Origin of the sequence: Ruegeria sp. HKCCSA071 (assembly GCF_017872555.1) — a bacterium.
Lineage (GTDB): Bacteria > Pseudomonadota > Alphaproteobacteria > Rhodobacterales > Rhodobacteraceae > Ruegeria.
The window spans coordinates 1,473,557-1,528,411 of sequence record NZ_JAEDOX010000001.1 but is presented as its reverse complement, the minus strand read 5'-3'; the positions used below and the strand labels follow the sequence as shown (position 1 = coordinate 1,528,411).

61 protein-coding genes (2 of these 61 only partly in view) are annotated in these 54,855 nt (G+C 58.9%); 32 read left to right on the top strand and 29 right to left on the bottom strand.

The genetic code is table 11. The annotated features are described in order from the left end of the window. The 4 genes from I9188_RS07565 to I9188_RS07550 all read right to left on the bottom strand — a co-directional run. A protein-coding gene (locus I9188_RS07565; protein WP_209504781.1) for a 5-(carboxyamino)imidazole ribonucleotide synthase crosses the window boundary here: on the bottom strand, window positions 1–210 show its 5' end (the start). 858 nt of this gene lie to the left of the window's left edge; only the first 210 of its 1,068 coding nucleotides appear in the window; its start codon is at window positions 208–210; its stop codon lies off the left edge, out of view. Between the two features lie 2 nt (window positions 211–212). Next, window positions 213–968, bottom strand: coding sequence for an NAD(P)-binding domain-containing protein (locus I9188_RS07560; RefSeq protein ID WP_209504780.1), 756 nt, complete (start codon window positions 966–968; stop codon window positions 213–215). Further along, window positions 965–1,450, bottom strand: coding sequence for a 5-(carboxyamino)imidazole ribonucleotide mutase (gene purE, locus I9188_RS07555; protein WP_209504779.1), 486 nt, complete (start codon window positions 1,448–1,450; stop codon window positions 965–967). The genes I9188_RS07560 and purE overlap by 4 nt, the downstream gene beginning before the upstream one ends. 76 nt (window positions 1,451–1,526) lie before the next feature. Next, on the bottom strand, window positions 1,527–1,751 hold the full coding sequence (locus I9188_RS07550; protein ID WP_209504778.1) for a DUF465 domain-containing protein: 225 nt from the start codon (window positions 1,749–1,751) through the stop codon (window positions 1,527–1,529). Window positions 1,752–1,914: 163 nt separating this feature from the next. Here I9188_RS07550 and I9188_RS07545 point away from each other — a divergent pair, with 163 nt between their 5' ends. The 3 genes from I9188_RS07545 to I9188_RS07535 all read left to right on the top strand — a co-directional run bounded on the left by I9188_RS07545 (window position 1,915) and on the right by I9188_RS07535 (window position 3,538). Then, the gene (locus I9188_RS07545) at window positions 1,915–2,328 is read left to right on the top strand and encodes an Hsp20 family protein (protein ID WP_209504777.1); all 414 of its coding nucleotides are present in this window, start codon (window positions 1,915–1,917) and stop codon (window positions 2,326–2,328) included. Window positions 2,329–2,333: 5 nt separating this feature from the next. Then, the gene (locus tag I9188_RS07540; protein ID WP_209504776.1) at window positions 2,334–2,558 is read left to right on the top strand and encodes a DUF1150 family protein; all 225 of its coding nucleotides are present in this window, start codon (window positions 2,334–2,336) and stop codon (window positions 2,556–2,558) included. Between the two features lie 92 nt (window positions 2,559–2,650). Then, window positions 2,651–3,538, top strand: a complete 888-nt coding sequence (locus I9188_RS07535) for a PhzF family phenazine biosynthesis protein (RefSeq protein WP_209599581.1) — start codon at window positions 2,651–2,653, stop codon at window positions 3,536–3,538. A gap of 99 nt (window positions 3,539–3,637) precedes the next feature. Here the strand turns inward: I9188_RS07535 and I9188_RS07530 are convergent, their stop codons facing one another. The 4 genes from I9188_RS07530 to trxB all read right to left on the bottom strand — a co-directional run bounded on the left by I9188_RS07530 (window position 3,638) and on the right by trxB (window position 8,719). Continuing rightward, on the bottom strand, window positions 3,638–5,356 hold the full coding sequence (locus tag I9188_RS07530) for a bifunctional sulfate adenylyltransferase/adenylylsulfate kinase (RefSeq protein WP_209504774.1): 1,719 nt from the start codon (window positions 5,354–5,356) through the stop codon (window positions 3,638–3,640). 196 nt (window positions 5,357–5,552) lie between these two features. Further along, the gene (locus tag I9188_RS07525; RefSeq protein WP_209504773.1) at window positions 5,553–7,244 is read right to left on the bottom strand and encodes an adenylate/guanylate cyclase domain-containing protein; all 1,692 of its coding nucleotides are present in this window, start codon (window positions 7,242–7,244) and stop codon (window positions 5,553–5,555) included. Window positions 7,245–7,324: 80 nt separating this feature from the next. Beyond that, window positions 7,325–7,774 (bottom strand): RES family NAD+ phosphorylase, encoded by a 450-nt coding sequence (locus I9188_RS07520; RefSeq protein WP_209504772.1) that lies wholly within the window; start codon window positions 7,772–7,774, stop codon window positions 7,325–7,327. A 3-nt stretch (window positions 7,775–7,777) separates the two neighbouring features. Then, window positions 7,778–8,719 (bottom strand): thioredoxin-disulfide reductase, encoded by a 942-nt coding sequence (gene trxB / locus I9188_RS07515; protein ID WP_209504771.1) that lies wholly within the window; start codon window positions 8,717–8,719, stop codon window positions 7,778–7,780. A 226-nt stretch (window positions 8,720–8,945) separates the two neighbouring features. On the opposite strand from trxB, the gene I9188_RS07510 reads away from it, so the two are divergent. Further along, a complete protein-coding gene (locus I9188_RS07510) occupies window positions 8,946–9,446 on the top strand; it encodes an Lrp/AsnC family transcriptional regulator (protein WP_209504770.1) in 501 nt (166 codons plus the stop codon). Window positions 9,447–9,565: 119 nt separating this feature from the next. Here the strand turns inward: I9188_RS07510 and I9188_RS07505 are convergent, their stop codons facing one another. From I9188_RS07505 to lgt, 5 genes are all read right to left on the bottom strand, one after another. Further along, window positions 9,566–10,348 (bottom strand): Hint domain-containing protein, encoded by a 783-nt coding sequence (locus tag I9188_RS07505; protein WP_209504769.1) that lies wholly within the window; start codon window positions 10,346–10,348, stop codon window positions 9,566–9,568. Between the two features lie 328 nt (window positions 10,349–10,676). Then, window positions 10,677–10,805 (bottom strand): hypothetical protein, encoded by a 129-nt coding sequence (locus I9188_RS20370; protein WP_280922374.1) that lies wholly within the window; start codon window positions 10,803–10,805, stop codon window positions 10,677–10,679. 270 nt (window positions 10,806–11,075) lie between these two features. Continuing rightward, complete coding sequence (gene pgeF, locus I9188_RS07500) at window positions 11,076–11,834, bottom strand: peptidoglycan editing factor PgeF (RefSeq protein ID WP_209504768.1); 759 nt, start codon at window positions 11,832–11,834, stop codon at window positions 11,076–11,078. Continuing rightward, on the bottom strand, window positions 11,831–12,898 hold the full coding sequence (locus I9188_RS07495) for an SAM-dependent methyltransferase (RefSeq protein WP_209504767.1): 1,068 nt from the start codon (window positions 12,896–12,898) through the stop codon (window positions 11,831–11,833). Before I9188_RS07495 ends, pgeF begins: the two co-directional genes overlap by 4 nt. Further along, on the bottom strand, window positions 12,895–13,785 hold the full coding sequence (gene lgt / locus I9188_RS07490) for a prolipoprotein diacylglyceryl transferase (protein WP_209504766.1): 891 nt from the start codon (window positions 13,783–13,785) through the stop codon (window positions 12,895–12,897). Before lgt ends, I9188_RS07495 begins: the two co-directional genes overlap by 4 nt. Window positions 13,786–13,882: 97 nt before the next feature. Here lgt and I9188_RS07485 point away from each other — a divergent pair, with 97 nt between their 5' ends. The 5 genes from I9188_RS07485 (at window position 13,883) to I9188_RS07465 (ending at window position 17,089) form a co-directional block, all read left to right on the top strand. Next, window positions 13,883–14,131 carry an accessory factor UbiK family protein gene (locus I9188_RS07485; RefSeq protein WP_050604795.1) on the top strand — a complete coding sequence of 83 codons (249 nt, stop codon included), beginning with the start codon at window positions 13,883–13,885 and terminating at the stop codon, window positions 14,129–14,131. Window positions 14,132–14,452: 321 nt separating this feature from the next. Further along, window positions 14,453–14,953 (top strand): YbjN domain-containing protein, encoded by a 501-nt coding sequence (locus tag I9188_RS07480; protein ID WP_209504765.1) that lies wholly within the window; start codon window positions 14,453–14,455, stop codon window positions 14,951–14,953. A 39-nt stretch (window positions 14,954–14,992) separates the two neighbouring features. Beyond that, window positions 14,993–15,808, top strand: coding sequence for a pyrroline-5-carboxylate reductase (gene proC / locus I9188_RS07475; protein ID WP_209504764.1), 816 nt, complete (start codon window positions 14,993–14,995; stop codon window positions 15,806–15,808). Further along, complete coding sequence (locus I9188_RS07470; protein WP_209504763.1) at window positions 15,801–16,139, top strand: tRNA-binding protein; 339 nt, start codon at window positions 15,801–15,803, stop codon at window positions 16,137–16,139. The genes proC and I9188_RS07470 overlap by 8 nt, the downstream gene beginning before the upstream one ends. Further along, a complete protein-coding gene (locus I9188_RS07465) occupies window positions 16,139–17,089 on the top strand; it encodes a D-glycerate dehydrogenase (RefSeq protein ID WP_209504762.1) in 951 nt (316 codons plus the stop codon). Before I9188_RS07470 ends, I9188_RS07465 begins: the two co-directional genes overlap by 1 nt. On the opposite strand, the gene I9188_RS07460 is transcribed toward I9188_RS07465, so the two are convergent. Continuing rightward, on the bottom strand, window positions 17,086–17,664 hold the full coding sequence (locus tag I9188_RS07460) for a thymidine kinase (RefSeq protein ID WP_209504761.1): 579 nt from the start codon (window positions 17,662–17,664) through the stop codon (window positions 17,086–17,088). The genes I9188_RS07465 and I9188_RS07460 overlap by 4 nt on opposite strands. Before the next feature lie 355 nt (window positions 17,665–18,019). Here I9188_RS07460 and I9188_RS07455 point away from each other — a divergent pair, with 355 nt between their 5' ends. Then, window positions 18,020–18,481: a hypothetical protein gene (locus tag I9188_RS07455; protein WP_209504760.1), complete on the top strand. Its 462-nt coding sequence runs from the start codon at window positions 18,020–18,022 to the stop codon at window positions 18,479–18,481. 159 nt (window positions 18,482–18,640) lie between these two features. Further along, window positions 18,641–20,443, top strand: coding sequence for a hypothetical protein (locus I9188_RS07450; RefSeq protein WP_209504759.1), 1,803 nt, complete (start codon window positions 18,641–18,643; stop codon window positions 20,441–20,443). Window positions 20,444–20,469: 26 nt separating this feature from the next. Here I9188_RS07450 and I9188_RS07445 read toward each other — a convergent pair whose 3' ends face one another. Continuing rightward, window positions 20,470–21,594 (bottom strand): beta-ketoacyl-ACP synthase III, encoded by a 1,125-nt coding sequence (locus I9188_RS07445; RefSeq protein WP_209504758.1) that lies wholly within the window; start codon window positions 21,592–21,594, stop codon window positions 20,470–20,472. A 158-nt stretch (window positions 21,595–21,752) separates the two neighbouring features. On the opposite strand from I9188_RS07445, the gene I9188_RS07440 reads away from it, so the two are divergent. The 3 genes from I9188_RS07440 to I9188_RS07430 are packed head-to-tail and all read left to right on the top strand — an operon-like array spanning window position 21,753 to window position 26,313. Then, a complete protein-coding gene (locus tag I9188_RS07440; protein ID WP_209504757.1) occupies window positions 21,753–22,220 on the top strand; it encodes a MarR family transcriptional regulator in 468 nt (155 codons plus the stop codon). After that, window positions 22,217–23,254, top strand: a complete 1,038-nt coding sequence (locus I9188_RS07435) for an efflux RND transporter periplasmic adaptor subunit (RefSeq protein ID WP_209504756.1) — start codon at window positions 22,217–22,219, stop codon at window positions 23,252–23,254. The genes I9188_RS07440 and I9188_RS07435 overlap by 4 nt, the downstream gene beginning before the upstream one ends. An 11-nt stretch (window positions 23,255–23,265) precedes the next feature. After that, a complete protein-coding gene (locus tag I9188_RS07430; protein WP_209504755.1) occupies window positions 23,266–26,313 on the top strand; it encodes an efflux RND transporter permease subunit in 3,048 nt (1,015 codons plus the stop codon). A gap of 65 nt (window positions 26,314–26,378) precedes the next feature. Here the strand turns inward: I9188_RS07430 and carB are convergent, their stop codons facing one another. Further along, entirely contained in the window at window positions 26,379–29,732 is a 3,354-nt protein-coding gene (carB, locus tag I9188_RS07425; RefSeq protein WP_209504754.1) for a carbamoyl-phosphate synthase large subunit, read from the bottom strand. 178 nt (window positions 29,733–29,910) lie between these two features. On the opposite strand from carB, the gene I9188_RS07420 reads away from it, so the two are divergent. The 4 genes from I9188_RS07420 (at window position 29,911) to aspS (ending at window position 34,163) form a co-directional block, all read left to right on the top strand. Further along, a complete protein-coding gene (locus I9188_RS07420; RefSeq protein ID WP_209504753.1) occupies window positions 29,911–31,038 on the top strand; it encodes an aminodeoxychorismate synthase component I in 1,128 nt (375 codons plus the stop codon). Next, window positions 30,993–31,640: an aminotransferase class IV family protein gene (locus I9188_RS07415; RefSeq protein ID WP_209504752.1), complete on the top strand. Its 648-nt coding sequence runs from the start codon at window positions 30,993–30,995 to the stop codon at window positions 31,638–31,640. Before I9188_RS07420 ends, I9188_RS07415 begins: the two co-directional genes overlap by 46 nt. Next, a complete protein-coding gene (locus I9188_RS07410) occupies window positions 31,637–32,308 on the top strand; it encodes a CPBP family intramembrane glutamic endopeptidase (protein ID WP_348540326.1) in 672 nt (223 codons plus the stop codon). Before I9188_RS07415 ends, I9188_RS07410 begins: the two co-directional genes overlap by 4 nt. Before the next feature lie 79 nt (window positions 32,309–32,387). Beyond that, window positions 32,388–34,163, top strand: a complete 1,776-nt coding sequence (gene aspS / locus I9188_RS07405) for an aspartate--tRNA ligase (RefSeq protein WP_209504751.1) — start codon at window positions 32,388–32,390, stop codon at window positions 34,161–34,163. A 180-nt stretch (window positions 34,164–34,343) separates the two neighbouring features. Here the strand turns inward: aspS and I9188_RS07400 are convergent, their stop codons facing one another. Further along, on the bottom strand, window positions 34,344–35,063 hold the full coding sequence (locus I9188_RS07400; RefSeq protein WP_209504750.1) for a response regulator: 720 nt from the start codon (window positions 35,061–35,063) through the stop codon (window positions 34,344–34,346). Window positions 35,064–35,199: 136 nt separating this feature from the next. Here I9188_RS07400 and mce point away from each other — a divergent pair, with 136 nt between their 5' ends. Further along, window positions 35,200–35,604, top strand: a complete 405-nt coding sequence (mce, locus tag I9188_RS07395; protein WP_170346086.1) for a methylmalonyl-CoA epimerase — start codon at window positions 35,200–35,202, stop codon at window positions 35,602–35,604. A gap of 24 nt (window positions 35,605–35,628) precedes the next feature. Continuing rightward, complete coding sequence (locus I9188_RS07390; protein ID WP_209504749.1) at window positions 35,629–35,901, top strand: DUF1467 family protein; 273 nt, start codon at window positions 35,629–35,631, stop codon at window positions 35,899–35,901. Between the two features lie 6 nt (window positions 35,902–35,907). Here I9188_RS07390 and I9188_RS07385 read toward each other — a convergent pair whose 3' ends face one another. Next, a complete protein-coding gene (locus I9188_RS07385) occupies window positions 35,908–36,606 on the bottom strand; it encodes an EI24 domain-containing protein (protein WP_209504748.1) in 699 nt (232 codons plus the stop codon). Continuing rightward, window positions 36,603–37,181 (bottom strand): nitroreductase family protein, encoded by a 579-nt coding sequence (locus I9188_RS07380; protein ID WP_209504747.1) that lies wholly within the window; start codon window positions 37,179–37,181, stop codon window positions 36,603–36,605. The genes I9188_RS07385 and I9188_RS07380 overlap by 4 nt, the downstream gene beginning before the upstream one ends. Before the next feature lie 134 nt (window positions 37,182–37,315). Between I9188_RS07380 and I9188_RS07375 the strand changes: the two genes are divergently transcribed. After that, entirely contained in the window at window positions 37,316–37,591 is a 276-nt protein-coding gene (locus tag I9188_RS07375) for a DUF167 domain-containing protein (protein WP_209504746.1), read from the top strand. Here I9188_RS07375 and I9188_RS07370 read toward each other — a convergent pair. Beyond that, window positions 37,588–37,827 carry a hypothetical protein gene (locus I9188_RS07370; RefSeq protein WP_209504745.1) on the bottom strand — a complete coding sequence of 80 codons (240 nt, stop codon included), beginning with the start codon at window positions 37,825–37,827 and terminating at the stop codon, window positions 37,588–37,590. The genes I9188_RS07375 and I9188_RS07370 overlap by 4 nt on opposite strands. Before the next feature lie 121 nt (window positions 37,828–37,948). Here I9188_RS07370 and I9188_RS07365 point away from each other — a divergent pair, with 121 nt between their 5' ends. The 5 genes from I9188_RS07365 to I9188_RS07345 all read left to right on the top strand — a co-directional run bounded on the left by I9188_RS07365 (window position 37,949) and on the right by I9188_RS07345 (window position 39,885). Continuing rightward, complete coding sequence (locus tag I9188_RS07365; protein ID WP_209504744.1) at window positions 37,949–38,656, top strand: M48 family metallopeptidase; 708 nt, start codon at window positions 37,949–37,951, stop codon at window positions 38,654–38,656. After that, window positions 38,653–39,021, top strand: a complete 369-nt coding sequence (locus I9188_RS07360; protein ID WP_209504743.1) for a YigZ family protein — start codon at window positions 38,653–38,655, stop codon at window positions 39,019–39,021. The genes I9188_RS07365 and I9188_RS07360 overlap by 4 nt, the downstream gene beginning before the upstream one ends. 68 nt (window positions 39,022–39,089) lie before the next feature. Next, window positions 39,090–39,341 carry a DUF6455 family protein gene (locus I9188_RS07355; protein ID WP_209504742.1) on the top strand — a complete coding sequence of 84 codons (252 nt, stop codon included), beginning with the start codon at window positions 39,090–39,092 and terminating at the stop codon, window positions 39,339–39,341. A gap of 14 nt (window positions 39,342–39,355) precedes the next feature. Next, window positions 39,356–39,625 carry a DUF6455 family protein gene (locus tag I9188_RS07350; protein ID WP_209598012.1) on the top strand — a complete coding sequence of 90 codons (270 nt, stop codon included), beginning with the start codon at window positions 39,356–39,358 and terminating at the stop codon, window positions 39,623–39,625. Continuing rightward, window positions 39,625–39,885, top strand: coding sequence for a DUF6455 family protein (locus tag I9188_RS07345; RefSeq protein WP_209504740.1), 261 nt, complete (start codon window positions 39,625–39,627; stop codon window positions 39,883–39,885). Before I9188_RS07350 ends, I9188_RS07345 begins: the two co-directional genes overlap by 1 nt. On the opposite strand, the gene I9188_RS07340 is transcribed toward I9188_RS07345, so the two are convergent. Continuing rightward, entirely contained in the window at window positions 39,874–40,128 is a 255-nt protein-coding gene (locus I9188_RS07340) for a CDGSH iron-sulfur domain-containing protein (protein WP_209504739.1), read from the bottom strand. The genes I9188_RS07345 and I9188_RS07340 overlap by 12 nt on opposite strands. 227 nt (window positions 40,129–40,355) lie before the next feature. On the opposite strand from I9188_RS07340, the gene I9188_RS07335 reads away from it, so the two are divergent. Next, window positions 40,356–40,544, top strand: a complete 189-nt coding sequence (locus tag I9188_RS07335; RefSeq protein WP_209504738.1) for a hypothetical protein — start codon at window positions 40,356–40,358, stop codon at window positions 40,542–40,544. A 137-nt stretch (window positions 40,545–40,681) separates the two neighbouring features. On the opposite strand, the gene rimO is transcribed toward I9188_RS07335, so the two are convergent. Beyond that, window positions 40,682–42,070, bottom strand: a complete 1,389-nt coding sequence (gene rimO, locus I9188_RS07330; protein ID WP_209504737.1) for a 30S ribosomal protein S12 methylthiotransferase RimO — start codon at window positions 42,068–42,070, stop codon at window positions 40,682–40,684. Between the two features lie 95 nt (window positions 42,071–42,165). Between rimO and I9188_RS07325 the strand changes: the two genes are divergently transcribed. Then, window positions 42,166–44,121 carry an AsmA family protein gene (locus I9188_RS07325; RefSeq protein WP_209504736.1) on the top strand — a complete coding sequence of 652 codons (1,956 nt, stop codon included), beginning with the start codon at window positions 42,166–42,168 and terminating at the stop codon, window positions 44,119–44,121. A 47-nt stretch (window positions 44,122–44,168) separates the two neighbouring features. On the opposite strand, the gene I9188_RS07320 is transcribed toward I9188_RS07325, so the two are convergent. The 4 genes from I9188_RS07320 to I9188_RS07305 are packed head-to-tail and all read right to left on the bottom strand — an operon-like array spanning window position 44,169 to window position 48,740. Further along, window positions 44,169–45,665 (bottom strand): phosphomannomutase/phosphoglucomutase, encoded by a 1,497-nt coding sequence (locus I9188_RS07320; protein WP_209504735.1) that lies wholly within the window; start codon window positions 45,663–45,665, stop codon window positions 44,169–44,171. 15 nt (window positions 45,666–45,680) lie between these two features. After that, a complete protein-coding gene (gene kdsA / locus I9188_RS07315) occupies window positions 45,681–46,514 on the bottom strand; it encodes a 3-deoxy-8-phosphooctulonate synthase (protein WP_209504734.1) in 834 nt (277 codons plus the stop codon). A 5-nt stretch (window positions 46,515–46,519) separates the two neighbouring features. Continuing rightward, window positions 46,520–48,103, bottom strand: coding sequence for a capsule biosynthesis protein (locus tag I9188_RS07310; RefSeq protein ID WP_209504733.1), 1,584 nt, complete (start codon window positions 48,101–48,103; stop codon window positions 46,520–46,522). Further along, window positions 48,081–48,740, bottom strand: coding sequence for an ATP-binding cassette domain-containing protein (locus tag I9188_RS07305; RefSeq protein ID WP_209504732.1), 660 nt, complete (start codon window positions 48,738–48,740; stop codon window positions 48,081–48,083). The genes I9188_RS07310 and I9188_RS07305 overlap by 23 nt, the downstream gene beginning before the upstream one ends. A 248-nt stretch (window positions 48,741–48,988) precedes the next feature. Between I9188_RS07305 and I9188_RS07300 the strand changes: the two genes are divergently transcribed. After that, window positions 48,989–49,576 carry a uracil-DNA glycosylase family protein gene (locus I9188_RS07300; protein ID WP_209504731.1) on the top strand — a complete coding sequence of 196 codons (588 nt, stop codon included), beginning with the start codon at window positions 48,989–48,991 and terminating at the stop codon, window positions 49,574–49,576. Then, entirely contained in the window at window positions 49,569–50,357 is a 789-nt protein-coding gene (locus I9188_RS07295) for an SseB family protein (RefSeq protein ID WP_209504730.1), read from the top strand. The genes I9188_RS07300 and I9188_RS07295 overlap by 8 nt, the downstream gene beginning before the upstream one ends. 59 nt (window positions 50,358–50,416) lie before the next feature. On the opposite strand, the gene yghU is transcribed toward I9188_RS07295, so the two are convergent. Next, window positions 50,417–51,295 carry a glutathione-dependent disulfide-bond oxidoreductase gene (gene yghU, locus I9188_RS07290; protein WP_209504729.1) on the bottom strand — a complete coding sequence of 293 codons (879 nt, stop codon included), beginning with the start codon at window positions 51,293–51,295 and terminating at the stop codon, window positions 50,417–50,419. A gap of 248 nt (window positions 51,296–51,543) precedes the next feature. On the opposite strand from yghU, the gene I9188_RS07285 reads away from it, so the two are divergent. Next, the gene (locus tag I9188_RS07285; RefSeq protein WP_209504728.1) at window positions 51,544–52,062 is read left to right on the top strand and encodes a YHS domain-containing (seleno)protein; all 519 of its coding nucleotides are present in this window, start codon (window positions 51,544–51,546) and stop codon (window positions 52,060–52,062) included. A 49-nt stretch (window positions 52,063–52,111) separates the two neighbouring features. Here the strand turns inward: I9188_RS07285 and I9188_RS07280 are convergent, their stop codons facing one another. Next, window positions 52,112–52,747, bottom strand: coding sequence for a J domain-containing protein (locus tag I9188_RS07280; RefSeq protein ID WP_245223702.1), 636 nt, complete (start codon window positions 52,745–52,747; stop codon window positions 52,112–52,114). A 259-nt stretch (window positions 52,748–53,006) separates the two neighbouring features. Beyond that, entirely contained in the window at window positions 53,007–53,873 is an 867-nt protein-coding gene (gene metF / locus I9188_RS07275; protein WP_209504726.1) for a methylenetetrahydrofolate reductase [NAD(P)H], read from the bottom strand. Window positions 53,874–53,967: 94 nt separating this feature from the next. On the opposite strand from metF, the gene I9188_RS07270 reads away from it, so the two are divergent. Further along, window positions 53,968–54,855 carry the 5' portion of a LysR family transcriptional regulator gene (locus tag I9188_RS07270; protein WP_209504725.1) on the top strand. It continues 18 nt past the right edge of the window, so 888 of the gene's 906 nt are visible here — the first part of the coding sequence; its start codon is at window positions 53,968–53,970; its stop codon lies beyond the right edge, outside the window.

The following is a 54,855-nucleotide window of genomic DNA, read 5'->3' as shown; positions in this document are numbered from 1 at the left end:
CACCGCATCCGCAAAAGCCGTCAGGGCGTCGACATCGTCATAGGCCGCTGTCGTTACCCGATCCGCAACCTGCCCGGCAGGCGGGTTTGCGCCCGGCTCGTAGATGTGGCTGACAAACCCCAGCCGAGAGGCCGCCACCGACAGCATCCGGCCCAGCTGGCCGCCACCCAGAATCCCGATCACCGCACCTTGGGCGAGCATGTCCGCCATCGTCAATTCTCCAAACGTTTTCCAATTGCGCCAAGCGCCGCTCTCAGCGCCTCATGCGCGCCTTGTTCGATCAGGGTGCCCGTCATCTGCAGGCTCAAAGTACCTTCCGTCGCCAAAGCGTCGCGCTCCTGTGCCAACCGCCCGGCTGTGCCTTTCTCCATCGCGGCGAGAAAACCCGCCATCAACTGCGTGGTATAGAACTCGGCCCCGTCCGCATCGCCGGTCACGTCACCCAGCCATTCGGCTCCGGTGGCCATCAGATCCAGAATGCCGGGAACCATGGCGCAAATGGCAAAATGCGCGTTCAGCGCCATCTCATCCGCAACCTTGACCACGGAGTTTTCCGGCTCAAACAGCTCGGCCAGCAAGCGGTCTTTGCCGAACGCCGCCATCGGGCAGCCACCGGACTGCAAGAACCCCAGCGGGATGGTCTGCACGAAATCCGAGGCTGGGGCGCAAAGCTTGGCCAGATCCTCGGCGGAAACGGCCGCCATAACTGACACGACCTGCTGATCGGCGCGAAAGGTCAGGGGGGCCAGAACCTCGGCCGCGATATGCGGGCGCAGACACAGAAACACGATGTCCGAGGCGTCAATCACCGCCTGCGGTGGCGAAACGGCAACGCCCAGTTCGGCCTTCAGGGCGGCCGAGACCTCGGCGTTGCGTTCTGTCACGCTGATCTCATGCCCTTTGACGGCCATCAGCCGCGCAATCGGCGCGGCGATATGCCCGGTACCGATAAACCCGATCCGGCTCATCCCTGCGGTTCCTCGGGGATCGAGGCGGACAAGGCCTCGCGCCAGGCATCCAGCCGCGCGGCCAGGGCCTCATCCTGCAAGGCCAGAATGCCCGCGGCCATCAGGCCCGCATTGGCCCCGCCAGCCGACCCGATTGCCATGGTCGCCACCGGAAAGCCTTTGGGCATCTGCACAATGGAGTACAGCGAATCCACCCCCGACAGGGCCCGCGTCTGCACAGGCACGCCAATCACCGGTACGCGTGTTTTCGAGGCCATCATGCCCGGCAGATGTGCCGCTCCGCCAGCGCCCGCGATGATCACCTGCAACCCGCGTGACACGGCGGTCTTGCCATAGTCCCACAACCGGTCCGGGGTGCGATGGGCCGAAACGATACGCGCCTCATAAGCGATGCCCAGTTCATCCAGAATATCTGCGGCTTCCTTCATCGTGGGCCAGTCCGACTGGCTGCCCATGATGATCCCCACTGTCACATCGCTCATCCGCTTATGTCCCCGCGCTCAGAAAGAGCGCGCACTATAGCCAAATCCGCTTTTGTGGCAATGCGGTACAGGGCGTTCAGGCAATGATATCGGGGGTCAGGCGGTCTTCTATCAGGCGGATGAAGTCTTTCAGGCGCAGTTTTTCCTTTTTCAGGCGCCGAAGGGTCAACTGATCAGCCGTTCCTTTTTCATGCAACGCCTCGATCGCCTCATCAAGGTCGCGGTGCTGGCGGCGGAAAACCTCCAATTCAACCCGCAGAACTTCATCGGTTTTCATCGAAAGGTCGGTGGGCGCGTTCATTGGCGACTCGGGCTTGTTGTGGTGCTTGCCCAACAAGATAGTGTGTCAGACGTTATCGCGCCAGACCTTGTGGACATCCTGGTTTCTTCCCATATTCTATAACAAGCGGTTGCCGGAACGGGACCGCGCACCACGTCGCTTTGACAATAAAGGACGAAAATACGTGTCGAAACTTACTCTTGGCTCATACCCGCATCTTTTGGGGTTCGAGCAGCTGGAACGCCTTCTGGAACGGTCTGCAAAGGCCGGTAATGAAGGATACCCTCCCTATAACATCGAACAGACCTCGGACTTTTCCTACCGCATCACCCTTGCGGTGGCTGGGTTCGCCGAAGAGGATCTGTCGATCATAATCGAGGATCGCCAACTGGTGATCCGGGGCCGTCAGCGCGACGACAGCGAGGGGCGCATCTTCCTGCACCGTGGCATCGCGGCGCGTCAGTTTCAGCGCATGTTCGTGCTGGCCGACGGGGTCGAGGTGGGCGAGGCGATCATGGAAAACGGTCTGCTGCATGTGGATCTGACCCGCGCTATGCCGGAAACCGTGGTTCAGACAATCAACATACGGAAGGGGTAAGAGCAATGAATACACCGATTGAAATCAACACCGAAGGCGATCGTATCGTCTATGTGAAAACAGTCGACGTTGCCGATCTGCCGCGTGATCTGCGCGATCAGGCAGGTGATCTGGATCACCTTTATGCCGTGCACGATTCCGATGGGCAGCAACTGGCACTTGTGGCCGACCGCAAGCTGGCCTTCGTTCTGGCCCGTCAGCACGACCTTTCACCTGTGGCCGTTCACTGAACGGCCCCTTAGCCCGGCTGGGCTGAAACGTTCCCCGCAGCACACGCGCATCGGCGAAACTGCCGCTATTAACCTGTAACGGAGCCGACTGCATGAGCTGGTTTGAATTCGACTGGGTAGACGCCTTCACCAATAGTGCATTTGGCGGCAACGGTTGTGCCGTGGTCCATGGCGGCGCGGGTCTGTCGGCCGAGGTCTGCATGGCCTATGTGCGCGAAACCTCTCTGGTCGAATGCACATTCACCGGCCCGTCCGACGTGGCCGACATCCGCGTCCGTTATTTTCTGGCCAGTCGTGAAATTCCCTTTGCCGGTCATCCGACGATTGCCACCGTAGCGGCGACGCGGTCGCGCGGCATGATCTCCGGTGATAACCTGACGCTGGAAACCGGCGCTGGCATCGTTTCGATCGGTTTGCAGGGCGAACAGATTGAAATGACGCAGGTCGCCCCGCAATTTGGTGCGCATGTGCCAGCCGATCTGGTGGCAAAGGCGATCAGCCTGCCGCAAGAAGCCATCATCTCGCCACCCCGGATGGTTTCAACCGGCTTGCCCTTCTGTATTACCGTTCTGCGCGATCACGACGCTTTGCGCGCGGCCCGCCTGTCCGAGGACGCGCTGCGCAAAGTGGCTGCGACGGCAGGGTATTCCGGCTCGGACATGGCCGAGCCCTTTCTTGTGACGCTCAAAGGGGCCACCGACGCGGGCGATACGTTCTCGCGCTTGCTTATGGCTCCGCCCAGCCCGCCCGAAGATCCGTTTACCGGGTCTGCCACCGGGGCCATGGCGGCTTATCTGTGGAAATATGGGCTGATGACCAAAGACAGTTTCGTTGCGGAACAGGGTCACGATATGGGTCGCCCCGGCCAGGCCGTTGTCACGCGCGTTGGCCCCACCGACGCGATGACGGGAATCAAGGTGGCCGGTCAGGGGCATATCCTGATGCGCGGGCAGGTCGACCTGCCAGAGACCGCGCAATAAACGAACCGGCTCACACCCGGCGACTTCCCCCAACACCTCAGCCCGTCAAAACAAAAACGGCCCCCGTAAACCGGAGGCCGCTGCATTCATTCATCTGGTTCAGCTTGCTGCGATCAGGCCCATGCTTTCCAGCTTCAGCAGCACCTGATGGGCGCAGTTGTCAACCTCGACATTCTCGGTCTCGACACGCAATTCAGGGTTCTGAGGCACGTCATACGGGTCCGAGATGCCGGTGAATTCCTTGATCTTGCCTTCGCGGGCCAGCTTGTACAGACCCTTGCGGTCGCGCCGCTCACACTCTTCGATGGTGGTCGCAACATGCACTTCGCAGAAAGCACCAAACTGCTCGATCTCTTCGCGCACCGCGCGGCGCGTGGTGGCATAGGGTGCGATAGGGGCGCAGATGGCGATGCCACCGTTCTTGGTGATCTCGGATGCGACATAGCCGATCCGGCGGATGTTCAGGTCGCGATGCTCTTTCGAGAAACCCAGTTCGGAGGACAGGTTTTTCCGCACGATATCGCCATCCAGCAACGTGACCGGACGGCCCCCCATCTCCATCAGCTTGACCATAAGCGCGTTGGCGATGGTGGATTTGCCCGAGCCCGAGAAGCCGGTAAAGAACACGGTAAAACCCTGCTGGCTGCGTGGCGGCTTGGTCTTGCGCAACTCTGCCACCACTTCGGGAAAACTGAACCATTCGGGGATTTCCAGACCCTCGGCCAGACGGCGGCGCAGCTCGGTGCCCGAGATGTTCAGGATCGTGACATTGTCCTTATCCAGAATCTCGTCATTCGGCTCGTATTGCGCGCGCTCCTGCACATAGACCATGTGCTTGAAATCGACCATCTCGACGCCGATCTCGTCCTGGAACTGGCGGAACAGGTCCTGCGCGTCATAGGGGCCATAGAAATCTTCCCCGGCCGAGTTCTTGCCCGGACCCGCGTGATCGCGGCCCACGATGAAATGGGTGCAGCCGTGGTTGGCGCGGATCAGCCCGTGCCAGACCGCCTCGCGCGGGCCAGCCATGCGCATCGCCAGATTCAGCAGGCTCATCGAGGTGGTGGACGCGGGATACTTGTCCAGCACCGCCTCATAGCAGCGCACGCGGGTAAAGTGGTCCACGTCGCCCGGCTTGGTCATGCCCACGACGGGATGGATCAGCAGGTTGGCCTGCGCTTCCTTGGCGGCGCGGAAAGTCAGTTCCTGATGCGCACGGTGCAGGGGGTTGCGGGTCTGGAAGGCCACGATCCGGCGCCAGCCCAGCTTGCGGAAATAGGCGCGCAGCTCGTTCGGCGTGTCGCGGCGACCGCGGAAGTCATAGTGAACAGGCTGCTGGATGCCCACGACGGGGCCACCCAGATAGACCTTGCCCGCCACATTGTGCAGATAGTTCACAGCCGGGTGGGCATCGTCATCGGCACCAAAAACCTTCTCGGCCTCGCGCGCCTTGTTCGGGGTCCAGCGGTCGGTCACCGTCATGGTGCCCAGGATCACGCCTTCCTGATCGCGCAGCGCGATATCCTGACCCAGTTCGATCTTGTCCGCAAAGTCTTCGCTGACGTCCAGCGTGATGGGCATCGGCCATAGCGTGCCATCAGCCAGACGCATGTTTTCGACGACATTGTCGTAATCGGTCTCGCTCAGGAAACCTTTGAGCGGGTTGAAACCGCCGTTCATCAGCAGCTCCAGATCGCAGATCTGGCGCGGGCTCAGATCCCAACTGGTCAGGTCGGCGGCTTCGACCTTCAGTTTCTGGGCCGAGTCATACGACACATAAAGTTCGGGAATGGGGGCCAGATTGCTTAACATCGTCATCTGAATACTCTTATCGCAGTGTTGTGTTGCCAGTGATTCAAGGGCGTTTTCGGGGCATTTGCACCGACTGTCGCGCGAAGTCCACTGGCGTCAATGAAACAAAGGACGATATGCGCTGATTTCTCGCGGATTGGAAGGAATTTCCAACTCTGAAATCAAAATGATGATCTGGTTCCCCTGGGCGTAGATAATCCGATCATGCAGGGTATGACTGTTCCTGTTTTTGCGTGTGCGGCGCAAGCCTGGACGCACGGGTGACTGGCAGGGCAGGAATCGGATCGGCAACGCCGCGCAACTGGAACAACCGTATACCCTCCGACGGCAGGTCCATGCCCGCGGCCTTCAACACCTCTTGTGAGACCAGCAGTTCGACCCCCAACGCCTTGGTTTCGCTTTCCAGTCGGCTGGCCACATTGACGGCGTCGCCAATGATCGTTCTCGCGGCATGTCCCTGCGCGCCAATCTCTCCCAGCACCAGATCCCCAAGGTGCAGGCCCATTCCGATGCGAATGCCAGGGCTGCCTTCGGCCTCAAGCTGCTCGTTGAACCGGTCGAGGGCATGGCTGATATCTATCGCAGCCTTCAACCCGGCGCGGGCGGATGCGGCTGCATCGGGTTTTTCGAAAACCGCCAGCAACCCGTCTCCCATGTATTTGTCCACGACACCTCCGTCCTTGGTGATGGCAGGCACGACGGCGTCGAAGAACCGGTTCAGCAGGAACACGATATCATAGGGCAGCTGACCCGTCGTGCGGGCGGTAAATCCGCGCATGTCCAGAAACAGTACGGCCAGTTTTCGTTCCTGCCCCTGACTGGCATGTCCGCGAATGCGCCCGCCATCCGGTTGAAAAACGCGGAAAACGGTGGTCGGTTCTGTCGGGCGGATTTGGCAGGCCAGCCGTGTCTGCGGTGAGGCGCCAACAGCGGCCAGACTGCGGGCCTCGACATCGCCGGGCGGGGGCAGGGCGCTGGAGCCCTCTTCAACGATGACGCGGCAGGTGGTGCAACGGCCCTTCCCGCCGCACAAGGCCGCATGGGGCACACCGTGTGCCTGCGAAATCTCAAGCAGGGTCATGCCCTTTTCGGCATCCACCTCGGGCCCGCTGCTGTAACTCACCCGCACCGCATGCCTGCGCCGCCACAGCTTGCGCCCGATATACACAAGACCCGTGGCCGCCAGGGCAAGCCAGAACGCCAGAAGGGCATTATCCTTGACGGTGAACATGGTCTGAAACGCCTCGGGCGAGGGCCAGTTGTAATGCTCGATATATTGTTCCCGCAAAAACTCATCCGCGAAATCCAACCAGATGCGGCGACCCTCGGTCAGCAGACCGGCCAAAGCGAACATGGGGATGAAGACGGCGACACCGATCAGATAGGGTACGGCGCTGGACCACCATTTTGTCAGCCGTAGCCACATATGCAGTCCGATACAGCCATGCACCCAGACGATCAGCAACAGTGCGCTTTGCATCCAAATCACGGTGCTGGGCCACATCAGGATGATGATGTACCCCATCTCGTCATTGACGTCATAGATCTCGTGCGCGACCCGCGTCTGGATGACATGCGAGATCAGCTGCAATGGTATCAGCAGACCCAGAACCACCTGCAACGCCGTGCTGAACGGCATGCGCAGGGTCCGGCGCTGTGCGATCGAGGCCAGCGCCAGACCGGCATGTGTGAACAGCGCTGCATAAAGCAGCACGCTCAAAAGGATGTGCCGCGTCACCGCTGTTCGACCGTCCTGCATCCCGTGCAGATAATCGGTGTGAAACAGGCCCATCCCGATGTTGATAAAATGGAAGAAAGCGAAAGCAAACAGAACCAACCCGCTGCCGATCCGAAGCCGGGTTGCCCAACCGCCACGCCACAAAGCGCTCTTCAAGAATACCACCTGTATCGCTGTTCGCCGTGGTTGGACTTTGCGAGGACGTTCGCGGTCAGGTCAAGGCTTCGGGTGCAAATCTAGGCCTGCCAGTGGGTGGCGGGGTGTTGGGATTGAATTGATATCTTGTCCGCACAAAACAGCACCAGATGGCTGAGGTCAGGGCGCGAGCGCGAGCTGTAGATCAAGCCGTCCGCCCCCAGTGCCCGCGCTTTATCTGAAAAAGACCATGTCGGGGAAGGGGCCCCCGTCGCGCGAATATCCTGCCAGATCACCGAGGCTGCCGTCTGCCCGCGGTAGTCCGCCAACCGCGTGTTTTCCACCAGAAACCTTTGAACCACCCGGTCGGGATCATCCCTCGAGACGTAGCGACGGATGGCGACCGAAGCGCCTTCGGCGCTGAGCGAGGCATAAAGCCCGAACTGTCCGGAATGGTGAAAGCGCCCCACGGGCGCACGGGCAGGCAGCAATGGGGTCGCTGCCTGCGACGCAAACAGAATTCTCCAGACAGGGCCAGAGAATTCAAGCATGTATCAGTCCTGTTCGGCCAGGAACCGTTCGGCATCCAGTGCTGCCATACAGCCCATTCCGGCGCTTGTTACCGCCTGACGATAGACATGGTCGGTCAGATCGCCTGCTGCGAACACGCCGGGAATCGATGTTTCGGTGCTGCCCGGTTTGGTGACGACATAACCACCCATATGGGTTTCCAGCGTGTCCTTGAGCAACTCGTTCGCAGGGGCGTGGCCGATGGCGACAAAGACGCCCTTGCACGGGATCTCGGTGATCTCGCCGGTTTTGACATGTTTGACCCGAACACCTTCAACGCCCAAAGGCGCATCGGTGCCGATCACTTCTTCCAACTGGTGGAACCACAGCGGTACGATCTTTTCATTCTTCAACAGGCGATCCTGAAGGATTTTTTCCGCCCGCAACTCATCGCGGCGGTGGATCAGGGTCACCTTGCTGGCGAAATTGGTCAGGAACAGGGCCTCTTCCACGGCTGTGTTGCCGCCGCCAATCACCACGATTTCCTGCCCGCGATAGAAGAACCCGTCACAGGTGGCGCAGGCCGAGACGCCAAAGCCCTTGAACTTCTCTTCCGACGGCAGACCCAGCCATTTCGCACGCGCGCCGGTGGCCAGAATGACGGCGTCCGCCGTGTATGTGGTGCCGCTGTCGCCCTTGGCGGTGAAGGGGCGCTTGCTGAGGTCCAGATCGCTGATGATGTCGCCGATCACCTCACATCCCATGGCCTTCGCATGGTCCTGCATCCGCACCATCAGGTCCGGGCCCTGCACCTCGGTGTCGCCGGGCCAGTTTTCGACCTCGGTCGTCGTTGTCAGCTGACCACCGGGTTCGATGCCCTGTACCAGAATGGGTTCCAGCATGGCGCGGCTTGCATATACGCCTGCGGTGTATCCTGCGGGCCCCGACCCGATGATCAGAACCTTGGTGTGTCGTGTGTCGGCCATGGTGCCCCCGCTCGAATTGCCTGAATTGGGCCCGCGGCCCGTCGCCCCGATATAGCGACCGACCGGCCCGGCTTAAAGCCCCTTACTGTTCAGGCCCTCTCGGGCAGGGGCGCCCCGGGTTCACCGGGAGAAGGCGAAAAGGAAACAAAGAAAATTGCGCATCTGCGAAACATTATTGCGCGCGTGTGGGGTGCTGATATAAGAACCGAAAAATCAGGAGCATTTGATGGTCACGACTCGGCTGGATGATATCGATCGCAAGATTCTGGCGGAACTGCAGGCGGACGGTCGTATGACCAATGTCGAGCTGGCAAAACGGGTCGGAATCTCGGCCCCGCCCTGTCTGCGCCGGGTGCGCACACTCGAAGAATCCGGCTTCATCACCGGCTATCACGCCGAGGTCAACTCACGCGAGTTGGGGTTCGAGGTCCAGGTATTTGCCATGGTCGGTCTGGACAGCCAGGCCGAAGTCGAACTGCGCGCATTCGAAGGCCGCTGCCGCGAATGGCCATTGGTCCGCGAATGCCACATGCTGAACGGCGAAGTGGACTTCATCCTGAAATGCGTCGCACCTGACCTGAGCAGCTTTCAGCAGTTTCTGACGGGCGAGTTGCTGACCACGCCAAACGTGGCCAGCGTCAAGACATCGCTCGTTATTCGCGGCGCAAAAGACGAGCCAGGCGTGCCGTTCGACGTTCTGGAAGAACGTATGAACCGGACGGCGTAACGCCAACACGTTTTGGTTGCGCGGTGATTGGTGGCAACAGTGCTGCCACCGCAAGGGATAGAACCCAACTTATTACCAGCTGCATGATGCCCCCCATAATGCAGTAATCACAATCATGCTCAGGCCGTCATCGCGTCAATCTCACCATCTCCGGCGCGCGGCATCAGCAGCGGGCCGAAATCGTTCAGCGACTCGATATGCGCGAACAGGTTCAGATAGATCGACCGAAGCGAGTGGCTGATCATGCGAACCGCATTCACACCTGGATGATATGTTTCGAACTGTAATCCATCTACGCGAATAACGGAATGGCGTTTTAAACAAATGTGAAACAGTTCAACGGGGGTCGGCGGCATTGTTTCAATGACACCCATCCCGTCCTGAAATTCGGACACGGGTGTAAGAATCGGCTGCCCCCCATGCAGGTGCCGCAAATGCGCGGGTGTTCCCACGATTCGCGCCGCCGGGCCGGCAATGACACCCGACATTGGCTTTTGCATCCCGAACGTATCCGCCATGATCCGCGTCAGCGGCCGCGTCCGGCCCCGCGAATCCACGCGTCCGGGGATCAGAGTGACAGATCCCTTCCACAACACGGTTTCCGATGCGCCATCCTGCGTCAGGACCGTATCCCCCGGCATCAGATCCTCGATTGCCATCGGTCCATGTTCCGTTTCTACCAAAGATCCACGTGTGAAGGCGCAAAACGCGTCTTCAAACATTGGCAAGGCGGGCGCAATGTGGCGGGTCTGAACCACATCTCCGTTCCTCAACAGGCTGCTGACCTCATAGCGGCGCAGCTGGGCTTTTGGCTTGGAAACCGGCCGCGGTGCGTCCCGCAGCATAACAGACGTTTCGATTGCATTTCTGGCCGCGCGGGCCAGTGAATTTGGAATAGTCATTAATATTCCGTCCCCTCAAAATGTTCGGTCAGGCGCGGCGTACCCCCGTACAGACCCGCCCGGCGAACTGGTTCTTTGCCTTGAAACAAATGGGTGACCCTCGGGCGGCGACCGGTACGGTCCCGCATTGCGACTAAATCTCGCTTTCCAATGGTCAACACATTGACCCCCCAGACAAACTCGTACTTCACGGGCGAAATTGCCCGCACACACAACTCCGAAAAAGCCACGAACCCCTCGCTCGTGACGCGCGATACATCAGGCCGGAGCAAACCTGATACGCGTTGACCCAAATAAGACCGGCAGCTTGGTCTCTGGGTTTTCTGTCTCAGCGTCGTGCCGCGATGCGGCTGGCGACCCTGACAGAATTGCTTGTTACCCGTTTCCACGGCATTTCCAGGTCCTGGTCCCGAGTGGCGGCGACCATGGCTTTCAGAAAGCGTGATTTGGTTTTCATTTTCTGGTCCTGCTCTGAACGGGGATTTCCTCCCCATGTCCTCTGTAAACCTTTTGTGACGCGCGTTTGCGGCAGGGATAAGGCTTATCCGGGAAGATTTGCGGACAGAAAGATGAAGTCAGATGGACCTCCCACTCAACACGCCAGCGCCCGATTTTCGAACGTCAGATAACGATCTGATGACTGGCAAAAACTCGTTACGATTCTGATGCCCAATCAACACAAAAAATGTGGCGGAAAAGTGGCAGGGCACCTAAATCTGGACGAAGATCACAATCTTATGACGGAAATCAGCCGCCCGTAATCGACCTCGTTCGCGTGTGTTGACCGGCGATAGGAATAGAACCTGTCGGGGTCGGAATAGGTGCAGTGCCGGGTCCACTCGGCCTGTCCGATTCCCGCCTGCCGCAGCCGGTGCAGCCCGAAGGCGGGTAGATCAAATTGCAGGCGGTCACTTTCACCATTGGCAAAAAAGCGGCTGTTGTCCGGCGAATCCGCAAGGAACGCGTCCAGAAACTCTGGCCCCACCTCGTACGCGCGCTGCGAAATACTGGGTCCGATCACGGCGCAGATATTGCTGCGGTCGGCCCCCAGCGCCTCCATCGCGTCCAGCGTTGCCTCCAGAACACCGTCCAGCGCGCCGCGCCACCCGGCATGGGCGGCACCGATCACATGCGCATCGGGATCGGCGAACAGAACCGGCTGGCAATCGGCCGTCAGGATCGTCAGGGCCAGACCGGGTGTTGCTGTGACAATGGCATCCGCTTTGGGCTTTTCACCTTCAACCGGGGCTTTGACTGTCAGAACCGTTGGCGAATGAACCTGATGTACCGCGACCATTGCCTCGGGGTCCACCTCCATCGCGTCGGCCACCCGCCGCCGATTCAGCGCGACAATCTCGGTTTGATCCGAGGACCCCTGACCACAGTTCAACCCGCTGAAAATTCCTGAAGACGCGCCGCCGCGACGGGTAAAGAACCCATGGCGAAATGGCGACAGCAGGTCCGAGGTCAGAATTTCCAGCGTCATGGTTCCAATCCTGGTGGTGGGGCGGCATAGGCCGGGAAAAGGCCCATCACCTTGAACAGATTTCCCATTTCATCAGGATGCGTCAACCGCCGATGCGCGGCAATCAGCGCATCCAGCTCGGAACCGCTCAGCGCCTTGGACAGGGCTTGCGCGCGGGCGGTGATCCCCAGCCGTTCAAGGAAGAGGCCCTGCGGTGTCAGGCGCGTATGCCTGCACCCACAGGCGCGGGTCGCAACGGCCAAAGGCTCAAAATCCAAATGCGCGGTCAAATCGGCCTGACCGGGCGATACCAGAGGATCGGAATGTTCGTGGTTTTGCAGGGCCTGCAAGGTATCGCCCAGCGAATGCCAGTCACCATAATCCACAATCAGCGCCGCGCCGCCATGGCTGGCGATCCGTCCTGCGATCACGGTTAGAATCGGAATTGCAGCAACACACAGTTCGACCAGATCACCGTCCTTGGTGTCCGACAGCCTGTCATTCAACGCCACCTGCGGCCCGATTGCGCCCAGTCCGAAAGTCAACCCACCGTCACGCTCACCCACCAGACGCTCGCGCCAGCCCGTACCGTCACGCTGAAACTGGCGGATGGGCAGGGCATCAAAGAACTCGTTGGCCACCAGCAACAGCGGCTGGTCGGGCAGGTCGGCGATCGTTGCAATCCAGACCGCGTCGTAATCCTTCAGCGTTGCCGCCTGCACCTGTTTCAATACAGGCGATGCTTCAACCAGTACAACCTGCGCTGCCTCGTGAAATCCGGGTACTGACCGTGTGGCGCGCAGAATATCGGCCATCAGGGTACCACGCCCCGGCCCCAGCTCGCATAGGGCAAACGGTGCGGGCCGACCCTGATCCATCCAGCTCTGCGCAAGGCATAGCCCGACCAGCTCCCCGAACATCTGGCTGATTTCCGGCGCTGTGGTGAAATCCCCTGCAACCCCCAGCGGATCACGGGTCGTGTAATAGCCCAGCGTCGGATGCAGCAGGCATTCTCCCATGAAATCTGCCACGCTCATCGGTCCATCCTGCCGGATGCGGGCGACCAGATGATCGGTCAGGCTCATGCCGCCTGCCGCCGCGCACGCAGGGCAAACCACAGACCAAGCGCGATCATCGGCAGCGACAGGAACTGCCCCATGGTCAGCCCGTACCCGCCCACATGCCAGGCCAGCCCCAGCGGATTGCCGGGCGATACGAACTGCGAATCCGGCTGGCGAAAGAACTCGACGATAAAGCGCGACGCGCCGTAGCCCGCAAGGAACGTCCCCATGACTAGGCCCGGTGTGCGAAAACCGCCGCGCCGATAGACCAGCCACAGCAGTACCGCCCCCAGCAACACACCCTCCAGCGCGGCCTCATACAGCTGCGACGGGTGCCGGGCGCACATGCCTGCGACCACGCCGGGGCAATCCTGCGCAGCATATCCAGGAAAGATGACAGCCCAGGGCCGCTCGCTCGGGCGGCCCCACAGCTCGGCATTGACGAAATTGGCCAGCCGCCCCAGCAGCAATCCGGGCGGAACGGTGTAGGCGACCAGATCCCCCAGCGACAGGGCGGGGATACGGTGCCGTCGTGCAAACAGGTACGACGCAAGGATCACGCCCAGCAATCCGCCATGAAAGGCCATGCCGCCTTGCCAGACCTTCACGATCTCCAGCGGGTGCGACAGGTAATAAGCCGGTTGATAGAACAGCACAAAGCCCAGCCGCCCACCCAGAATCACACCCAGAATGATCCAGGTGACCAGATCCTCCAGCTGCTCGGGCTTCATCGGCGGGCCATCCGCAGGCCAGAGCGCTGGGCGGCGCAACGCCACAACAGCCAGCCGCCACGCGATCAGGATGCCCGCGATATAGGCCAGCGCATACCACCTTAACGCGAACTCCATCCCGAACAGCGGGATCGAGAACAGTTCGGGCGACAGATCGGGGAAATTCAGAACAGCTTGCATGTGCGTCTCATTGCCCGGGGTTTGCAGGTCAAGTCAACCTTGAGCCCGCGCCATTCTTTGCCCATATACAGGTAAACCGCGAGATCGGAGAACAGATATGCAGACCCGCAACAAAATCCTGGATGACGTGTCCCAACTGATGACCAACGCCATGGGCGTGGCGCAGGGCGCGCGGGAAGAGGCTGAAAACGCGATGAAGTCGATGATCGACCGCTGGTTGGCCGACCGCGATTTCGTCACCCGCGAAGAATTTGACGCCGTGCGCGCCATGGCCCAGAAGGCACGCGAGGAAAATGCGGCACTCGAAGCCCGCATCGCCGCGCTCGAGGCGAAACTGGACAAATAACGCCCCGGCGCTCCCTGTTTCCACAATTTTCGGACAAAGCATAACGCCGCGCAATCCAGCCCGGATTGTGCGGTGCTGTGTATTCTGACGTGTCGCAGAATTTATTCAAGACAAAGCTGACTCTGGCGCCAATATTTTGATCGCCGTTGCCTTCTGTCCACAACTTATTGCTGTTATCCCCAATAATTAGGGTTGCCAGAACTTACGCCACATCGCACCATATTTAGTACAGGCCTATGGGGGAAGCCCGGTTTGTAGAGCAGGCAACTAGCGCTGGGGCGCTGCCAGCCCCGAAATGCTAGAGATTAGTGAGGTGGCATTATGGCCCTTTCCGAGCAGTATCTCGAAGAAGACATTCATCCGATCGACATTGTTGAGCATCTGGCCGAACATCACGACTGGGATTTTGATCGCATTGGGGACGATCAGATTGCCATGGCCGTTGAAGGGCAGTGGCGCACCTACTCGATCACGCTGGCCTGGTCCAACTATGACGAAACGCTGCGCATGGTGTGCAGCTTCGAAATGGAACCACCGGCCGACCGTGAAATGCAGCTCTATGAGCTGCTCAACAAGATGAACGACCAGTGCTGGGTAGGCGCGTTTACCTATTGGGCAAACCAGAAGCTGATGGTCTATCGCTATGGTCTGGTCCTTGCAGGCGGGCAAACGGCCAGCGCTGACCAGATCGACACGATGATCAATGCCGCCGTCATGAGCGCCGAGCGGTACTACCCCGCGATCCAATTGGTGACCTGGGGTAACAGAGGGCCAGAAGAAGCCATGCAAGTGGCCATTGCAGAGGCCTACGGCCGCGCGTAAACCTTTGCCCCGAACCGATATGTAAAGCGGGAGGGGCAAATGGACATGACGCGAGTGGCCGAACAGGGGCTTGTGCTTCTGGGGTGCGGAAAGATGGGGTCCGCAATGCTGGCGGGATGGCTGGAACACGGCCTTCCGCCAGCTTCCGTTTGGGTCATCGATCCCTTTCCGTCGGATTGGCTGAAGGCGCAGGGCGTCAATATCAACGCACCGTTGCCCGAATCTCCCGCCGTGGTGCTGGTTGCGGTCAAACCGCAGATGATGGGCGAAGCCCTGCCTGCCATTCAGGCGCTGGGCGGCGGGTCCAGCCTGTTTATTTCGGTTGCAGCTGGCACCTCGATTGCGGCCTTCGAATCCGTTCTGGGCCTTGACACCCCGATCATTCGCGCCATGCCCAACACGCCCGCCGCCATCCGTCAGGGCATCACGGCACTGATCGGCAACGCACACACCTCCGAGATCGACATGGAGCAGGCCGAAAACCTGCTGGCGGCAGTGGGCCAGACTGTTCGCCTTGAGGATGAGGCACAGATGGACGCCGTCACCGGGCTCAGCGGGTCCGGCCCGGCCTACGTGTTCCATCTGATCGAAACCCTGGCCGCTGCGGGCGCGGCGCATGGCCTGCCTGCCGAGCTTGCGATGAAACTGGCCAAGTCCACAGTGGCCGGTGCCGGGGCGCTGGCCATGGCGTCCGACGAAGACCCGGCGCAGCTGCGCATCAACGTGACCTCTCCGAACGGCACCACACAGGCCGCGCTTGAGGTGCTGATGCACCAGGAAACCGGCTTTCCCGACCTGCTGCACCGTGCCGTCAAGGCCGCAACTGACCGATCCAAGGAGCTCTCGCGTGAGTGAAATTTCGTTCGACGACTTTCTCAAGGTCGATATTCGCGTGGGCGAGGTGATCCGCGCCGAACCCTATCCCGAGGCCCGCAAACCCGCGATCAAGATGTGGATCGACTTTGGGGACGAGATTGGCGAGCGCAAGACCTCGGCCCAGATCACCGCGCATTACGATCCGGCCACTCTGGTCGGCAAACAGGTCATGGCCGTCGTCAACTTCCCTCCACGCCAGATCGGCAAGTTCATGTCCGAGGTTCTGGTGCTGGGTCTGCCCGATGACAACGGCGAGATCGTTTTGATCGGCCCTGACGGTAAGGTACCAACCGGCGGGCGGATGCACTGATGAAACTGCTGATCACGCGTCCGATGACACCGGCAGTCGAATCGCGCGCCCGCGCCGATTTCGATGTAACCATCCGGGAAAACACCCTGCCCATGGCGCGGCAGGAGATGCTGGCCGCTCTGGCCGGATACGACGTCGTTGTGCCGACATTGGGCGATCAGTTCTCTGCTCAGGTCTTTGCGGATGCCGGTCAGCCGCGTTGCAAGCTGCTGGCCAATTTCGGTGTTGGCTTCAACCATATCGACGTGGATGCCGCACGCGCGGCCGGGGTTGACGTAACCAACACGCCCGGCGCGGTCACCGATGCCACAGCCGATATCGCCATGACCCTGCTGCTGACCACAGCCCGGCGGGCCGGTGAGGGGGAGCGGCTGGTGCGATCGGGTCAGTGGCAGGGCTGGCACCCGACGCAGATGCTGGGCCATCATGTGACCGGCAAGCGCGTGGGCATTGTCGGCATGGGCCGCATCGGACAGGCCATCGCGCGCCGCTGTCATTTCGGGTTTGCCATGCAGGTGGCCTATCAGTCCCGCAGCGCCAAGCAACTGGATTTCCCGGCGGAATTCACACCTGACCTTGAAACACTCGCCGCTTCGGTCGATTTCCTTGTGCTTGCGGTTCCCGGCGGTGCGGAAACCCGCCACCTGATCAATGCGCAGATTCTTGAGGCGATGAACCCCTCGGCTATTCTGGTCAACATCGCCCGTGGCGAGGTGGTGGACGAGGTCGCGCTGATCACGGCGCTGCAAACCGGTCAGATCGCGGGGGCGGGGCTGGACGTCTACGAATTCGAACCCAAAGTGCCGCAATCCCTGTGCGAAATGGAAAACGTCACCCTGCTGCCCCATCTGGGCACTGCCACCGAAGAGGTGCGCAGCAGCATGGGGCACATGGCGCTGGATAACGTGGCGGCCTTTGTCGCGGGCAGGGCGCTGCCCAACCCGGTCTAGTCGCCGACCGCCTCACGCCAGTGTTTGCGGCAGAGCGAGACATAGGTCTCGTTGCCACCGATCTGTACCTGTGCCCCTTCAGTGATGGCCTTGCCGGTCTCGTCGCGACGAATCACCATCGTGGCCTTGCGGCCGCATTCACAGATCGTGCGCACTTCGCGCATTTCGTCGGCAAGGGCCAGCAGGGTGGCGGAACCGGGGAACAGCTTGCCCTGAAAATCCACGCGCAGACCATAGGCCAGCACCGGCACATCCAGATCGTCCACCGCACGGGCCAGTTGCCAGACCTGCGCCTCGGACAGGAACTGTGCCTCGTCGATGAAAACGCAGGCCACGGAACCTTTGTCCAGCCGGGACCGGATCATGGCGAAGACATCATCTTCGGGTGTGAAAGTGTCAGCGTGCTCCGATATGCCGATGCGCGATGCAATCCGCCCCGCACCCGCCCGCCCGTCAATGGCGGCGGTCATCAGGTAGGTCTGCATGCCGCGCTCGCGATAGTTGTGCGAGGCCTGTAGCAACACGGTCGACTTGCCCGCGTTCATGGTGGAATAGTTGAAATACAGCTTTGCCATGGCGCGGGTCTAAAACGCCTGACGAAAAGGAACAAGAGAGCAAAGGGATGTAAGAAGCGACGTCGCCATTGCGTGTGCAGAGGCCGAGCTGGGCTCGTAGGGGATGGAACCCCCGCGTCTGCAACAGCGACGCCGTCGGCCAACATGTGGCCAAAACAAAGCAAGGCCCAACAATACCGCCCTGCAATCACTCTTTACCGGCTTGAACTGCCGCCACTCACTCACAAAATCCCCCGCTTATCTGAGGGATAGTCAATGTATGACATTTCAATTATGACTCAGGTATGGGAAATTTCCCGACGCTTTCCCCGGTTTGGACATCGGGCGGGCGTTTGCAGGTAACAAAGGTAAATCAATGGCAGATATCGGGGCCTATCTGAAGAAACACACAGAAGCGCTGGTCAAAGATGTCGGAATAGAAGCTGCTTGTGAAATTACAGGAAAATCCAAGGCGACTCTGGGCCGGTATTACTCGGACAACGCAGAACACGCGGACAGGTTTATGCCTGTGGATGCGGTGGCCCGGCTTGAAAACGCAGCAACTTATCCGCATGTGACATCCGCGCTGGCGGATCTGAAAAACATCACCCTGTCCTACAGCGAACGCAACACCGAGGAATCACGCACAGGCGGTGTGAATTCGGATGTCATCGCGCTCAGCCAGCGGTTTGCAATGCTGATGACGGAATATCAGGCCGCAATCGAAGATGGCATCATCACGGTGAACGAAGCCAAAAGGCTGCTGAAAGAAACCAGTTTGCTTCAGCAGGTCCTGATTGAAATGAAACTGCACCTGGAAGAAGAAAGCGTCAGCTAGGCCTGATTGCGGACCGTTACCGGCCAAATTCCGCCTGCCCGGATTGCAGCAGATATCGTGCGCTTTGCGGCATGATCACCAACCGGACCCTGTGCCTCAATTCAGTCATGTCTTTCCGATAAGCTGCGGCGCAGGCAAGATCGTCAAGGGCAGTAAACCATGCAGAAAATGCAGGGAAATTACAGCGTTCTCGCAGACCGTATGGTTTGGCGGTCGTTCCTGTTTGTCTATGCGCTTTTTCTGGCCACGGTGCTGTTTGGCGCTTATCAGGAAGGCCCTGATGACGCGATGCGCTGGGTCATGGTACAGGACCTGCTGGCGGGGCAGGGCTGGTTTGACGCCTATCAGCATCGGCTGGGGCCCGGTGGCGGCACGCTGATGCACTGGTCCCGGCTTGTCGACGCGCCGATCGCCGGGATCTACGCGCTGTCCGCGATCGTCGTGCCACCCGACAGCGCCTTGCAAGTGACCGCGTTTGTCTGGCCAGTGCTGCTGGCGGGGCTGACCCTGTGGACCTTCGCCGTCACTGGCGGCGCTTTGGGCGGGCGCAATGGCGCGATTTCGGCACTGGTCGTCGGTGTGCTGACGCTCGAACATTATCGGAAGTTCGACTATTTCTCGTTTGACCACCACAATGTTCAGATTCTGCTGTTTGCAGCGGCCCTCATGTTCTTTGTCCTACGCAAGGCCAAACCCTCTGCTGCGGGGTGGCTGGGTGTCTGTCTGGCCCTTTCGGTGTCCATCGGAACCGAATCAATCGTGCAGGTCGCGATTATCGCGGTGTTCCTTACGATTGACTGGATCGTGACCGGCGCAGCCGCCCGCCGCCGCACCATGGTGTTTGGAACCGGGCTGGCGCTGACCCTGTTTCTGGTCAGCGTTGCAACAACGGGACGTCAGGGCTTTCTGTTTCCAAGCTGCGATGCCCTGACGATCAGTGTGGCCCTGCCGGCCGGGATCGCGGCCCTGTGCCTGTGTGCAGCAGCCTGGGTCGGGTCGGGTTGGTCCCATTGGGGGCGCTTCGGCGCGTGTCTAGCGATTGGCGCTGTAACACTTGGCTGCGCTTACGCATTTGCGCCCTACTGCCTTGAAAACCCGATTGCGAACCTGCCTCAGGACATGCGTGACTTCTGGCTCAGCCAGGTTGCCGAAGCGCAGAATATCACCGTTGTGCTGGAACTGCATTTGGGCGAGGCTGCGGCCCTGATCGCCATGTCCGTCATCACAGCGGTTGCAGCGTTGTTCTTTGTCCGACAGTCACAAGACAAAATGGACTATCTTCTGTTTCTGGCGCTGATTGTGACCGGGTTTTCCATGTTTCTGTACCAGTCCCGGATGATGACGTTTCTGGGCGTGTCCCTTGTGGCTGTTCAGGCTCAGATGCTGCGCGCCCTTTACATCAGTTACAGAACCCATGGTCGCACGCTTTCCGGCCTGGCTATGGTAGGCTTTGTTGTCTGCGTCTCGCCAAAGATCGGCATCAGCGTGGAAAAACAGCTGGGACGATTTGCGCGCCCCTCCCTTGCGGCACCTGCCGCCGAGGTCGCGCGGGTTTCGCAAAACGACGGCGCCGCCTGCAAGGCGCCCCAGGCTTACGCGGCCCTGAAAAACCTGCCAGCCGGCATGGTTCTGGTCGATTTCGATTTTGCGGCAGAGGTGCTGCGCTATACCAATCATTCGGTTCTGGCGGGCAATTATCACCGCAACCGGGCCGGAATTCAGGCGCAGATTGCGGTTTTGCGTATGGATGCGTCCCAGGCCGGTCCGCGTCTTGCTGCGCTGGGTGTAAGCTATGTGCTGATTTGCACCGCTACGCCCCGTACTGAATTCTGGGACTGGGCGTCTCAGGGGCGCGGGCTGCAATCCCAACTGGCAAAGGGTGAAACCCCCGCCTATCTCAGCCGGATTGATGGTGGGGAAGGGGCCGCGTTTCAGGTTTTTCAGTTGGCTGCCGATTTCTAGGCCGTCAGCGCGTTGCGGAATGCCGATCAGGCGTGACGCTTGACGATCACCGATCCAACCGAATACCCGGCCCCAAAAGAACAGATCAGCCCCAGATCACCCTCTTGCAGATCGTCAGAGTATTTCGAAAACGCAATGATCGACCCTGCGGATGAGGTGTTCGCATAATCCTGAAGGATATTGGGTTGCTCGCCCGCCTCGGGTTCGCGGCCCAGAACCTTCTTGCCGATGAAATCGTTCATCGTCTTGTTGGCCTGATGCAGCCACAGGCGTTTGAGGTCGGTATTGCTGACCCCTTCGGCCTCCATATGGTCGCTGATATGCTTGCTGACCATCGGCAACACTTCCTTGAACACCTTCCGGCCGTTCTGCATGAACTGCATGTCGCGGCGGTCAATCACACCATCGGGGCGCGACCGGCGCAGGAACCCGTTATTGTTGCGGATATTGTTGGAAAAGGCGGTGGCACAACGTGTCGACAGGATTTCGAAATGCGGGCCTTTTGCGTCTTCGATCCGCTCGATCAGCGTTGCCGTTGCCACATCGCCAAAAATAAAGTGACAATCCCGGTCGCGCCATTCCAGATGGCCCGAGCAGATTTCAGGGTTCACCACCAACGCCGCGCGCACCGACCCAGACCGCACCATATCCGCCGCCGCCTGAATGCCGAACGTGGCCGAAGAACAGGCGACATTCATGTCAAAGCCAAACCCGTCGATGCCCAGTTCCTGCTGAATCTCGATTGCAATCGCCGGATAGGCGCGTTCATGGTTCGAGGCCGCGCAGATCACCAGATCGACATCCGCCGCCGTACGCCCCGCCTGCGCCAGCGCCTTCTTGCAGGCATCCACTGCCATCTCGGTCATGATCCCGGGCTCGTCATCGCTGCGCTGGCGCAGCGTCGGGTGCATGACGTCCGGGTTCAGCACCCCGGCCTTGTCCATCACATAGCGGTTCTGAATGCCCGACGCCTTGACGATGAACTCTTCCGAGGAATGCTGCATCGCCTCCATCTGCCCGGCTGCGATGGCCTCGGCATTCTTCGCGTTCTGCTTGTCGGCATAAGCGTTGAACGCTTCGACAAGCTCGGCGTTGGTGATGACGTTTTCCGGCGTGAAGACACCGGTACCGGTGATGGCGGGGGTATACATGGCGGGTCCTGAATGTTTCGGATTCGCCCAAAATGCAGTCATGGCGTGATTTGATCAAGATATGTTGACCCAAGGGAATTCTTTTCGGGGCACAGTTTCATATCTTGAATAGTTCAGAAATTGAAGTATATCGCCCCGTAACCCGCGCGGAGACCCCAATGCCAGACGATATCAGTGCCAGACTCGGCCGCCTCAGCCCCGAGATTCAGGCGATCATGGGCGTCTATGCTCTGTACTGGAAACTGGAAGAGACCTTCGACTGTATCGAAACAGACCTGAGCCACCCGGAATGCCACATGCTGATCAAGCTGGATCAGCCCAAGCGCATGGGTGTTCTGGCCGCCGATATGTTAAGCGTACCATCAACGATCACCGCCACAGCCGATGCCCTTGAAAAAGCGGGCTATCTGACGCGTCGGCGTGACCCCGAAGACCGCCGCGCCTGGTTGCTGGTGCTGACAAAGCAGGGCGAAGAGGCCCGCAACATGCTGGTCGCCGCCGCCGGGGACCTGTTTCACAGGGCCTCGGGCCTCAACGAACAAGAAACTGCCGAATTCGCGCGACTGGCGCGCAAAGTCCGCGACAACGTATTGAAAACGGGAATTCCCGAGGGATTGAAGAAATGAAACTCCTGACCTCTCTGGGCCTTGCACTGGCCATTCTGGCAACCCCGATTGCCGCTCAAGAGACCCCGAAACCGGTGAAACTCATGCAGGTGCGCGAAACCGCGCCCGGTTTCACGCGGCAGTTTTTTGGCCGCGTCGCCGCGCGCCAGACCGTTGATCTGGCCTTTCAGGTTGCGGGCCAGATTGTCGAAATGCCCATCAACGAAGGCTTCGTGATTCCCAAGGATGGCCTGATTGCCCGTCTGGATCAGGAACCGTTCGAGCTGCGCCTTGATCGGGCGCGGCTGCAAAAGGAGCAGGCCGACCGCACCGTTGCGCGCCTGTCGCGCCTGCGCGGTACAACCGCCAGCCAGGTGGCCGTGGACGATGCCGAGACCGAGGCGCAACTGGCCGCGATCGCCCTGCGCGACGCGGAATATGAACTGGAACACGCCACGCTGACCGCGCCCTTTGACGCGCTGGTCTCAAGCCGCTCGGTCGAGGCGTTTACCACCGTCTCGGCAGGCACGCCCATCGTCCGCATTCACGACATGTCCGAATTGCGCATCGTGGTCGACGTGCCCGAGATCCTGTTTCAACGCTCCGGCCAGACTGATCAAAGAACGATCACCGCCAAATTCCCTGCCAGTGACGAAGTCTTCCCGCTGGAAATCCGTGAATTCGACGCGGAAACCTCCAGCGTCGGTCAAACCTTCCGCATCCAGTTCGGCCTGACCCCGCCCGAGGGGTTGCTGATCCTTCCCGGCTCGTCCGTTACCGTCAATGTTCAGGTGCAGGACAACCGCATTGGCATCATCGTGCCAGCAACCGCTGTGATCGCCGACGCAAACGGCGCGCTGAACGTCATGGTGTTTTCCCCGGTCGGGGCGGATGAGGGCACCGTGCGCCGCGTCCCGGTGACCATCGAGCCCACGCAAACCGGCGATGTCCGGGTGCTGACGGGCCTGTCTGACGGGGATGAGGTCGTTGTGGCCGGGGGCGCTGTGCTGACGGATGGTCAGACGGTGCGCCGGTTTGCCGGTTTCGCGAACTGAGGGGCTGACAGATGAATATCGCCCGCGCCTCAATCGACCGGCCGCTTTACACATGGCTGGTCATCCTCATTGCCCTCATTGGGGGCATCTGGGGGTTCACATCGCTTGGCCGTCTGGAAGACCCGGCCTTTACAATCAAAAACGCGGTCATCGCCACGCAATACCCCGGTGCCACCGCCGAGCAGGTGGCGCTGGAAGTATCGGAACCGCTGGAATCCGCCATACAGCAGATGGGCGAGGTGGATGTCATCACCTCGGTCAATCAACCCGGACGGTCCCTGATCGAGGTCGAGATCAAATCGACATACGACGGCACCGAACTGCCTGCCATCTGGACCCGCCTCAGGGCCAAGGTGCGCGACGCCGCGCGCGGCCTGCCATCGGGCGTCGGCCAACCGTTTGTGAATGACGGGTTCGGCGACGTGTTCGGCCTGTTCTATGCGGTGACCGCCCAAGGGTTCTCGGACGCTGAAAAGCACGAACTGGCAACGTTCCTGCGGCGGGAACTGCTGACCGTGGACGGGGTTGCGGATGTCGAGGTTCAGGGCCTGCCGGACGAGGCGATCTTTGTCGAACCCGATCTGGCGATTTCCGTGAACCAGAATGTCCCGCTGCAAGCGATCAACCAGGCGATTGCCAATGCGGATTCGGTCAATTCCTCAGGGTCCTTGCGCTCTGATAACGACCGCACCACCATTCTGACGGCCGAAGGGTCGGACAGCGTGTCGGCCATTGCGGGCCTGTCTGTTGGTTCGCAGGGGCAGGTGATCAACCTCTTTGACATGTCCGATGTCTATCGCGCCCGTCAGAACGACCCCGACATCATTATCCGCTACAACGGGACCGAGGCTTTCACCTTGGGCATCGCGGGTCTGGCCACCGAAAACATTGTCGAGGTTGGCAAACGCGCTGACGCCAAATTTGCGGAGTTGAACACAAGCATTCCCTTCGGTGTCGAAATCCTGCCGATCTATCAGCAACATGTGGTGGTCGAACAGGCCTCGAACGACTTTCTCGTGAACCTTGCCATGTCGGTGGCCATCGTGGTCGCCGTTCTGGGCATCTTCATGGGCTGGCGCGCGGCCATTGTTGTCGGCTCGACCCTGCTGCTGACCGTGGTCGGCACGCTTCTGTTCATGTCGCTCTTTTCGATCGAGATGGAAAGAATCTCATTGGGTGCCCTGATCATCGCCATGGGGATGCTGGTGGACAACGCCATCGTTGTGGCCGAAGGGATGCAAATTTCCATGCTGCGCGGCCAGTCCTCGCGCGATGCGGCCGAAGATGTGGCATCAAAAACCCAGATCCCGCTGCTGGGTGCGACTGTGATTGGCATCATGGCCTTTGCGGGCATTGGCCTCAGCCCTGACGCAACCGGAGAATTCCTGTTCTCTCTGTTCGCCGTGATCGGCATTTCACTGTTGCTCAGCTGGGTTTTGGCGATCACCGTCACGCCGCTTTTGGGGCATTACTTCTTCAAACAGGGCAAAGCAGGCGAGATCGACGCTTATGGCGGCCTCCTGTTCCGCACCTATGGTGCGATCCTGCGCTTTGCGCTGCGCTTCCGCTGGCTGGTTGTTGCTTGTCTCGTCGGCGTAACCGTGGTGTGTTATGCCGGGTTTGGGCTGATGAAACAGCAGTTCTTCCCCAACTCCAACACGCCTTTGTTCTTTGTGCACTACAAACTGCCGCAGGGCACACCGATTGCACGAACCGCCGAAGACATGGCGGTGTTCGAAGAGTGGTTGGCAGCCCGCGACGACGTGGTCTCGGTCGCGACCTTTGTCGGCCAGGGGGCTACTCGTTTCATGCTGACGTATTCAGCCGAAAAGCCGAACCCCAGCTATGGGCATATGGTCATCCGCACAGCAAGCCTGGACGACATCCCGGCGCTGCAAGCGGATCTTGAGGCGTTTGGGTCCGTCCAATTCCCTGAAGGTGAGTTCGGCACTAAGCGCCTGGTTTTTGGCCCCGGCGGTGGTGATCCGATTCAGGCCCGGTTCTCGGGCAGCGATCCGGTCGTGCTGCGCCAGCTTGCTGATGAGGCAGTGCAGCGCATGGCAGCCGCATCCCCGAACGCGCTGCTGGTTCACCACGATTGGCGCGAACAGGAACTGGCGCTGCAACCGATCTATGCCACCGAACGGGCGCAGACAGCAGGTGTCACGCGCGAAGATATCGCCGCCACTCTGCAATTCTCGACCGACGGCATCACGGGTGGTGTGTTCCGCGAGCGCGACCGCTTAATCCCGATCATCCTGCGCCGACCTGCGGACGGAGATTACTCGATCGTCGATCAGGTCGTGTACTCGGACCAGTCGGAAAAGTTTGTACCAATTGAACAAATGGTGGATGGGTTCGAGTACAAAACGCTCAATACACTGGTTCATCGCCGTGATCGGGTTCTGACCATCACCGTCGGCGCCGACATCCCGCCCGACCTGACAGCGGCACAGGTCCACGCCGAAGTGCGCGATGCTATCGAGGCCATCGACCTGCCACCCGGCTACAAGATGGAGTGGGGTGGAGAGTTCGAAAACTCGCGCAAAGCACAGGCAAGCCTGGGCAGACAATTGCCGCTGAGCCTGCTGATCATGGTGTTGATCTCGGTCCTATTGTTCAACGCGATCCGCCAGCCGATCATCATCTGGCTGCTGGTGCCGATGTCCGTGAACGGCGTGGTAATCGGCCTGCTGGGAACAGGGTTGCCCTTCACCTTTACGGCACTTCTGGGCCTGCTCAGCCTGTCGGGCATGCTGATCAAGAACGGCATTGTTCTGGTTGAGGAAATCGATCTGGTCCGCGCTACCGGCAAGCCCCTGCGCGAGGCAATCATCGAAGCATCCGTGTCGCGTTTGCGGCCTGTCATGCTGGCGGCTGTCACGACCATTCTGGGCATGGCGCCGCTGCTCACGGATGCGTTCTTCGTCTCGATGGCAGTGACGATCATGGGCGGTCTGGCATTTGCCACCGTGCTGACAATGGTCGCGGCACCGGTGTTCTATTTGCTGTTCTTCGCCCGTGACGAACGAAAGAAAACGATGGAAGAACCTGCGTAAGGCATTGGAAACAAATAAAAGCCCCAGAGTTTCCTCTGGGGCTTTTCCGTTTGGTTCAGGGGTCTTTACCCCTGTAGCGATTTCACCTCAACGTCGCCCTCAGCTTGTGCCTTGATCGCCAGTGCTGCGGCATTGGCCCCAGCTGCGGTGGTGAAATACGGGATCTTGTCGTACAGCGCGATCGAGCGGATGGCCTTGCTGTCCTCAACCGCCTGCGCACCTTCGGTGGTGTTCATCACCAGCTGCACCTGACCGTCTTTCAGCATGTCCACCACATCCGGGCGGCCTTCGTACACCTTGTTCACCACGTTACAGGCAACACCCTGTTCGTCCAGCCAGCTTTGGGTGCCGCGCGTGGCCACAAGCGTGAAGCCCTGATCAACCAGAACCTGCGCCGCTTCCAGCATGGCTTTGCCCTTGTCGGCATCCTTGATCGAAATGAACGCACGGCCAGAGGACGGCAGCACCATGCCCGCGCCCATCTGCGCCTTGAGGAACGCGCGTGGGAAGTCACGGTCCCAGCCCATCACCTCGCCGGTCGAGCGCATTTCCGGGCCAAGGATGGTGTCGACGCCGGGGAAACGGGCGAATGGCATGACAGCTTCTTTCACCGAGAACCACGGCATGTCCGGATCGGCCAACGTCATCTGGTCCGCGATCTTGGTGTCCTTGCCTTCCTGATAGGGCGGGCGCATCGGGAAATCGGCCAGTTTCTCGCCCGCCATGACGCGCGCCGCAATCGACGCAATTGCACTGTCGGTGGCCTTGGCAACAAACGGCACGGTGCGCGAGGCGCGCGGGTTCACTTCGATCAGATAGATCTCATCATCCTTGATCGCGAATTGCACATTCATCAGGCCAACAACATTCAGCGCCTTGGCCAGCTTGAATGCCTGTTCCTTGATCTGCCCGATGATCTCTTTCGACAGCGAATAGGGCGGCAGCGAACAGGCGGAATCGCCGGAGTGAACACCCGCTTCTTCGATGTGCTGCATGATGCCCGCCACGTGAACGTCGGTGCCGTCACACAGTGCATCTACGTCCAGCTCGACCGCGCCCGCCAGATAGCTGTCCAGCAGTACGGGGCTGTCGCCCGAGACCACAACGGCCTCGTTGATATAGCGTCGTAGCTGATCCATATCGCGCACGATTTCCATCGCACGACCGCCCAGAACGTAAGAGGGGCGAATGACCAGCGGGAAACCGATCTCTTCGGCAATCTCCAGCGCCTTTTCATCGGTCGAGGCAATACCGTTTCTGGGCTGTTTCAGGCCCAGTTCATTGACCAGCGCCTGGAACCGTTCACGGTCTTCGGCCAGGTCAATTGCGTCCGGTGTGGTACCCAGAATCGGAATACCCTCGGCCTCAAGCGCGTTGGCCAGCTTCAACGGAGTTTGCCCACCGAACTGAACGATCACGCCGTGCAGCGTGCCGTTTTCCTGTTCCTTCGTCAGGATTTCCATGACGTGTTCAAAGGTCAGCGGCTCAAAATACAGACGGTCCGAGGTGTCGTAGTCGGTCGAGACCGTCTCGGGGTTGCAATTGACCATGATGGTCTCGTACCCGGCCTCGGTCAGCGCATAGCAGGCGTGGCAGCAGCAATAATCGAACTCGATCCCCTGACCGATCCGGTTCGGACCACCACCAAGAATAACGACCTTCTTGCGGTCGCTTGGGCGTGCCTCGCATTCGACATCGCCCATCATCGGGGCTTCGTAAGTCGAGTACATATAGGGTGTCTGCGCTTCGAACTCGGCGGCGCAGGTATCAATGCGTTTGAAGACCGCGGTGACGCCCAGATTGTGGCGGGCGCGGCGCACGTTATCTTCGCTGCGGCCTGACAGGTTGCCCAGACGCGCATCGGTGAAGCCCAGCATCTTGAGCTTGCGGATGCCTTCTTCGGTCACTGGCAGACCATCCTTACGCACGGTGCGTTCGGCTTCGATGATCTCGCGAATGCGGGCCAGGAACCAGGGGTCAAACTTGGTGACGCCAAAGATTTCGTCGTCGCTCAGGCCATGACGCATGGCTTGGGCGATGGTGCGCAGGCGGTCAGGGGTCTGCTTGCTGATCGCTTTGATGACATGCGCTTTGTCGTCGCTGCTTTCGACCTCATCCCACAGGCCGATGCTCAGCCCCGGAATTTCGATCTCATCAAACCCGGTCAGGCCGGATTCCATCGAGGCCAGCGCCTTCTGCATGGATTCGTGGATGGTGCGGCCGATGGACATCGCCTCACCCACTGACTTCATTGCAGTGGTCAGATAGGGTTCAGAGCCGGGGAACTTCTCAAACGCGAATTTCGGGATCTTGGTGACGACATAGTCGATGGTAGGTTCGAACGACGCAGGCGTGACCTTGGTGATGTCGTTGTCCAACTCGTCCAGCGTGTAACCAACGGCCAGTTTCGCGGCAATTTTGGCAATCGGGAAACCCGTCGCTTTCGAGGCCAGCGCCGATGAACGCGACACGCGCGGGTTCATTTCGATCACAACCATGCGGCCATCATCGGGGTTGATCGCCCATTGCACGTTCGAGCCACCGGTTTCCACCCCGATCTCGCGCAGCACGGCGATCGAGCCGTTGCGCATGATCTGGTATTCCTTGTCGGTCAGCGTCAGGGCAGGGGCCACCGTGATCGAGTCACCCGTGTGCACGCCCATTGGATCGACGTTTTCGATGGAACAGACGATGATGGCGTTGTCGGCAGTGTCGCGCACCACTTCCATCTCGTATTCTTTCCAGCCCAGCAGGCTTTCATCGACGAGGATCTGGTTGACGGGCGAGGCATCCATGCCCGAGCGGCAGAAATGGATATAATCCTCGCGATTATAGGCCACGCCGCCGCCTGTGCCGCCCAAGGTAAAGGCCGGGCGGATGATGGCGGGCAGGCCGATTTCCTCCAACTCGTCCAGAGCGATCTGCACACCTGCGTCCAGATCGGCAGAGCCGTCGGCCTTCTTGGGGGCGGTCACGATGGTGGCTTTGGGGTTTTCCAGCCCCAGCCGGTCCATCGCCTCGCGGAACAATTTGCGGTCCTCGGCCATCTCGATGGCGTCGCGTTTGGCACCGATCATCTCGACACCGAACTTGTCCAACACTCCCATCTCTTCCAGCGCGAGCGAGGTGTTCAGACCGGTTTGCCCGCCCATTGTGGGCAGCAGGGCGTCAGGGCGTTCCTTTTCGATGATCTTGGCGACGACCTCGGGCGTGATCGGCTCTATGTAAGTCGCATCGGCCAAACCGGGGTCTGTCATGATCGTCGCCGGGTTCGAGTTGACCAGAATAACCCGGTAACCTTCTTCGCGCAGGGCTTTGCAGGCCTGTGCTCCGGAATAGTCGAATTCGCAAGCCTGACCGATAACAATGGGACCCGCCCCGATGATCATGATCGACTTGATGTCGGTTCTCTTCGGCATGGCCTGGCCCCTTCGATTTTGCACGAGTCGCGGGCGCCGCCCAAGCGCCCAAATTGTCGTGCGTTATAGGGACCACGCAGAAAGGTTCAAGGGGTATCGGAAACAGAAGCGAAATTGCCGCTTTCCCCCCTTTCCTCTGCCAGAGTATTCTCTATATCGCCCTTCACGGCAAAAGAGGATGCAGTTGCGTATTCGTTTTGATCAGGGACCAGCCGGTCGCGGAACCCGGTTTCAGCGCCCGTCTCGGATAATCCGCGCGGATACGGCGGAGGACGTGCCTCAGGCTCTGGCGGCGCTGGATGAGGCGCGCACGGGCGGGGCGTGGCTGGCTGGCTATGCAAGTTACGAACTTGGATATGTGCTTGAACCCCGGCTGATCGATCTTCTGCCGGAATCGCGTCGGCTGCCCCTGCTGTGTTTTGGGGTCTACGGCGCGCCGGATCGGGTTGCTTTACCAACGCCCGCGAGTGAGGTGCGCGCGTTTCAGCCGCGCTGGGATGAGGCGCGCTATGGCGAAGCCTTTCAACTGGTGCATGATGCCATCGGTGCAGGCGATATCTATCAGGCGAACCTGACCTTTCCGATTGATCTGACTGTCTCGGGCAGCAGTGAAGCCCTTTATGCGGCGCTGGCAGCGGGGCAGCCGGTTGGGCATGGCGCGCTGGTGCAGCAGGTCGGGTTGCCGGATCTGCTCAGTCGCTCGCCAGAGTTGTTCTTCCGCACGGGCACGGATGGAAAGATCGAAACACGACCGATGAAGGGTACCCAGCCGCGCAGCGAAGACCCGGATGAGGATATGCGGCGCCGGGCGTTTCTGACCACGGATGAAAAGAACCGGGCGGAAAACCTGATGATCGTCGATCTACTGCGCAACGATATCAGCCGTGTTGCGCTGCCCGGTTCAGTTCATGTCCCGGAACTGTTCAAGGTGGAAACCTATGCGACCGTGCATCAGATGGTGTCACTTGTCCGTGCCCAGCTGCTCAAATGCGCCGGGCTCAGCGATATACTGACGGCTCTGTTTCCTTGCGGTTCGATCACGGGCGCCCCCAAAATTCGCGCCATGGAAATTCTGGCCGGGCTGGAACCCTGGCCGCGTGACATCTATTGTGGCACCATCGGCTGGGCCGCGCCTGATGGCCGGTCCGAGTTCAACGTGGCCATCCGTACGCTGATGCTGGAAGACGATCAGGCCACCCTGAACGTGGGCGGGGGCCTTGTCTGGGACAGCACCGCCCCGGCAGAATATGAGGAGGCGCTATGGAAAGCCCGCTTCGCCCGCCAGCTGAGCCTGATTTCCGCCTGATCGAAACGCTGGCCTTTCGGCCAGGTCGGGGCTTTGTCCGAAAAGACCGTCACCTTGCGCGCATGGCCCGAACCGCCGCGGCCTTTGGCCTTCCCTTCAACCCGGATGCAGCGACCGCCGCGCTGGATGGCGCGTTGGGCGACACACCTTTGCGATGCCGTCTGACACTGGACGCATCGGGTGCGTTCGAATTGACGACCGGGGTTCTGGCCAACAATCCCCCGGTCTGGCGCATCGCCCTGTCGGAACAGCGGCTGGCATCCAATGATCTTTGGCTGCGTCACAAGACAAGCCGCCGCGCTCTATATGACGATGCCCGTGCCGGGCTGCCGGATGGCATAGACGAGGTGTTGTTCCTGAATGAGCTTGATGAGCTGTGTGAGGGCACCATCAGCAACCTTTTCATCGAAAAGCAGGACGGCCGTATTCTGACACCTGTGCTGTCCAGCGGTCTGTTGCCGGGCATATTGCGCGAAGAACTACTGGATAAAGGAACGGTGTCCGAGGCCGTGCTGACCCTGAGCGACCTGAAAAATGCACAAACTGCCTACATGGGCAATTCATTGCGTGGGCTGATCCGGGTGGAGCTGATGGACACGTGACCAAAGACAGCGCGATGGTCGGACCACCGGTTGCATTGCCGCGGTTAAGGGTTGAGTTCGGCCTGTTCTATATTGTTCTGCCGCTGGTCATCGCGGTTTTGTTTCCACCGAACTGGATGCTTCCGGCACTGTTTGCTTTGACCGGGTTGGGGATCATGCTGCTGCATTGGACACCGGGCTTTCAATGGGCCGAGCTGCGGTACGATTGGGCCAACTGGTCACTTCGCGAAGTTGTGCTGTTTACCGCTTTCATGTCCGTGTTTTGCTTCGGGCTGATTCAGGTGACACGCCCCGACGCCGCATTTCTTCTGCTGATACACCGCCCTGAGATGCTGGCGCTTATCTGGATCGGTTATCCTGTTTTGTCTGCACTGCCTCAGGAACTGCTGTTCCGCCCACTGTTCTTCCGGCGTTATCACGCGGTCCTGCCAGAGGGGCGTGCGGCTTATGTGCTGAATGCTGCCATCTTCTCGTTCGCGCATCTGATGTATTGGAGTTGGATTGTCGCCCTCATGACATTTGCGGGAGGGCTGCTGTTTACATGGGCCTACAGGCAGCGCGGCTCGTTCTTTTATGCGGTGCTGTTGCACGCGATTGCGGGCAATATCATCTTTGCGGTCGGGCTGGGTGTCTATTTCTACTCGGGCAACGTGCAAAGGCCGTTTTGACAGGGCGACCCACCTTGACTTTCCGGGCCTGACAGGGTGTATCGGCGCGACGAATTCTGCGCCCGAAGGGATATGATCCATGCACGCCTATCGCAGCCACACCTGCGCCGCACTGACCGCCGCTAATGTCGGGGAAACCGTTCGCCTGTCCGGTTGGGTGCATCGGGTCCGAGACCACGGGGGCGTCCTGTTCATCGACCTGCGCGACCATTTCGGTGTGACACAAGTTCTATGCGACGGCGACAGCGCGGCTTTTGCCGAGCTTGAAAAGGTGCGTTCCGAATGGTGTATCCGCATCGACGGAACCGTCAAGGCGCGTGCCGCCGAACTGGTGAACCCGAAACTGCCCACCGGTGAGATTGAGGTGTACGTGCGCGAGCTGGAAGTTCTGGGCGCCGCCGAGGAACTGCCGCTGATGGTGTTCGGCGATCAGGAATACCCCGAGGAAACCCGCCTGCGCTATCGCTACCTCGACCTGCGCCGCGAAGCGATGCAGCAAAACATGACCCTGCGGTCGGACGTTGTGGCCTCCATGCGCAAGCGTATGTGGGATCAGGGGTTCCGCGAGTATCAGACGCCGATCATCACCGCATCCTCGCCCGAAGGCGCGCGCGACTTTCTGGTGCCGTCGCGTCTGCATCCGGGCAAGTTCTACGCGTTGCCGCAAGCCCCGCAGCAGTTCAAGCAGCTGATCATGGTGTCGGGTTTCGACAAGTATTTCCAGATTGCGCCCTGCTTTCGTGACGAAGACCCGCGCGCCGACCGCTCGCCGACCGATTTCTACCAGCTTGACCTCGAGATGTCCTTTGTCGAGCAGCAGGACGTGTTCGACACGATCCAACCCGTTCTGACCGGCGTGTTCGAAGAGTTCGGCGGTGGCCTCAAGGTCGATCAGGAGTGGCCCCAGATTTCCTACAAGGATTCGGCGCTGTGGTACGGCACGGACAAGCCCGACCTGCGGAACCCTATCAAAATGCAAGTGGTCTCTGATCATTTCCGCGGGTCTGGCTTTGCGATTTTTGCAAAGCTGTTGGAGCAGGACGGCACCGAAATCCGCGCCATCCCCGCACCAACCGGCGGCAGCCGCAAATTCTGTGACCGCATGAACACCTTTGCCCAGAAAGAGGGTCTGCCGGGGATGGGCTACATCTTCTGGCGCGATCAGGGTGAAGGGATGGAAGCCGCAGGTCCGCTGGCCAAGAACATCGGTCCCGAGCGCACCGAGGCAATCCGCCAGCAATTGGGTCTGGGTGTCGGCGATGCGGCGTTTTTCCTGGGCGGCAAGCCGAAGGCTTTTGAAAAGGTTGCAGGCAAGGCGCGCGACGTGATCGGGGATGAGCTTGGTCTGACCGAGAAAGACCGCTTTGCCTTTGCCTGGATCGTTGATTTCCCGATCTACGAACAAGACGAAGAAACCGGCGCGATCGACTTTGAGCACAACCCGTTTTCGATGCCGCAAGGCGGCATGGACGCGCTGCAGGGCAATCCGCTGGACGTACGTGGTTATCAATACGATCTAGCCTGCAACGGGTATGAGCTGGTCTCGGGCGCGATCCGGAACCACAAGCCGGAGATCATGTTGAAAGCCTTTGAACTGGCGGGCTATGGCGAGGACGAAGTGAAATCCCGCTTTGGGGCCCTGTTCAATGCCTTCCACTACGGTGCGCCGCCACACGGTGGATGCGCTGCTGGAATCGACCGGATCGTGATGTTGCTGGCGGATGAGGCCAATATCCGCGAGGTCATGATGTTCCCGATGAACCAGCGGGCCGAAGACCTGATGATGCATGCGCCGTCGGACCCGACGTCAGATCAGCTGATGGAACTGGGCTTGCGCCTTATTCCGCAGGACTGAACGAGAGCCGCCCGCATCAAGCGGGCGGTTTCATTTTGATGCCAGCGAATACTCGCGGGTCAGTCCAGCGGGTTGTTCAGATCGCCCCGGTTGACCCGAATAGAGCGCGCAGTCTGCCGTGTTTGGCGATAGGCCCAGATGCACAGAAGCGTCGCGGTGATGAAGTAGGCTGCAATCACGTCAAATCGCCTTTCTTTGTTCCAAACGGTTCTGCACCATGCCGGCGACCTGCGCTGCCTGCGCCGTGATTGGTGCACCGTTCGCTCGTGACAGCGCCAGCTTTCGGGCGGCTTCTGCCAAGGGTCTGTCATCGGCTTCCCGTGCGACCCCTTGCAGGAACTGGGCGGCATAATCCCATGTGCGATGATCGTTGGGCCCGGTAAGGACATCGGCGATGTGCGCCATGTCGTCCTGATAGGCCATCGGGTCGGGGCGGATGACTTCATCTCGAACCGAGTGGAGCCCGCTTGGGCGTCGATCTTCGGGCAGGCGCTCCAGGATGGACTTCTGAAAATAAGACAATGATTTTATCGGCTTGGACAGAAATCCATCCGCCCCGGCTGCGTACGCCAGACCTTCGGTAGCGTCATCGCCCGACAGGCCCATGATCACGCTGATCCGTGGTGAAGCGTCGGCCAGTTCGGCGATCAGGTCAGCTCCGGACCCGTCGGGCAGGCCCATATCGACCAGAATGACCGAAGGGCGATAGATCTGCAGGTGTCGCCGTGCCGATTTCAGGCAGTCAGCGCGTCGGATACGTGCGCCGCTATGCAGGCACATTAGGCGGATCGCATCGCAGGCATATCGGCTGTCTTCAACAACCAGAATTGTCTGTCCCAGCAAGGGCCGCGTTGCGGTGGGCGTGGCGGCGGTGGTGGCAATGAGGCCCGAATCGTCCATGGCAGCTCTCCTATCCAGCAGATGCTTCACGCTAGGAACTTCTGGCTAACACGACGTTAACGCGCGATTTGGCGCACTTGTTCTTTCGCAGAGCAGCCCCCATAACCCACGCAACGCAGGACATCAGGAGTGAGACATGATTGGACGTCTGAACCACGTTGCCATCGCCGTACCCGACCTTGAGGCGGCATCCGAGCAATACCGCAATGCGCTGGGCGCCAAGGTTGGCGCGCCGCAGGACGAACCGGATCATGGCGTCACGGTTGTGTTCATCGAACTGCCCAACACCAAGATCGAACTTTTGTACCCGCTGGGCGACGACAGCCCTATCAACGGGTTTCTGGAAAAGAACCCGGCAGGTGGTATTCATCACGTATGCTATGAGGTCGAAGACATCATCGCCGCCCGTGATCATCTAAAAGCGACCGGTGCCCGTGTTCTGGGGTCGGGTGAACCCAAGATCGGCGCGCATGGCAAACCGGTGCTGTTCCTGCATCCTAAGGACTTCAACGGCTGCCTGGTCGAGCTGGAACAGGTATGATCCGCAAAACCCGGAGGGCCTGAAGTGACCATTACCGCTGCACTGGTGCTGTTCGCCGTCATCTGGTTCATGACGTTGCTTGTGGTTCTGCCCATTCGCATCAAAACTCAGGGTGACCTGAACGATATCGTTCCGGGCACCCATGCGGGCGCGCCGGAGGTCCATCATCTGAAGGCCAAGATGTGGATCACCACCGCCATTGCAGTGGTTTTGTGGGTTATCATTGCCGGGATCATCATATCTGGTGCAATTTCAGTGCGGGACTTCGACTGGTTGAACCAACTGGAGCCGCGCTAATCTGTGTCAGACCTTTTGGCCTGACACAGCATGAAAAATATGGGTGAATGTCGCTGCGCCAAGGATCGGGATCACCAGATTCAACAGCGGTATCGACAGCGGGATGGCCATCAGCGTTCCAGCGACCCAGATCGTGGTCGAATGCCTGGCGCGCAATTGGCGCGCGCCATCCCGCCCGATCCGGCGCATTGCAGCCAGCGTGAAGTATTCCCGCCCCAACAGGAACCCGTTCATGGCCCAGAAGATGAAGGGCGCAAACGGGGTGAAGATCGCGTAAAGGATCAGCGCCAGCAGGTTTGCGACAATCAGCACGCCAAGAAAGCTGAGGCCGTCCATCAGGGCCTCTGACACCGGGATGCGTCGTGCAGGTGGCAAGGCCGGAAAATGCTTGTCCTCGACCGCTTGTGCCACTTCGTCCAGAAAGATCGATGTGATGGCTGACGCCACCGGCACCATCAGGAAAACAGGCAGGATCAGGACGAGAACGATACCTGAATAGTTCAGAACGTCGTTCAGCCATGGCACTGCGCCGACGAACGGCAGAGAGATTTCACTGCCCGACAACCAGTTGATCAAACTGATCGCACCCGCACAGGCAAGACCCAGCAACAGGATGGTCAAACCTACACCGCGCAGCAGAACGGCGCGGAACTTGGGATCTCCGATCTGGCTTAGCGCGCTGAAGAAGGCGTTCAGGATGATCATTCTGTGATCCATTCCGTTATGGCCGCCACATCGGGCCGCGGGCGCTCGGGTGGGGCTGTTCCTTCGGTGGCGATATGTATCAGCCCGGCTACGCGTTCGTTGTCAGCAAGTCCAAAGGCGTCGACGCAGAAGTCGTGGTCATGGGTTTGCCAACCCGATAGCCAGTTTGCACCCCAGCCTGCGGCCAGCGCGGCATTCAGCAAGGCAAGACAGACCGCGCCCGCAGAATAGGTTTGTTCGATTGCAGGTATTTTTTCGGACGGTTTTTGTACTTCGATCACCGCTACGGCCAGATGTCCCATGTCAAATTGGCTGCGTGCTTTTGCAATATCTTCCGGACTTTTCTTCAGCCTTTGCCCGCAGGTTTCGGTCAGGGTTGCCAGTCTTGCCATGGCCCCCTGTTCCAGAACGATAAATCGCCAGGGTTCCAGTTTTCCGTGATCGGGGCTGCGTGCAGCTGCGATCAACAAGGGGCGCAACTCGTCCGGTGTCGGGGCCGGGGCAACCAGTGTCTTGGCAGGTCGGGACCGGCGCGCCTGCAAAAACTCCAGAGCAGCGGGGTTTTTCATGGACATATGTTAACTTCCTTTACATCACGTCTCTGTATCTTGGTCGGCATGCCGAGGGTTTCAAGGGCGCGGCGACGGATAGCGTGGATCAATTTCATTCCACTGCCCATCATGCAAGACTATTGAGGGAAGGGGCCACAATGGTGAAATCCAAACTGCGAGATCTGCCGGATCTCAGCGCGCAGGCGCACGCCGGGGCAACGTTTCATCTGAAAGTTACACCCAAGGCCGCGCGCGACCGGGTGGTCGTGAAAGACGGGCAGATCAGGGTATTTGTCACGGCATCGCCTGACAGTGGCAAAGCCAACCATGCGGTTCAGGTGATCCTTGCGAAATGTCTTGGCGTTGCCCCTTCGACACTGACACTCAAGCAGGGGCAAACCGCGCGCAACAAGGTGTTTGTCTATGTGCCCTAAGGCCCCGTTTCACGGATCTGGTAAACCCCCTCGGGCAGGTCCAGCGCTGCGGCCAGATCGCGGACCTGTTCCGGCGACAAGGTGATCTTTTGCACCTGTTCGGTTCGCGGATCAAACTGTTCCAGCGTGACGCATTCGGCGAAATTGTTGATCACAACATCTTCCTGCAAAGGTTTTTCACCTTCGTCCACAAGCGTTATGACCGTCGAGTCGAATTCATGCTCAATCGAAAACATAAGGACAGAGTGCAAGCCGTCGACGCGCAATGCAAGACGTTCGTTTCAAAGCCTTGTGTGGTCACGCCGAGCGGCACGTACTATGTTGAAATCACGGTCAGACCGAGCCGAAGGATGTAACATGCGCAGACGCTTTGTTTTGGTGCTTCCCCTGCTTCTTGCGGCCTGTGCGGAAGGTGGATTGCGCGTGCAACCTGCTGCGGATTGGCTAGGTGAAGGGCCGGGTTCTGAGGATGTTGCCCAGACCTTTCGCGAAGTCAGTCAGAACATCGGGGCCGAGGCCCGTAGCCAGTGCTTGAAGCAATCAAGACCTCAGAGATGCGATTTCCGGATTCTCGTTGATCTGAACCCACGTGCGCCAGCCAATGCGTTTCAGACGTTGGACGACCAGCGGCAACCCACCATCATTTTTACCCTTGCGATGATCCGTTCCGCGCAAAACGCAGATGAACTGGCTTTTGTCATGGGGCATGAGGCGGCCCATCACGTGCTGGGGCACATCGCACGGCAAAGCGAAAATGCCAGCGCAAGCGCCACCGAGTTCGGAAAGGCCGAGAAGCTGCGCGGGGGCGACGCCGCCGATATAGAAGAGGCTCAGAAAGTGGGTGCGCAAGTTGGTGTTCAGGCTTATGTAAAGGCTTTTGAGCTTGAAGCTGACGAGATGGGCACGATCATTACGCATAATGCGGGCTACAACCCGCTGATCGGGGCAAAGTTCTTTGATCGGATTCCGGATCCCGGCGACAGGTTTCTGGGCACCCACCCGCCAAACGCGCAGCGCGTTCACATCGTGCTTGAAACCGCGATGCAACTGGGACTGACGCAATGACCGATCTTGTGCGCCTTGGCGTGATTTTGACGGATCGCGGGTCGAAATATGCGGTATCTGGCGCGCCTGTGGCGTCACGCGCGGACGTTGACGCGGTTTTGGACCAACTGAAGTCCGATAAATCCTATGCCAAGGCCACACATAACACCTGGGCCGCCTCTTTGCCGACCGGCGCGCTGAAGGCTGATGATGGGGAGAGCGGCGCTGGTATGGTAATCCTGCGGATGATCGAACGTGCAGGGCTGGACAATCACGTGATCATCGTCACCCGCTGGTACGGAGGCAAAAAGCTGGGCGGGGACCGCTTTCGCCGTGTTCAGGATGCAACTCGGGCCTATCTGGATCACATCGGCATCCAATCTTGACCTGTGTCAAAGTCTGAGGCCCCGGATGCGCTACGATTTCGCAAAGCGCGAAAGGGAAAGGATACAGTATGCCCACCCGAGAGTCCTTGCGGCTTCATGCCGGATTGGTGGACGATATGGCCAGAATGCTGGACATCGATCTTGAGGAAGCAGCCATTGGTGGCAAAGTATCTGTCGACCAGATTTCCGAGGCAGTTCTGCGATGTACTGACTGTCCGAACCCGGATCATTGTCAGGACCTGCTCAAGAAAATGGCGACCGCCGGGCGGACACCGGAATATTGCCGTAACCAGGAATTGTTACACAAACTAATGCCTTAACTGTCAGGTTCGCCATGCCACGACTCGGTGAAATCATGGCCCATCTTCGCCTCGTACTGCGGATGGGCGAGGTCACAGGAACCGACCTGGCCGCAGCCTATCGGGATGGTCACCTGAAACATGAGGATTGGGCCGAGATCGTGCAGCAATGCCGTGGCTGTGCGTGGGCCAGAAACTGCCCGGAATGGTTGGAGCAACGCGAACAGATTGATCAAGCCCCATGCACGTGCCCGAATCGCGAGCGATTCACGGCTCTCAAGTCGTTGCAAGCGGAGGACGCGTGATGCCTCGGGACATCTTGGGCGAGGTCGAAAAGCACTTTTGGTTGACGCGTTCTGTTTCCCGAAGCATGGGAATTTCACTGAGCGAAGCCATGGCCGAAGGGCGGCTGTCGCCCGAAGGATACGCCGAATTGGTCACGCGCTGCCGGGCCTCAGGCTGTGACACGCAATGCGCCAACTGGCTGGCTCAGCGACAGAGCCCGGCGGATGTGGCCCCGGATTTTTGCGCAAATTCAGAGACGCTGAACAGATTAAAGGTCTGATTTAAGGTCTTTGTGGGTTCCATCACACAACGGCGGGTTCGCACTATGTTTGCAGCCGCAAAAGAAGACCTTCTTGTTGGTTTCAGCTGTGTATTTCACAGGTTCGAGCCCGCTGCCCTTATGTGATCCATCGCAAAAGGGTTGCCGGTTCGACTTTCCACATGCGCACCAGAAATAGGTTTTGCCTTCGACAACCTCGATTGGAAAAGGAGTTCTCTGGGCTATAACTGGCGTGTCAGGCATGTGGCTTCTCCGTCTTTGGCTGAAACGTTACACAGTTTAAGACGATGCAGACAAAAAGGTAGCAATAATGCCGCTAGGATCATCGTTTGAGCTTCGAACTGGCATGTAATCGCTCTGTCTCACAATGATGTGATTGATGCTGTTGCCAGATTGCCGTTCAACCCGTATTCTGGTGGCGGCCCCGAAAAGCTGGGCAATATCAGAAAAGTAATAGAGGATTGACGGACATGAAACTGAAACTTGCAGCCGTTGGCGCATTTGCCCTGGTCCTGACTGCTTGTGCGCAGCAGGAAGAACCAACACCTGTTTACGTACAGCCTGACTATGACAAGTATGGTTCGGCCAGCTGCTCGGCAGGCTATGAACTGGCAACAACCGAAGCAGGTCAAACCGTCTGCAACCCGGTTTCTCAGTAAGCTTTTCGCAGGCGGTCTGGTTTCGGACCGCCTGCACTTTTTCAGGAAATACCGCCGCCATTCACGGCGGTTTTTTTCTACCTGCGCATTACCACGTAGCTATTCACCCGAGAGCTTTGTAGGGCAGGCTATTGGAGTTAAGCGGGTTTCCCCCACAGATCGTATTCCCCCGCCTCGTCCACTTCGACCGTGACGATATCACCGGGTTTGAGGCCTTCGAAACCTTCGTCAATGAACAGGTTGCCGTCGATCTCGGGTGCGTCCGACTTGGTGCGGCAGGTGGCGGCTTCGTCATCCACTTCGTCGACGATTACTTGAAGCGTTTGTCCGACCTTCGCCTGCAACTTGGCTTCTGAAATGGCCTGGGCCTTTTCCATGAAGCGATCCCACCGCTCTTGCTTGATTTCGGCCGGGACGTGATCGGGCAGGTCGTTTGAGCGCGCACCGTCCACGTTTTCGTATTGGAAACAGCCGACACGATCCAGTTGCGCCTCGTCCATCCAGTCCAGCAGGGTTTGGAATTCGGCCTCGGATTCACCCGGATAGCCAACGATAAAGGTCGAGCGCAGGGTGATATCGGGGCAGATTGCGCGCCAGGCCTGAATCTCGTCCAGAGTTTTGGCCGCTGCGGCGGGGCGGGCCATCCGTTTCAGAACATCCGGGTGGGCGTGCTGGAAAGGGATATCCAGATACGGCAGTATGTTGGACCCGGCATCCGCCATCAGGGGGATCAACTCGCGCACATGAGGATAGGGATAGACATAGTGCAGCCGCACCCAAGCATCCAACTGACCCAGTTCACGGGCCAGATCGGTGATGTGGCTGCGCACATGGCGGTCTTTCCACGGGTTCACATCGTATTTCCGGTCCAGCCCATAGGCAGACGTGTCCTGTGAGATTACCAACAGTTCGTGCACGCCGCTATCGACCAGCTTTTCCGCCTCGCGCAGAACCGCATGGGCCGGACGGCTGGCCAGTTTTCCTCGCATATCGGGGATGATGCAGAACTTGCATTTGTGGTTACAGCCCTCGGAAATCTTCAGATAGCTGTAGTGGCGGGGGGTCAGTCGCACACTGCTGGCGGGCAGCAGATCGACGAACGGGTCAGGGTCAGGGGGAACGGCGGCGTGAACCGCATCCAGAACCTGCTCGTACTGATGCGGACCGGTGACCGCCATGATGCGGGGGTGGTGTTCACGGATGTAATCCGGTTCGGCCCCCAGGCAGCCGGTGACGATAACCTTGCCGTTTTCAACCAGCGCCTCTCCGATCGCATCCAGCGATTCTGCCTTGGCGCTGTCGAGGAACCCGCAAGTGTTCACAATAACGGCATCGGCCCCGGCATAATCCGGAGAAATGCCGTATCCTTCAGCACGAAGCCGGGTCAGAATGCGTTCGCTGTCGACCAAAGCTTTTGGACAGCCCAGCGAAACCATGCCGATCGTCGGCTGGTTCGAACGGGGTGTCTCGGTGATCCGGGCAGCCGGAGCCAGGTCAGGGCGGAGGTTTGGCGGGTTCGTTGTCATGGCGCGGCGTATAGTGGGGAAAGCTTCCCCTTGCAAATGTGACGTGTGATTTTAATGATCGCGGCAAAGACAAGCCAAAAGGCGGAGAGCAGACCATGAAATGGCTGATACGCATCCTGTTTATTGTTGTGGCGGTGTTTGGGCTGGTGATCGGCGCGCTATTGCTGATGCCCGGAGACAAGCTTGGCGCGATTTTGGCCGAGCAGGTCAAAGCCCAGACCGGGCGCGAACTGACATTGAGCGGCGATGTGCGCCTGTCGTTCTGGCCGGTGCTTGGGATGGAAACCGGGCCGGTGCGTTTTGGGAACGCCAGCTGGGCTGGGCCAGAGCCGATGCTGAGCGCTGATAGCCTTGCCGTGGGCGTGGATGCTGCTGCGCTTTTGAATGGGGATCTGCGGATCAAACGCGTTTTCGCGGAAAACCCGGTGCTGCGGCTGGAGCGTTCGCAAGGGCGCGGAAACTGGGAGCTGAGCGCGCCTGTGACCACCGCCACTGCCACACCGTCTGCGGGGACGGTTCCGGGCGGCGCATCGTCGGTCGTAACTTTGGAAGAGTTGCAGCTTACGAACGCGCGGTTGACTTATGTGGAAGATGGCGCCACGCAGATGGATTTTCCGGACGTCACCTTGTCGGCCAGTTGGCCGCAGGTCACTGCACCGATGGTAATGGAGGCATCAATGCCTGTACCCGGAGGTGCCGTTCAGGTCGATCTGAAGATCCCGGACTTGCCAGCTTTTGCCGCGGGATCCGTAACCGCGCTTGAACTGGCTCTGGCTGCGCCGGGCGGCAAGATCGGATTTGACGGCCAAGTCAATCTGGCCGGAGAAATGGACGGGACCACAAAGATCATCACCCGAGATACGGAAAAGATGCTGGCGGCCTTCGGTCAGGCTGGTGTGGTTGTGCCGTCGGGATTGGGTAACGTTGCCGATATCTCTGCGCGAATGACCTATACGCGGGACGGTCGGATTTCCCTGCGGAACATGACAGCGCAGTTGGATGGCAACCGGTTTGTCGGAGAGGCGGATATCACCATTTCTGATCCTCCTCAGATCGTCGCACGCCTGGATGCGGGCGATCTGGACCTGTCGAAGATAGCCGAAACCAGCTCCGGGCCGGGTGGCGCGTCTCAACCTGCCTCACCAGTGCAAGAAGGCTGGTCAAAAGACCCAATCGACGCATCCGCTCTGGCTTTGGCAAATGGCAATATTCGCCTGACGGCCAACTCAATCGCCGTTCCCGGCATGACGTTTGGGAAAAGTGACCTGACACTGACACTGGATCGCGCGCGGGCGGTTCTTGCGATGCATCCGGCGACGTTGTTTTCGGGTCAGTTGAACGGACAGGTGGTTGCCAACAATCGCAATGGCCTGTCCGTGGGCGGCAAGGTGACGGCAAGTGAGATTGATCTGAAACAGGCGTTGTCGACACTGGCCGGTGTCGAACGCCTGTCGGGAACCGCGGCAGGAACCATTGAGTTTCTGGGTGTCGGTCGGTCTGAGGATCAGATCATGCGGTCTCTCAGCGGTAAGGGAAATCTGGATGTCGGGACGGGGGTAATATCCGGTTTCGATCTGGATCGACTTATGGGGCAGGGGACCGGATCTGGCGGAACAACGGTGTTCAACAGCCTGTCGGCCAACTTCACCATCGATCAGGGTGTATTGACGAATAACGATCTGCTTATGTCGCTTAAGAATTTCCGCGCCGATGGTCAGGGGGTCGTGGGTCTGGGTGCGCGCAATATCGATTATCTGTTCACGCCCGTAGCTTTGCGTGCCAATTCGGGGCAGGGCATCTCGGTGCCTGTGCGCATCGTTGGCCCGTGGAGCAACCCATCAATCAAGCCGGACCTGACTAAGGTCATCGAAGCAGCGGCAGATGTGAAGGTCAAAGAGCTGGAAAACGACGCGAAACAGAAAGTTTTCGAGAAGGTTGGAAACGAGCTGGATACCACCATCACGGACAGCGATCAGATCGAAGATGCGCTTAAGAACAAGCTGGAAGAAGAGGCGAAGAAAGGGCTGCTCAAACTGTTTGGCGGAAACTGAGCAAGTGTTGTGCTTGGGGCAATCAGATATACCCCAAGCAGTTTTCTTCAGATGGTTTGATCGTAATCTCCAACACCGGGTTCGGTTCGGATCACCGCATCAATATCGGCAAAGATCGCACGCATCTCAGCTTCGCTTTCGCTGCTTTCACACACGACCACCAGATTGGGTGTGTTGGATGAAGCCCGCACCAGCCCCCAGCTGCCATTGTCCAGAATGACACGTGCGCCGTTCACCGTAACGACCTCCTTGATCGCACGACCAGCGAAAGTCTCATTAGCCTCGCTTTTGGCAACCAGCTTGTCGACCAGACGCTGCAGGATATCGTATTTTTCGGTATCTGCTGCATAAGGTGACATCGTGGGCGTCGACCAGGTCTTGGGCAGCGCCTTGCGCAGGTCGGACATGCTTTGATCCGGGTTGCGGTCCATCAGTTTGCAGATCTCGACCGCGACGCGCATTCCGCAGTCATAACCGCGCCCCACCGGTTCGGCTAAAAAGTAGTGACCTGACTTTTCGAACCCAGCCAGCGCACCGATTTCCTTGACGCGCCGTTTCATGTGGCTGTGGCCAGTTTTCCAGTAATCTGCTTTGACGCCAAGGGCCTGCAACTCGGGATCGCTGGCAAACAGGCCGGTGGATTTCACATCAGCGACAAAGGTCGATCCGGGGTGCAGCTTGGCCAGATCGCGGGCCATGATCACACCCACCTTGTCGGCAAAGATCTCTTCGCCTTCATCATCGACGACGCCGCAGCGATCACCGTCACCATCAAACCCAAGTGCCAGATCGGCACCGCTGGATTTTACCGTTGCCGCCATGTCATGCAGCATTTCCATCGCTTCGGGGTTCGGGTTGTAGTTTGGGAAGGTGTAATCCAGCCGGTTATGGCTGGGGACGACCTCAACCCCCATCCGTTCGAAAATTTCGGGGGCAAAGGCCGAAGCGGTGCCGTTTCCGGTTGCGCAGACAACCTTTAGCGGGCGGGACACTTTGAAATCGCCGACGAGGTCGTCGATGTACGCTTCTTTCACGCCCTCGACGAATTCCCAAGATCCACCCTCATGCGTCTGACCTTCGCCGTTCAGAACGATGTCGCGCAATTCAGACATCTCGTCGGGGCCGTGTGTCAAAGGACGGTCAAAGCCCATTTTTACACCGGTCCAGCCGTTTGGATTGTGGCTGGCCGTAACCATCGCCACGGCCGGTACATCCAGATGAAACTGTGCGAAATAGGCCATCGGGCTAAGCGCAGGGCCAATGTCATTCACGCGGATACCGGCCTGCATCAGTCCCAGGATCAGGGCGTTTTTGATCGCCAGTGAATAGTCACGATAATCGTTTCCTACGGCGATCACGGGCTCGATCCCGCGCCTGCGCATTTGAGTACCCAGTCCAAGGCCCAGCGCCGTCATGCCCGGCAGGTTGATCTCTTCCGGATATTTCCAGCGGGCGTCATATTCGCGAAACCCGGTGGGTTTGATCATCGCGTCACGCAGAAAGCTCCAGGTGTTTGGTGTTACCTCGGGAATTGGTTTGGTCATAACAAGTCTCAGTCGTTAAATCTGAATAGGATCAGCTTTGGCCAGCGCATCAAAGCGCATCAAAGTGTCAATGAGTTGGGGCATCTGATACAACGGAATCATGTTGGGCCCGTCCGAAGGGGCATTGTCCGGATCCTGGTGTGTTTCAATGAACACCGCGCCAATACCCAGCGACACGGCGGCGCGCGCCATGACCGGAGCAAATTCGCGTTGCCCGCCCGAGGAGCCACCTTTTCCGCCCGGTTGCTGCACGGAATGGGTCGCATCCATCACTACTGGATACCCGGTCTGGGCCATTTGCGGCAGGGACCGCATATCAGCCACCAGTGTGTTATAGCCGAACGAAGTGCCACGTTCGGTCAGCAGGATATTATGATTCCCCGTGCTTTCGATCTTGGACACGATATTGGGCATCTCCCACGGCGCAAGAAACTGACCCTTTTTCACATTGACCACTGCGCCGGTATTGCCCGCAGCCAGCAGCATATCCGTCTGGCGGCACAAGAACGCCGGGATTTGCAGGACGTCTACCGCCTCGGCAGCTATGGCGCACTGCGCTTCGGTATGAACATCGGTCAGGACCGGAATGCCCATTGTCTTGCGGATGCTATCCAGAACCTGCAACCCGGCATCAATGCCCATGCCGCGCTTGCCGGACAGTGAGGTCCGGTTTGCCTTGTCATAAGACGCCTTGAAGACATATTGCGCACCGGCTGCATCGCAGGCCTCTTTCATCTTGCCCGCAATCATTTGTGCGTGGTCTGCCGTTTCAAGCTGGCAGGGGCCCGCAATGATAGTCAGCGGAAGGTCGTTGCCGACTGTCAGGTCGGAGATTTTTACATGTTTCATGAGTCTTATGAGGATACCTGTTCACGAAGGACCGACGCGGTAAGCGAGATCATGAGGTAGATACCAGCAAACAACAGGAATGCCAAAATCGTATTTTCGAACTTGCGCGGATAGCTGGGTTCCTGACTGGGTATCGGGTTCACCGAGACGGTCAGGTAACGCACCTGTCGGTTGGCTTCGGATCGGGTCGATTCCATTTGCTGCATTGCCGTTTGCAGCATCATGTCCCGCGCCGCCAGATCCGCCTGAGCGATCTGGATGCGCACACTCAACCGCGCCAGCGAATTTTCGCCATCGGAAGCATCCTGCATCTCGGCATTCAGTTGTTCCAGCACCTTTTCAAGCCGGGCAATGTCAGCCTTGACGCCGTCGACCTTGGCTTTGTTCGGGCGCAGGTTGTCTTGCAGGGCGGCAAGTTCAAGCTCTTTGTCCTGCACCAATATCTCGATCTCGTTGATGCGTGCGCGCAGGCTGGCAATGACATTCTCGGGGTCCAGCACTGCCCCTTGAAGCTGAAGTTCGATCAATTCCTCCTGCGCCTGCCGCCGCGCCTCCTGCGCCGCTTCAAAGCTTTCCAATGCGTCGCGCATCTGGTCTTCGCGCTTCTTGCCGGACAGGGCATTCACCCGGGCTTCGGCGTAAGAGATCAAACGCTCCGAGAACTCGGTCGATGTCTGTGCATCTGGTGCAACAACTTCCATCCGAATGACCCCTTCGGTTGGGTCATACCCGATGGTGATCATGCGTTTGAACAGCTTGTATGCGTCTTCCAGCGTGGCGTCGGGTGATAGCCTTTGAATCGGATCAATCGATTCCTGCTTGAAGACATCAGAAAACCCTGCGTCCCGATCCAGCAGCAACAAAGCCTCTTTCGATTCCAGGAAAGACTGAACCGAGATTGAATCCTGTGTGGTGGCGAATTGCGTCCCGGCAAGCAGCCCGCCGATGGAACCCGGCCCGCCATCGGCTTGCAGGATCAGAAACTCGGAATCGCTGGCATACATCGGGGTGGCGATGCGATAGAAATAGAACCCCACAACAAAGGTCGGTAGGAACACAAAGGCGGCCAGACGCGCGAAAAGGCCAAACAGCTTACGCCTGCGTCGACGCGCGATGTCCTTCTGAATCTGACCGATTTCAAGGTTGCGCCGCTCAGCGGGGCTGAGCTCGGGTCCCGGAAGGTTTGGCGTGCTTGCGCCTATGGATTGCGGCAACTGAATGCTGATCTTGTCTTTGACCTTCGAGCTGTCGCCCTGTGCCGAGGGCTTTGCCGCGGCAAGATCAAGAAGGTTCGTGCGCTGAAACGGATCAATGCCTTTCTTGCGCAGCAAGCGCACCGCATCATAGTCCGATGTTGCTGCCAGTCCGTGTTTCTGCGCCAGTTTTCGCGCAATGCGCAACTGGCGACCTGTCAGACCTTCGCGCTTGATGTCGTCAATTTGCGTGCCTGGCTGGGCCTCGGCCGCCGGTGCCTGGCCTTGCGTCGCGCCTCGTATGCGCGAGATTGCATCCGCACGCGCCTCGGCCGAATCGTCCACAGGGCGATTGCTGCGCCAGTTGTACTTTCTAACCTTGGGTTTCGTAGTCATATAGCTGCTTTGCCTCTTCCAAGGAGTCAAACATGTACAATTGCCCGTCCAGCAGAACGGCGGCCTGCTGCGCGAATTTTTCCAATACAGTCGGGCTGTGCGACACGATCACCAATGTCGTAGTGCGCAACCTTTCCTTCAGGATCGCCCCTGCCTTTTCGTTGAATTCAACATCTGTAGATGCTGGCATCCCTTCATCGACAAGATACATGTCGAAATCCAGCGCAAGCATCAAAGAAAACGTGAATCGCGACCGCATCCCCGACGAATAGGTGGACAGCGGCTGTTCGAAATATTCACCCAAGCCGCAGAGCCATTTGCAATACGCCTCAACATAGTCCGGGTCCATGCCGTAAATCTTGGCGATGTATCGCGCGTTCTCAAGCGCTGACAACTTGCCGGTCACACCCCCGGTGAATCCCATTGGAAACGAGACCCGGCATTCGCGGCGGATTACACCCTCGTCGGGCTTTTCCAGCCCGGCCATCATGTTGATCAGTGTGGTTTTGCCAGTACCATTCGGGGCCAGAACGCCCAGCGACGTGCCCAGTTCGACACGGAACGAGACCCTGTCCAGGATCACCTTACGGCGCGTCCCGGTCCAGAAGGACTTGCTGACATTGTCGAATTCCAGCATTCGCAGCCTGCTGCTCGTTTCCGTTGTGTTGCCGCGTTTTTGGCGGTTAGAAAGGATGGTTTTTACCGATCCATGTTGGCTACATTATGTCGAATTATGAAACAAATGTTCAATGCGTTGCTGCCGAACCCGCAAACAACTGATCGGTTGTCGGCAATTCCGCTGCACTTCTGGTAATCTGCTGCACCTATATTATGTGGTTTCAGGCCTGATCTTTGCAAAACAGCTTTGGGAGGTTTCGCAACCAGATGAAAGATTTAGATGGCGAAATCCGCGCGTGTCGCCTGTGCGCCGCGTCCTTTGCGCAAACCAAAACTGCCCATGAACCCCGCCCGGTGGTCTGGTTTCGGCGCGGAACACCCATCCTGGTCGCGGGGCAGGCACCGGGTGCGCGCGTGCACGAGTCAGGACGGCCCTTTACAGACCCGTCAGGCGACAGGCTGCGCCACTGGCTTGGGGTCGATGAACCTGTTTTTTATGATCGTGACCTTGTGTCGATTGTGCCCATGGCATTCTGTTTCCCTGGTTATGATGCCCGCGGTGCGGACCTTCCTCCGCCCGTGATATGCGGCAATACCTGGCATGACAGGGTGATGCAGGAACTGGGGCAGGTGCCGTTGACGGTGTTGGTCGGCGGTCATGCGCATAAATATCATCTGGGCGCGCGCGGGTCGGTGACAGATACCGTTCGGAACTGGCAGGACCATGCGCCGCGGGTCTTTGCCTTGCCTCATCCGTCCTGGCGGAATACGGCATGGGTAAAGAAAAACCCGTGGTTCGAGGCAGAACTGCTGCCGGTTCTGCGCGCGCGGGTTCAAGAGGTGCTGAATGACTGAAACCACAGCGTTGGACACGGCGCATGCCACGATGCTGGCAGATCCGCAGAACGATGCCACCCGTCTGCGGTTTTTTGAACGGCTTGCAGATAGCGAGCTGTTTTTGATGCTGACCGAGGAAGCGGTGGGCGAAAACATCTCGCCCGAAGTGTTCGATGTGGCCGATGGGCGCTTTGTGTTGGCTTTCGACCGCGAGGAACGATTGGCGCGGTTTGCCGGGCGGCCCGTGCCTTATGTTGCGCTGTCGGGGCGCGTGTTGTCGGGGATGCTGGCGGGTCAGGGTATCGGGCTGGGCCTGAACCTGGAAACTGCTCCATCATCCATGCTGGTGCCTGCCGAGGCCTTGGGCTGGCTGGCCGAAACGTTGCAGCATGGCCCGGAAGAGGTCGAGGAAAAGCTGGCCGAGTTCATGCCTCCCGCCGGTTTGCCGGACAGCCTGTTGACCGCCCTTGATGCAAAGCTGGCAACTGCTGGCGGGCTTGCCAGTGCAGCCTATCTGGTCGCCACGAAATCCGAGGCGGGTGCTCAGGGTCATTTGCTGGGGTTTGTCGGTGCAATCGAAGGGGCCGAGCCCGCCCTGGCCAAAGCAGCTTCGGAGGCGCTGACGTTTTCCGGGATCGAGGCGGGGGCGATGGATGTCGGGTTCTTTGCCACAGATGACGTCGCTGCCGCGCTGTTGGCGAAGACCGGGCTTCGCTTTGATCTGCCCGAACCGCAGGTTGCGGATCCGGTGCGCGAGGTTCCGGGCAGCAATCCCGCGAAACCGCCAATTCTGAAATAACGACCAAAACGCAAACACGCGGCGCATGTTGCGCCGCGTGGCACTAGGATGGGACGCTGCTATTCCGCAGCAGCTTCCAGCTTGTCCTGCGTACGTGTTTCGAAATCGCTGGCGTCGTGACGCTCGTGAAGCTGCGTGTGCGGCTCGCCAAAGGCGCGGTTGACCATACGGCCACGCTGAACCGCAGGCCGCGCGTCTATCGCCTTGGCCCAGCGCACCACGTTCTTGTAGGATTTCGCGTCAAGGAACTCTGCCGCGCTGTACAGTCGACCCAGAACCAGTTGACCGTACCACGGCCAGATCGCCATGTCGGCAATCGTATATTCCTCGCCCGCGATATAGGTCTTGTTCGCCAGTTCCCTGTCCAGAACGTCCAACTGGCGTTTTGCCTCCATCGCAAAGCGGTTGATCGGGTATTCCCACTTTTCAGGCGCGTAAGCGTAGAAATGGCCAAACCCGCCACCAAGATAAGGGGCGCTGCCCATTTGCCAGAATAGCCAGTTCATGACTTCGGTCCGTTCCGGCCCGGACGCAGGCAGAAACTCTCCGAACTTCTCAGCCAGATGAAACAGGATCGAGGCACTTTCAAACACCCGAACCGGCTTGTAGCCAGAGTGATCCCAAAGGGCTGGGATTTTCGAGTTTGGGTTGGCTTCGACAAACCCTGAACCGAACTGGTCGCCATCGCCGATGTTGATCAGCCAGGCGTTGTATTCAGCGCCTTCGTGACCCAATGCCAGCAACTCTTCCAGCATTACGGTGACTTTGACACCGTTGGGCGTGGCAAGGGAATACAACTGCAAAGGGTGGCGCCCAACCGGCAAGTCCTTTTCATGGGTTGCGCCGGCAATAGGTCGGTTAATGTTGGCGAACTGTCCGCCACTTTCACTGTCCCATGTCCAGACTGCAGGTGGGGTATACGAAGATTGGTCGCTCATTTCTTGCCTTTCATGCCTTTGTCCGGGCCGCGTTCGGTGCAGTCTTACAGGTAGTGTTGCAATCCGCCGAGTCCAACCCAGCTTTTCCGGCTAAATTTGTAATATTCCGCGACCAAACTCTCACGTTTGCTCGAGAGGGGTCACAGCGGCGCGAGGAGGGCTACGAACAGAATGGGAATCGCATATTGTTTTGCCAGACCTGCCATCACGGCGTCACCAATACCGCTGGTACGAAAAGGATAAACTACATGAAACGCTTTGCTTTGACCTTTGCTGCGGCCATGGCCCTGGCCGTTCCGGCATTTGCCGGGCCGCAATATATTGACGGCACGGGGTTTGCCGTCTCGGGGTATGATGTTGTCGCCTATCGCAGCCTGGATCAGGTCCCCGTAGGTCAACCACAGCAAGAAGGCGTGCGTGGCAATGCCAGCATCACTGCCGAATACAATGGTGCAACATGGGCATTCTCGTCCGAGGAAAACCGCGACAAGTTTCTGGAAAACCCGGCCTATTATGCCCCACAATATGATGGGCACTGCGCCTATGGCGTGTCGCGCGGTGGCAAGGTTCCGGCAAACCCGAACTTGTGGCGGATCGTTGACGATAAGCTGTACCTCAATATCACGGATGTGGTCGTCGGGTTCTTCGAAGAAGACATTCCGGGCAACATCAACCTTGCTGAAGGCAACTGGCCGGGTATCGAGCCGTCTGACGCCTCGACCAGCGTGATCCCGAAATTTACCTCGGAAGGTCCGGTGAAAAACTGACCTGGCCGCAAATGCACAAAGCCCGGCTTAACCAGCCGAGCTTTTTCGTTCAGCCTGCAAGCCAGAATTGATCCCGTATCGCCTGATCCGCGTCAAACCGGATCCTGACGCTCTTGGCACCTGGAAACTTGCGTTCGCGGATCGTATCGGGAATGACAACTTCCCCGGCGCCCGTGTCGCTGGATTGAAAGCTCAGGATTTCCGCTGTGGTGTGCCGCGCACTGGTCAGAACGGTCGTTGGCAAAGCCACACGATTTGCGCCCTGATTGACCGGTGTCGTGACAAAGTAAGTCAGGTGCCGCCCATAGCATCCGACCGCGTCGGGGACATGGTCAGCAACACCGCTGCCGCATTTGGGTTGAATACCAGTCTGAGCGTTCATATGCGACAGCGCCTGCCCGGGATTCAGCATCGCCTCGCATGCGGCAACATCCTCTTGCGGAAGCTCGATGATTCGTTTCTTCAACCGTGCCCGACGTGGTTGTGGCGGGCCAGCTGTGGCACCGCCCTTTGTCGCCAGCCCTTCTTTGCGCAGAAAATCATAGGCTGCCTTGGCGCGTGAAAACCCGGAACTGTCGCCTTCCTTGTGATCAGGATGCGTGTGAAAGGCGATGTGACGCCACGCCTCTCGTATTTCACTGGAATTGGCAGACGGGTTCAGGCCCAGATCTGCCAGGGCATCCATGCGTGCCCTGACCTTATCGACAGGTTCCATACTCAAAACACTCATTAAAAACTACACACCCCTAGTGTTGCCGAGGGCATGGTTTTGTCAAATTTCACGGTTGATTGAGAGGGAAGCTGACAACAATCGCGATGCGAAGATTCCATTGTTCCGCAAAGGCGTGAATTCACGGATGTAACTGTGAAACAGGTCACGCACAAGAAAAGGAAAACGCCCGGGCATGTTCGTAACCCGAGCGAATCATTGTATTTTTCAGTTGTCAGGCGACGTTTTGAAGATCGACTTGCGGCGTAATTCCAAGGGCAAAGCACACATCGCGCGTCAGTTCGGGACGGTTCAGGGTATAGAAATGCAGCTTGTCCACACCACCTTCGATCAGGTCCGAGCACATTTCGGTGCAGATCGCAGTTGCCAGCAGATCCTCACGCCCGTCGCGCACGGCCTTTTCAAAGGCGTGTTCGACCCAATCGGGAATATGCGTGCCGCAACTTCTGGCGAACTTGCGCGCACCTGCCCAGTTTTCAATAGGCAGAATGCCCGGAACGATCGGTTTGTCGATACCCGCCTTGGCGCAGGCATCGCGGAAACGGAAGAAGGTTTCGGCCTCGAAAAAGAATTGCGTCAGCGCTTCGTCAGCGCCCGCGTCAAGTTTGGCCTTCAGCCAATCCACGTCTGCTGACATGTCCGCGGCTTCAGGGTGCTTGTCAGGATAGGCACCGACACGGATGCTGAACATTTCGGTTTCAGCCAGTGCCTCAATCAACTCAATCGAACTGTTAAAGCCTTCGGGGTGCGGTACGAACCGATCATGCCCTTTCGGCGGGTCGCCCCGCAGGGCCACGATGTCCTGCACGCCCGCACGTGCGAATGTGTCGGCGATTTCCAGCGTTTCCTGCCGCGAAGCGTCAACACAGGTTAGATGCGCAGCGACGTTCAGGCCAGAGGATTTATGCAGGGTTGCGACCGCGTCGCGCGTCAGTTCCCGGGTCGTACCGCCTGCACCGTAGGTGACGGATACAAAACGGGGCTCCAGTGGCGCCAATGTCTGGACCGTATCCCAAAGGCGGAATGAAGCCTCCAGAGTTTTGGGCGGAAAGAACTCGAATGAAATTTCGGGTTTGGACATGGCTGCCTCACTGGATCAACTGACTATCTTGTGCCATGACGGACATTGTGAGACAAACTCATATTATTCAACAACAACATGAACGATACTTGAGATGCACATTGAATTCCGGCACCTGCGTACCATCAAGGCGATCCATGAATGCGGTGGGTTGGCACGCGCTGCCGACCAGTTGAACATCACTCAATCCGCATTGAGTCATCAGATCAAAGGGTTGGAGGATCAGGCCGGGGTCGAGCTGTTTCTGCGACGTTCAAAGCCGATGAAGCTGTCAGCCGCCGGTTTGCGCCTGCTGCGGTTGGCCGAGCAGATCCTGCCGCAGGTCGAGGCGGCACAAAATGAGTTTTCGTCGCTGCGGGATGGGCGCACCGGGCGAATGCATATCGCCATCGAATGCCACGCGTGTTTCGAATGGCTGTTTCCGGTTCTTGAATCCTTCAGGAAATCCTGGGGCGACGTGGATGTCGATATCCGACCCGGTCTGGCCTTTGATGCCCTGCCTGCCTTGCAGAAGGAAGAGGTTGATCTGGTTGTCTCATCCGATCCTGAAGATCTGCCGGGTGTCGAGTTTGTGGAGCTGTTTGACTACAATCCCGTCTTTGTCGCTGCATCAGCCCATCCACTGGCGGAAAAAGCCTATATCGAGGCTGAGGATTTCCGAGGTCAGACCCTGATAACCTACCCGGTGGAGCGCACACGTCTGGATGTGTTCAGTCAATTGTTGATCCCTGCACGCGTCGAACCCGCCTCGATCAGGCAGGTGGAATTGACAGCTGTCATCCTGCTTCTGGTGGCATCAAACCGGGGCATCTCAGTTTTGCCGGATTGGGTCGTGCGCGAGGTCAAATACAACTCGGACTATGTGACCCGGCCCCTGACCAAAGAGGGGATCACGCGTCGCCTTTATGCAGCGGTCCGATCAGAAGATCTGGACAAGCCCTATGTTCAGGAACTGGTGAAACTGGCCCGCGAAGAGGCGCGC

Bases quoted from the DNA above. Each gene is read 5' to 3' on its own strand.
- I9188_RS07560 (WP_209504780.1), bottom strand. From the start codon at position 968: ATGAGCCGGATCGGGTTTATCGGTACCGGGCATATCGCCGCGCCGATT.
- purE (WP_209504779.1), bottom strand. From the start codon at position 1,450: ATGAGCGATGTGACAGTGGGGATCATCATGGGCAGCCAGTCGGACTGG.
- I9188_RS07550 (WP_209504778.1), bottom strand. From the start codon at position 1,751: ATGAACGCGCCCACCGACCTTTCGATGAAAACCGATGAAGTTCTGCGG.
- I9188_RS07540 (WP_209504776.1), top strand. From the start codon at position 2,334: ATGAATACACCGATTGAAATCAACACCGAAGGCGATCGTATCGTCTAT.
- I9188_RS07535 (WP_209599581.1), top strand. From the start codon at position 2,651: ATGAGCTGGTTTGAATTCGACTGGGTAGACGCCTTCACCAATAGTGCA.
- I9188_RS07530 (WP_209504774.1), bottom strand. From the start codon at position 5,356: ATGACGATGTTAAGCAATCTGGCCCCCATTCCCGAACTTTATGTGTCG.
- I9188_RS07520 (WP_209504772.1), bottom strand. From the start codon at position 7,774: ATGCTTGAATTCTCTGGCCCTGTCTGGAGAATTCTGTTTGCGTCGCAG.
- trxB (WP_209504771.1), bottom strand. From the start codon at position 8,719: ATGGCCGACACACGACACACCAAGGTTCTGATCATCGGGTCGGGGCCC.
- I9188_RS07510 (WP_209504770.1), top strand. From the start codon at position 8,946: ATGGTCACGACTCGGCTGGATGATATCGATCGCAAGATTCTGGCGGAA.
- I9188_RS07505 (WP_209504769.1), bottom strand. From the start codon at position 10,348: ATGACTATTCCAAATTCACTGGCCCGCGCGGCCAGAAATGCAATCGAA.
- I9188_RS20370 (WP_280922374.1), bottom strand. From the start codon at position 10,805: ATGAAAACCAAATCACGCTTTCTGAAAGCCATGGTCGCCGCCACTCGG.
- pgeF (WP_209504768.1), bottom strand. From the start codon at position 11,834: ATGACGCTGGAAATTCTGACCTCGGACCTGCTGTCGCCATTTCGCCAT.
- I9188_RS07495 (WP_209504767.1), bottom strand. From the start codon at position 12,898: ATGAGCCTGACCGATCATCTGGTCGCCCGCATCCGGCAGGATGGACCG.
- lgt (WP_209504766.1), bottom strand. From the start codon at position 13,785: ATGCAAGCTGTTCTGAATTTCCCCGATCTGTCGCCCGAACTGTTCTCG.
- I9188_RS07485 (WP_050604795.1), top strand. From the start codon at position 13,883: ATGCAGACCCGCAACAAAATCCTGGATGACGTGTCCCAACTGATGACC.
- I9188_RS07480 (WP_209504765.1), top strand. From the start codon at position 14,453: ATGGCCCTTTCCGAGCAGTATCTCGAAGAAGACATTCATCCGATCGAC.
- proC (WP_209504764.1), top strand. From the start codon at position 14,993: ATGGACATGACGCGAGTGGCCGAACAGGGGCTTGTGCTTCTGGGGTGC.
- I9188_RS07465 (WP_209504762.1), top strand. From the start codon at position 16,139: ATGAAACTGCTGATCACGCGTCCGATGACACCGGCAGTCGAATCGCGC.
- I9188_RS07460 (WP_209504761.1), bottom strand. From the start codon at position 17,664: ATGGCAAAGCTGTATTTCAACTATTCCACCATGAACGCGGGCAAGTCG.
- I9188_RS07455 (WP_209504760.1), top strand. From the start codon at position 18,020: ATGGCAGATATCGGGGCCTATCTGAAGAAACACACAGAAGCGCTGGTC.
- I9188_RS07450 (WP_209504759.1), top strand. From the start codon at position 18,641: ATGCAGAAAATGCAGGGAAATTACAGCGTTCTCGCAGACCGTATGGTT.
- I9188_RS07445 (WP_209504758.1), bottom strand. From the start codon at position 21,594: ATGTATACCCCCGCCATCACCGGTACCGGTGTCTTCACGCCGGAAAAC.
- I9188_RS07440 (WP_209504757.1), top strand. From the start codon at position 21,753: ATGCCAGACGATATCAGTGCCAGACTCGGCCGCCTCAGCCCCGAGATT.
- I9188_RS07435 (WP_209504756.1), top strand. From the start codon at position 22,217: ATGAAACTCCTGACCTCTCTGGGCCTTGCACTGGCCATTCTGGCAACC.
- I9188_RS07430 (WP_209504755.1), top strand. From the start codon at position 23,266: ATGAATATCGCCCGCGCCTCAATCGACCGGCCGCTTTACACATGGCTG.
- carB (WP_209504754.1), bottom strand. From the start codon at position 29,732: ATGCCGAAGAGAACCGACATCAAGTCGATCATGATCATCGGGGCGGGT.
- I9188_RS07420 (WP_209504753.1), top strand. From the start codon at position 29,911: ATGCAGTTGCGTATTCGTTTTGATCAGGGACCAGCCGGTCGCGGAACC.
- I9188_RS07415 (WP_209504752.1), top strand. From the start codon at position 30,993: ATGGAAAGCCCGCTTCGCCCGCCAGCTGAGCCTGATTTCCGCCTGATC.
- aspS (WP_209504751.1), top strand. From the start codon at position 32,388: ATGCACGCCTATCGCAGCCACACCTGCGCCGCACTGACCGCCGCTAAT.
- I9188_RS07400 (WP_209504750.1), bottom strand. From the start codon at position 35,063: ATGGACGATTCGGGCCTCATTGCCACCACCGCCGCCACGCCCACCGCA.
- mce (WP_170346086.1), top strand. From the start codon at position 35,200: ATGATTGGACGTCTGAACCACGTTGCCATCGCCGTACCCGACCTTGAG.
- I9188_RS07385 (WP_209504748.1), bottom strand. From the start codon at position 36,606: ATGATCATCCTGAACGCCTTCTTCAGCGCGCTAAGCCAGATCGGAGAT.
- I9188_RS07380 (WP_209504747.1), bottom strand. From the start codon at position 37,181: ATGTCCATGAAAAACCCCGCTGCTCTGGAGTTTTTGCAGGCGCGCCGG.
- I9188_RS07375 (WP_209504746.1), top strand. From the start codon at position 37,316: ATGGTGAAATCCAAACTGCGAGATCTGCCGGATCTCAGCGCGCAGGCG.
- I9188_RS07370 (WP_209504745.1), bottom strand. From the start codon at position 37,827: ATGTTTTCGATTGAGCATGAATTCGACTCGACGGTCATAACGCTTGTG.
- I9188_RS07365 (WP_209504744.1), top strand. From the start codon at position 37,949: ATGCGCAGACGCTTTGTTTTGGTGCTTCCCCTGCTTCTTGCGGCCTGT.
- I9188_RS07360 (WP_209504743.1), top strand. From the start codon at position 38,653: ATGACCGATCTTGTGCGCCTTGGCGTGATTTTGACGGATCGCGGGTCG.
- I9188_RS07355 (WP_209504742.1), top strand. From the start codon at position 39,090: ATGCCCACCCGAGAGTCCTTGCGGCTTCATGCCGGATTGGTGGACGAT.
- I9188_RS07350 (WP_209598012.1), top strand. From the start codon at position 39,356: ATGCCACGACTCGGTGAAATCATGGCCCATCTTCGCCTCGTACTGCGG.
- I9188_RS07345 (WP_209504740.1), top strand. From the start codon at position 39,625: ATGCCTCGGGACATCTTGGGCGAGGTCGAAAAGCACTTTTGGTTGACG.
- I9188_RS07340 (WP_209504739.1), bottom strand. From the start codon at position 40,128: ATGCCTGACACGCCAGTTATAGCCCAGAGAACTCCTTTTCCAATCGAG.
- I9188_RS07335 (WP_209504738.1), top strand. From the start codon at position 40,356: ATGAAACTGAAACTTGCAGCCGTTGGCGCATTTGCCCTGGTCCTGACT.
- rimO (WP_209504737.1), bottom strand. From the start codon at position 42,070: ATGACAACGAACCCGCCAAACCTCCGCCCTGACCTGGCTCCGGCTGCC.
- I9188_RS07325 (WP_209504736.1), top strand. From the start codon at position 42,166: ATGAAATGGCTGATACGCATCCTGTTTATTGTTGTGGCGGTGTTTGGG.
- I9188_RS07320 (WP_209504735.1), bottom strand. From the start codon at position 45,665: ATGACCAAACCAATTCCCGAGGTAACACCAAACACCTGGAGCTTTCTG.
- kdsA (WP_209504734.1), bottom strand. From the start codon at position 46,514: ATGAAACATGTAAAAATCTCCGACCTGACAGTCGGCAACGACCTTCCG.
- I9188_RS07310 (WP_209504733.1), bottom strand. From the start codon at position 48,103: ATGACTACGAAACCCAAGGTTAGAAAGTACAACTGGCGCAGCAATCGC.
- I9188_RS07305 (WP_209504732.1), bottom strand. From the start codon at position 48,740: ATGCTGGAATTCGACAATGTCAGCAAGTCCTTCTGGACCGGGACGCGC.
- I9188_RS07300 (WP_209504731.1), top strand. From the start codon at position 48,989: ATGAAAGATTTAGATGGCGAAATCCGCGCGTGTCGCCTGTGCGCCGCG.
- I9188_RS07295 (WP_209504730.1), top strand. From the start codon at position 49,569: ATGACTGAAACCACAGCGTTGGACACGGCGCATGCCACGATGCTGGCA.
- yghU (WP_209504729.1), bottom strand. From the start codon at position 51,295: ATGAGCGACCAATCTTCGTATACCCCACCTGCAGTCTGGACATGGGAC.
- I9188_RS07285 (WP_209504728.1), top strand. From the start codon at position 51,544: ATGAAACGCTTTGCTTTGACCTTTGCTGCGGCCATGGCCCTGGCCGTT.
- I9188_RS07280 (WP_245223702.1), bottom strand. From the start codon at position 52,747: ATGGATGCCCTGGCAGATCTGGGCCTGAACCCGTCTGCCAATTCCAGT.
- metF (WP_209504726.1), bottom strand. From the start codon at position 53,873: ATGTCCAAACCCGAAATTTCATTCGAGTTCTTTCCGCCCAAAACTCTG.